The organism is Nocardia sp. NPDC050378 (assembly GCF_040655675.1).
GTDB lineage: Bacteria > Actinomycetota > Actinomycetes > Mycobacteriales > Mycobacteriaceae > Nocardia > Nocardia coubleae.
The window spans coordinates 1-57671 of the sequence record NZ_JBFAKI010000003.1; the positions used below are offsets into that span (position 1 = coordinate 1).

A 57671-nucleotide genomic window follows, 5' to 3' on the forward strand; every position below is an offset into this window, starting at 1 on the left:
CTTGCTCCTTCGTCGCCTACGCAACGGCACCTGATCGTCGGGACGGCCGCCGACCGCCGCTGCGCGGCGATCCCTCCTCGAGGTCGGGATGTGCGTGGCTGGCACGATGGGCGGGTGGCCGATTCCAGTGAGTTCTCCTTCACCGTAGGTACCCGTCTCGACGGGGGTCGGCACGGGCGTACCGGTGTCATCGGCACTCCGCACGGGGAGATCGCGACGCCTGCCTTCGTTCCGGTGGGGACCAAGGCGTCGGTGAAGGCGGTGCTGCCGGAGACGATGAAGGAGCTGGGGGCGCAGGCACTGCTCGCCAACGCCTACCACCTGTATCTGCAGCCGGGGTCCGACATCGTCGACGAGGCGGGCGGGCTCGGGAAGTTCATGAACTGGGATGGGCCGACGTTCACCGACAGCGGTGGTTTCCAGGTGATGTCGCTGGGTGTCGGCTTCAAGAAGGTGCTCGCGATGGAGGCGGTCGGGGTGCGCTCCGATCAGGTGATCGCGGCGGGCAAGGAACGCCTCGCCACCGTCGACGACGACGGTGTGACCTTCCGCTCCCACCTCGACGGATCGAAGCACCGGTTCACCCCCGAGGTGTCGATGGGCATCCAGCACCAGCTCGGCGCCGACATCATGTTCGCCTTCGACGAACTGACCACCCTGATGAATACCCGTGGCTACCAGGAGAAGTCGCTGCAGCGTACGCACGAGTGGGCGCAACGCTGCATCGACGAACACGAACGGCTCACCGCCGCTCGCACGCACCGGCCCTATCAGGCGCTGTTCGCGGTGATCCAGGGTGCGCAGTACGAAGACCTGCGCCGCAAGGCCTGTCGTGAACTCGAATCGATCCGGGGCAGTGGCGGAACGGAATTCGACGGGTACGGCATCGGCGGTGCGCTGGAGAAACACAATCTCGGCACCATCGTCGGCTGGTGCTGCGACGAGCTGCCCGAGGCCAAGCCGCGGCACATGCTCGGCATCAGCGAGCCCGAGGACATGTTCGTCGCCATCGAGAACGGGGCCGACACCTTCGACTGCGTGAACCCCTCGCGAGTGGCGCGCAATGCGGCGATCTACGTCGACGAGGGCCGGTTCAACATCAACACCAGCCGCTTCCGCCGCGATTTCACCCCCATCGACGAGAACTGCGACTGCTACACCTGCGCGCACTACACCCGCGCCTACCTGCATCACCTGTTCAAGGCCAAGGAGATGCTCTCGGCGACGCTGTGCACCATCCACAACGAGCGCTTCACCGTCCGCCTGGTCGACCGGATCAGGGCGAGCATCGAAGATGGCTACTTCGACGAGTTCAAGAAGGAATTCCTCGGCCAGTGGCAGGGCCGCGTCAAAGCGCCGGGGGAGTAGGCGGCGCTGCATGCTTGATCACGCTCTGGTGGCGGCAACGGCCGGAGCCGCCCGCTACCAGAGCGTGGTGATCAACTGACCAGCTGCGCTCGATCCGCGATGTGAGGTCGAGCTCGAGGTGGCGGCTAGTCGTGGAGGGCGTCGACCTTCGCGGGCGCGTAGGAGGGCTCCTTCTTCTTCAGGATGGCGATGACGCGGTAGGTGATGGGGAGGACGAGCACCTCGCACACGGTCTTCCAGACGAAGCCGACGATCACGAAGTTGACGAACGACTGCCAGGTGTCGATGCCGATCGCGGGGGCGGCGATCGAGCAGAAGATGAGGGTGTCGGCGAACTCGCCGACCACGGTCGACCCGATCAGCCGGGCCCACAGGTGCTTTTCCTTGGTGCGTTCCTTGATGAACACCAGCGTCGCCGAGTTCAGCAGCTGGCCGACGAAGTACCCGGCGAGCCCGGCGAGCACCAGCTGTGGGGTGGTGCCCAGGACGGTGCGGAACGCTTCCTGGTTCTCGTAGAAACCGGCGGCAGGCAGCCGGACGGCGACGAAGAAGCAGCCGACAGTGAGCAGCAGCGCCGCGAAACCGGTGTAGATGGCGTGGCGAGTGGCGCGGAAGCCGTAGACCTCGCTGAGCACGTCACCCAGAATGTAGGCCAGGGGGAACAGGAAGAACGCGCCGTCGGTGGCGATCGGCAGGATCTGCAGCGGGCCGAGCACGACCGAGCTGCCGGAGAAGAACTCCACGCCCTTGGTGGCGCAGATGTTGGAAATGATCAGCGTCGCGGTGAACACGGCGACGATTACCGGATAGAACCCCCGCGCTACCTGGGCGAATGCCGCGTGCTCCGGCGCGGGGTGCCCAGATTCGGCGGGTTTGTCGAGCGAATTCGTATCAGTCACGAGCTATATCCTCCCAGCAGGGGCACGAACGCCCCCGCCTCGAGCGCGCCAGCGCTCCAACAAGGAATGCAATACGCTGTAGCAATGACGAATCCCGGCGATTCCGACGAGTGGTGGAAGCAGTACGGCGGTTCCGGCGTGTCCCCGGAGTCCGGCGCGCCGGGTTCGGTGCCGCAGTACCCGACCACCCCGCCGTCGCAGCCTTCGAGCTACCCGTCCAATCCGCAGCAGTCCGCGCCGCAATACCCGCAGCAACAGCCGCCGTCGCAGCCGCAGTACCCGAACTACCAGCAGCCGGCGGCGCCGCAGTATCCGCAGCAGCCGCAGTACGGCGGGTATCCGGCGGCCGGGGCCTACAACCCCTACGGTGGGTACCCGCAGCCGCAGGGCACGAACGGCCTCGCCATCGGCGCGCTGGTGTCGTCGCTGATCGGCCTGTGCAGCTGTGGCGTCGGTTCGATCGTCGGCATCATCCTCGGTGTGATGGCGATCAACCAGATCAAGGAACGCGGCGGTGAGGGCAAGGGAATGGCGCAGGCCGGTATCTGGATCGGTGCCATCTCGCTGGTGCTCTGGCTGCTCTACATCGTCTTCGTGGTCGTCCTCGGCGTGGTCGGCGGGATGGACTCTTCCTCCACCTACTGACTTTCGCGGACGAACGAGGGGCGCTTCCGGAATCCGGAAGCGCCCCTCGGATTTTGCGCAGGTCGGAGCTGAATCAGCCCTTCACGACCTGGGTTCCGCCGGCGAGCTTGTCGTGCCAGCCCTGCTTGTTCGGGTCGTTGTTGATGGTGACCGCGATGTAGATCATCAAACCGGTGGTGGCCAGGTTGCCCAGGCAGTAGATGACCGAGGGCACCAGGAAGATGTTGCGCTTGAGCGAGACCTCCGGGGTCAGCTTCGGTGCGCCACCGGGGGCGACGACGCGCAGGCCGAGCAGCCTCTTGCCGACGGTCGCGCCCTGGGTCACCTCCATGGCGACGTTGTAGCCGACGAGCGCCAGGGTGCTCAGGATCGGGATGATCACGAACGTGACGATGGTGCTGGCGGGCAGGATGAAGTTGACGATGGCCATCGGGATACCGACGATGAGGCTGTCGATGAATCGGGCGCCGAAGCGCGTGCCGAGGTCACCGGCCTGCGTCCCACCGAAACCCTGCTGAGCGTAGGGATCGTAACCGGGCTGAGGCTGCTGCCCATACGGGTGAGCACCGTAGGCCGGCTGCTGCTGACCGTACGGGTCCGCCTGGCCGTAGCCGGGCAGCGGCTGTCCGCCGTGATTCGGCTGACCGTAAGGCTGCTGCTGTCCGTATCCCGGCTGCTGCTGGCCGTAGGGGTCCTGGCCGTAGCCGCCGGGCTGACCGCCCTGCGGGTACTGATTGGGGTCGTAACCACCGCTGGTCATAAATTCGTCCTCGTCGTGATCAGTAGATCGGTCGTTGCGTACGTTACGGACATCGGTCTGGTTGGAACAACCCGATAGGCTCGAGTATCCATGGTTTCTCCGGGATGCGCGCCGGGTCGAAAACCTCGCGGAGCTCTGCCGTTGTGCGAGCGGCGTATCCGAGCGAATCGGCGATCGCCGCCACCACGTCGCCGGGCGTGTTGCCGAGCGCGATCTGGTCGGAAAGGCTCACCGCCCCATCGCGTTTGGCGAGTCTCTTGCCTTCGGTGTTGAGTACCAACGGAACATGGGCGTAGACGGGCCGTGGCAGGCCGAGCAGGTCGGCGAGATAGGCCTGGCGTGGGGTGGACGGCAGCAGATCGTCGCCGCGCACCACTTGATCCACACCCTGGGCGGCGTCGTCGACCACGACGGTGAGGTTGTAGGCGGGGATGCCGTCACCCCGGCGCAGCACCAGATCGTCGACGGCGCCTCGGTAGCGGCCGTGGCGCAGGTCGGTGATCTCGTAGTCGGTCACGTCGGCGCGCAATCGGACTGCGGGCGAGCGGCCTTCGGCCCGGCGAGCGGCACGCTGCGCGTCGGTGAGGGTGCGACAGGTGCCGGGGTAGGCGCCCATCGGCCCGTGCGGTGCGGCGGCGGCCTGCTGGATTTCGCGTCTGGTGCAGAAACATTCGTAGGTGCGCCCGGCCGCGGTGAGTTCCTCGATCGTCGACTCGTAGACCGCCAGCCGATCGGATTGACGCAGGACCGGCCCGTCCCAGTCGAGCCCGATGGCGGCGAGGTCGTCGAGCTGGCGTTGTGCCGCCCCCGGGCGGACGCGGTCGAGGTCGTCGATGCGCATCCGGAACGCGCGCCCGGTGGTGCGGGCGTAGAGCCAGGCCAGGATGGCGGTGCGCAGATTGCCCAGGTGGAGCTCGCCCGAGGGGCTCGGGGCGTAGCGGCCTGCACCTGGTGAACTGGACACCTGTCCGATCCTAGTCGGTCGTGCGGCGCAGCCTCGGCCTCAGCTGTTCGTCGGTGAGCTGGGCGCCGCCGTCGATGGCGTCGAGCAGCTGTTCGGCGTAGGAGATCAGGCCCGCACGATCGACATCGTGCTGCTGGGCATTCGCCGGGTAGGCGTCGAGCCGCTCGCAGGCACGCCGCAGCAGCGTGGTCGCGCCCTTGGTGTTGCCGCGCTGGATGTGGGTCAGGCCGACGGCATATTGGGCAAGACCCTGCCAGAGCATCCGCTCGGCAACCGGCCCGTTCTTCCAAGCCGCCTCCAAAACCTCGTGTGCGTTGAATGCCAATCCGTCGTCCAGCAGTTGCTGGGCGAAGGTCAGAGTTTGCTGGGGGGTCAACTCGAGATCGTCGGGAATTCGGGCGACTCCGGCACTGCCGGGCGGCAGTGGTCGGCCGAGTCGGTCGCGTGGGCGGTCGTTACGAGCACGACCTGCGGCGTCGCGGTCACGGGAGATCATTCCCCCATGATCCACGTCCACATCGGATGGTGCTGATGTGGCCTGTGAGGCCAGCAGGAATGTGACGTATCACGAACCAATCACACGGAAGTAAATCCGCATGTGTCAAGCCTGTGGGGAATGGGTAAGAGGCTCCGGCAATGCCGCCGCAAACCCCAACCTTCGCAAGCTTGGCAAACGGATATGAGAAAGCAAATTCTCATCCGCAAACTTGCGGAAGACCTGCTAGTGTTTCTTCCGCGGGGGCAGCCCCCGGAGGCGGAAACGCCTCATGCGCTGGTTCGTGCCGATCGGTTGCGCGTTCCGGGTGGCAGTGCTGTGGGTGCCACGAAGTAACTCGTCGGTCGCGCCGGAAATCGGAAATGCTGAACCGATTCGGCGGTGTTATCCCGTTCTCACTGATGCAAAGGAGCAAGTGCTGTGGAGGTTGATGTGACGGGCGCTGTGTGGCGCAAGAGCACCTACAGCGGTCCCGATGGAAACTGCGTGGAAGTCGCCTTTCTCACCGGCGGCGAAATCGCGGTCCGCGACACCAAGGATCACGGGCGTGGCCCCGTGCTGGCCTTCGGACCAGGAGCGTGGCGAGCGTTTCTCGCCGACGTCACCGCAGGACAGTTCGCGCGCGGCTGAACCGCGAATGCGCCTGAACCGGGCAGTCCGGGCCCCGGGTCGATAGGACTCGGGGCCTTCTCTCGGCGTGGCCTATCGTGGCCGGGTGACCAGAATGGCCCCGCGCGACGCGACGATGTTCTGGCTGTCGCGCCGCACCGCCAATGATGTGTTCCTGCTCTACTGTTTCGCCGAAACCCCCACTCCTACTGAGGAACTGCGCGCCGTCGTTGCCGAACGCGTAGCGCTCATTCCCGGTCTGCGCCGTCGGCTGCGCGAGATCGCGGGCGACCTCGACTATCCGCACTGGATTCCGGCCGAATTCATTCCCCAGCAATTCATTGCTCACCGGCCCGACGGCCTGCCGTGGCCCACTCTGCTCGACCGGCTCGGCGAACTTCTGGGTACCGGCGTGGACGCCACCGTACGGCCCTGGCGGCTGCACGTCTTCCGTGGTGTCCGCGATGCGCCGATGTCGACCGGGCCGTCGCTGGTCGCGGTGGTTCAGATGTCGCATGCTCTCGCCGACGGCACCCGTGCGGCCGCACTCACCAGATCCCTGTTTATCCACAGGGTTCCCGATGTGCCTGTGGATAACGCGGTGAAACACCGAGTAGATCCTGTGAAAACGCCGGTGCGGGTTGTGGATTACTGGGGACAACTCTGTGGATGGATGGCTCCGAGTGTGGTTGGGATACTACGTTTTCCGCAGCAGCTGGTCGCGACGTTCCGCCGTGGTCTGGCGGCGGGCCGCGCCCAGCGGGAACTCGGTGAGCGCACGGCCGCCGGTGAAGTGCCCGCACCCACAACCGGCTTCACACCCGGTGCGCTCAATGCGATGCGGCCCGTCGCGGCCCTCGATCATCAGGTCCGCATGCTCGTCGTCCCCGCGGATGCGCTTCGCCGCCCGCATGTCACAGTGACAGTGCTTGCGCTGACGGCGATTTCGCGTGCACTCACCACCTACCTCATCGAGCACGGTCGAGCACCGGAACGCCTCGGTGCCGCACTTCCGATGGCTGTGCCCGCATCGAACAACGCGCACAACAACTACCGGGGTCTGTCCATCGACTTGCATATCGAGGAACCAGACCTGCGCGCCCGTGCCGAACTGATCGCCGAGGAACTGCGAACCCGTCGCGAACGCGCGCTGAATCCGCTTCTCGCCGTGCAGGACCAAGTCGGTGACACCGTCCCCGCGCTGTTCGCGGTGCGTGACGTCACCCGTGCCGACCTCGACACACCACCGCGGGCGATCGACGGCAACACCGTCGTCTCCAGCGTGAATCGTGGCGCCGCCGACCTCACCTTCGCGGGCGCACCGGTCCTGTTCACCGGCGGATTTCCGGCACTCGGCACCGTCATGCACCTGACCCACGGCATCCACGGGCTCGGCGAAACCATCACGCTATCCGTGCATTCCGACAAAGCGGCTGTGCCGGATCCCGATCGGTACCTGGCATTGCTCGCCGAAGCGGTGGACGCCGTGCGTGGCTAGCGCCTGCCCGCCAAGCCCAGCTCGTCGCCGATCGCCCGCAGCGCCGAACGCAGCGCGGTGGTCGCATCGGTGCCCGCCGCCTCACCCTCGATCAACCCGTCGATCCGGAACGGGCAGAAGTACCCCGAGTCACCCTGGTGCGGACGGCCGATCTCGATGAGGGGACGGCCGGTCCGATGCGCGATAGCGGTGGCGAGTGCCGCATCGGCCGCGCGCGGATCGCGCCGCACGCGGGGGAGGGCGGGCACCGCCTGGGCGTGCACCCGCTCATACCAGTCGATCACCTCGGAAGGCGCGGCGCGCGTGCCGGTTTCGTAGTGGCCGAGCGCGGCCCGGCTGTACGGAACGCGGGTGGCCAACCCCGCCAAGGACAATCCGGCTTCTTCCCGCAGCCGCCGCAACCGCGCGCCTACGAGTCTCCCCTGCTCGCCCCGACTGGACATGCAGCCATCGTAGAGAACTGTAGACGTTTGTAGACGGTTTTTGCTGTCCAAAAGGTCTTGACAGTGACCATACTTTTCCTGGCGGCTTCACCAGAACCATACCGCGCCACCCGTGCAGCACTGACACGTTCGGAGGGGAAGCATGGATCTCTACCTGTGGATTGCCGTCGGCCTCTTGGGATTCGGGGCACTCATCCGGTACCTGCTGTTACTACCGCCCGCCGAGACCGTCACCGGCCGTCCGACCGTCGCCGACATTCGCCGCAGGATTCAGTCCGAACGGGCGCCCGGCCACGATTCGACGACACCGTCGCCGCGCAACATCTCCAGCAGAAGCTTTTCGGCGTCGGACTTCTCCCTGGCCAGCGCGCTCCAGCCGCGCACCACACCGTCGGGGCCGGATTTCGTCGTCCACGAGCCCACCGCATGAGCGCCCTGGGGGTGCAGCGAGTAGTAGATGGTGCCGACCGGGAAGGCGACATCCATGCCACGCACCCAGCCGGTGATCGCGTCGCCGTCCCACACCCGCATCTCGCCGCGCACACCCGGGCCCGCATCATCCTCGGCCGCAGCGGTTTCGGCGGTGCCGAGCAGCAGGTGGTCGCCTTCGTGCCGGATCGTCACCTCCGCTACCTCGACCTCGTCGCCGTGTTTCGCCGCCTTCTGCCAGGCTGCCCACCAGCGGCCCGCCAGGTCGACCCGGTTGTCGACGATCCCGGCCAGTTCCGCCAGCGAGATGCGCAACGCGTCGGCCAACCGGATCGCGACCGGAAGGGTCGGCGACTGCTCCTCGGATTCATACCGGGTGATCTGCCGCGAACTCACCCCGATGGCGGTGGCGAGCGCGGGCTGCGACAGCCCGAGCAAGCGCCGCCGCTCCTGAATCACCTTCCCCGTCCCGGTGTTCATACAGTCATCGCCTCCATTGCCGGCCCCTACCGTCACACCCTGCCCGACACATCCGCGCCGGACCCGCCGCCACGGGTCGTCACCGGCGATATCGAACATCACTGGCGCACCGCACATGCCGACTGCGTGGCCGATTCTCCCATCTCTTCGCTCCAGCAGGCCCGTTTCGTGCTGACCGAGCACGACGGGTGCGGACCACGCTGCCTGCAGCACCTCGCCGCCACCGCCTACAGCACGGGTCTGATCGACGACATCTGAGCAGGTCGCGGGGAGTTACGAACGACACGTTGACGAACTCGTGACGAGACGGCGAACCGGCACGAAACGCCGTTACGGTCGAAGTATGACAGCGGAGCACACGGCGGACGGCGACGATTCGTCCTTCGGACGCCTCGGTTCGCGTCCGCGTCTGCGCCTGCGCCGCCCGTTCTGGCGTCCGCTCGAACGCGCGACCGCCGACAATATCGTCGCCGCGCCAACCCCGCTGCGGCCGATCGACCTCACCGACGACGCCGAGGTGTCGCAGGTACTCGATCTGGCGGTGCGGGTGGGTGAGGTGGTGCTCGCCGCCGGTACCGGTGTCGGCGACACCTCCGCGCAGGTGCGCTTCATCGCCTCCACCTACGGTCTGGACAAATGCGATATCGACGTCACCTTCGACGCCATCCGCATCTGGGCCGACCGCGGCCCGTACCTGCCGCCGGCCAGCGACATGCGAGTGGTGAAGTACCGGTCGCTCGACTTCACCCGCCTCGCCGCCGTCGACCGGTTGACCCGGCGCATCCGCACCCAGGTGGTTCCGGTGGAGAACGCGCACGCCGCGCTCGACGAGATCGTCTCCGCCCGGCACCCGTATCCACGCTGGGTCTCGACGGCGGGCTGGTCGCTGCTCGCCGCGGCCATCGCGGTGCTGCTCGGCGGCGGCGTGATGCTCGCGGTGATCAGTTTCGCGACGACCGCCGTCATCGACCTGGTGAACCGGGCGCTGCATCAGCTCGGTCTGCCGTTGTTCTTCCAGAACATGATCGGTGGCGTCATCGCCTCGACCCCGGCGATAGCGCTGGCCGCGTTCAGTGACCAATGGCGAGCCGATGCGGCGCTGATCGTCGCGGCGGGGATCACCGTGCTGCTCTCCGGGTTGCAACTGGTCGGTTCGGTGCAGGACGCCATCACCGGTGCGCCGGTCACCGCCGCGGCCCGCATGCTCGAAGTGGTGATGATGACCGGCGGCATCGTCGCGGGGATCGGTCTGGCGCTGCGGGTTTCGACGATTCTGGGGATCGAGGTGCCCGAGATCGCGGCGAACGCGGGTCGCGATACCGAGTTCCTCGCGCTCAAGCTCAGTGCCGGTGCGGTGGCGGCGGTCGCGTTCGCGATGGCCTGTTACGCCGAGCGGCGGGCCTTGTTCGCGGCGGGTCTCAGCGGTGCGGGCGGCACCGCGGCCTACCTGGTCGTCCAGGACATCGGGTTCGGGCCGGTTGTCGCCTCGGGTGCGGCGGCCACGCTGATCGGCATGGCCGGTGGTCTGATGGCGCGGCGCGCGCTCACCCCGCCGCTGGTCGTCGCGGCCGCGGGCATCACGCCGCTGCTGCCTGGTCTGAAGGTGTACCGAGGGCTGTATGCCTTGCTCGAGGACGAAACGCTGCTCGGGTTCGGGCAGATCCTCGGTGCCTTCGGCGTGGGGTGCGCGCTGGCGGCAGGGGTCATTCTCGGTGAATGGTTCGACCGGTTGCTCAGCCGCCGCGGCACACCGCGCGACTTCGACCCGACCTACACCAGCGACCGCTGACTCAAACCGCGCCCATCAGCGTGCGCGGTCCGTCGGCGGCGGTGTCGGCCGGTGCCGGATCCTGGATGCGGGGCTTGCCCGCCGCCCAGCGCATCTGGCTGCGCGCGGCGGCCGCCTCGGTGGAGGCGGGGATGACGAGCAGCGCGAGGCTCGCGCCGTTGCTGCCGACCAGGTGCATGATGCGCGCGGCCTCGTCGGCGCCGGATTCGTCGGCGGTCCAGTCGAATCCGAGCTGGGCCAGCTTGCCGATCTGCGGTCCGACCGCGGTGACCAGCTGGTGCATCTCGGTCATCGGCGCGTCGGTGCGCGGCCACCAGGCGCCGTCGATCGGGCCGGGTGCCGTCTTGCGGTCGCGCAGCATCAGCCGGATCGGGCCCGCCGTGTCGCGACCGATAGTCGTGTCAGGTGTACTCACGAAAGTTTCCTCTTGGTGTGTTCGGCCGGCGCTCTCGGCGCCGGCCGGTGTGCGCCGTCGGTTTCGACGGGCACGAAGCCTTTAATACCCAGTTCCGCTGTGTCTGCACGCGCGATTTATCGCGGCGACGACGGCGGTCGGGTGCGGTGGGGGTCTCCCGCACCATCGGGGGGTCACTCTACGGACACCCACCGACAGATCCACCGAATTAAACGAACAGGGCCCTGACCGGCGAACCGATCAGGGCCCTGCTGTGGCGGAGGATAGGGGATTTGAACCCCTGAGGGCGTTAACCCAACCCGCGTTCCAGGCGAGCGCCATAGGCCACTAGGCGAATCCTCCGTGGAGCAGCATAGCGGGTCGACAGGGGCCGATGCCAAACCGGCCCCCGTCGTACCCCACTGACCTGCTATTTCTTCAGTGCGGTCAGGACCTTGCGGACCTGGGTTTCGGCGGCCGAGCGCAGGGTCGACTTGTCGACACTGCCCATCTTGTCCACCTCGATCTCCACCTTCACCGAGATATTGCTGTCGTGCGCGGCGACCACGTAGATGTAGTCGTTCGGGATGGAACCGTAGATGCGCTGCTCGTAGGCGTAGTACGCCTCCGTGCCGAGGCCGCTGAGCGGGCCGTGGTCGTAGTCCTTACCGGTGGTCTTGGTGTCGTAGCCCTTCCAGCGCGAGTAGTCCGATTCGGTCTCGTAGCTGGACTTGAACGCCACCTCGAGCGAGATCTTCGCGCCGGTGCCGCTGCGGCCGGAGTCCTGGTTCTTGGCATCGCAGTTGTAGGAGCCGCCACCGCCGTACTCCGAGGGCTCACGCTCGGTGTGCGTGGTCGTCTCCCTGGTCGATGACCACTGGTTGAGCACCGTGAGGTCGATCAGGTCGCAGGCGTTCTTGCCCTTCTGGAAGGCGTAGTCACCTTCCCATTCGGACGGGTTGGGACCGAAGGGGTTGGTCTCGTCGGCCTTGTTCGCGGCGAACGCGATGAGGCCGATCACCAGCACGCCGACCAGCAGCACCGCGCCGCCGACGATCCACCACACGGCCTTGTTGCCCGACGACGGCGGACGCGGCGGCGTGCCCCACTGCTGGGCCGGGTACTGCGGCGGCGCCGCGAACGGCTGGGCGGTGGCGCCCGCCTGGTACGGCATGCCGGTGTAGGGCTGGGGGTTGGCACCGCTCTGGTACGGCGTCGCCGCCGGGGGAGCGGTGTAGGGGTTGGCGCCGCTGTGCTGCGGTGCGGGCGGCGCGGTGTAGGGGCCGGGCGTGCCGATGTCGCCGCGCAGGATGGTCGGATCGGCCTGCTGTGGTGGCTGACCCGAGTCGGGGCCTGGGCGTTCCCACCACTGCACAGTCGGGTCGGACGGCGGTACGTCGCCGCCGGGCGGTTGCTGGTTCGGGCCGGTCACGCGCGGAACCCCCTCGTAGTCATGGGGAACCGGGACCCCCCTTGCCGATATCGCACTGATCGTAGCCAGCTTCGTCAGGGGATGGCGTATCTATACGCCTACGTACACTGGTTCTTCCGTCGTCGGGCGAGCAGAAACGGAGCACACGTGGGCGTCGCGCGAACACCACGCGAACGGTGGATCGAAGAGGGGCTGCACGTGCTGGCCACCTCGGGTGTCGACGCGGTGCGGGTGGAAGCGCTCGCCAAACGCATCGGCGTCACCAAGGGCGGTTTCTACGGCTACTTCGCCGACCGCGAGGCCCTGCTGACCGCGATGCTGGAAGCCTGGGAACGCGAGGCCGTGGACGAGGTGCTCGCCAAGGTCGACAACGCGGGCCTCGACCCCAAGAACCGCGCGCGCATGGCCGGTGTCCTCACCCTCTCGGATCACCGGCTGCTGCCGATCGATCTGGCCGTTCGCGACTGGGCCCGCCGCGACGACGACGTCGCCACCCGCCTGCGCCGCGTCGACAACGCGCGAATGGCGTTGCTGCGCGAGACGATCGGCGAATTCTGCGATGATCCCGACGAAGTGGAAGCCCGCGCCCTGCTCGCCTTCTGCGCCGTGATCGGCGGGCACTTCCTCGCCGCCGATCACGAGGGGCGCACCCGTGTCGAGGTGCTCAGCCGGGCCGCCGACCTGCTGTTCGAGCCCCGAAATCGCTAGTGCGCGCGATTGCGGCTACACTGGCCGACGGATCCCGCGCGGCGCGCATCCTGTGAACTCCCCCAGGGCCGGAAGGCAGCAAGGGTCAACGGGCTCTGCCGGGTGCGCGGGGTCCCCTTAAATTTCGGGACTCCGCTGCACACCTTCGCAGCGTGCGAGCCCATCCTCCCCGGATACCCTGCCGATTCCCGGCAACCGCCGGGTAACGTTGCGGGTACACCCCACCTTGCTGCTTCGAAAGGCTGCCCAGGATGCCCCGGCAAACGCAGATCGGTTTGATGAGCCACGCGGAACTCGTGTCCGAGCACGAGTCCCAGACCGCGAACTACGCGACGCTCAAGACCGAGAAGCTCACGCTGGACCTCACCCGAGGTAAGCCGTCACCAGAGCAGCTGGACCTCTCTTCGCCCCTGCTGGCCCTACCCGGCGACGGCGACTTCCGCGACGGCACCGGCACCGACTGCCGCAACTACGGCGGCCTCACCGGCCTGCCCGAACTGCGCGCCATCTTCGGCGAACTGCTCGGCATTCCCGTCGACCAATTGGTGGCGGGCAACAACGCCAGCCTCGAGATGATGCACGACATCATCGTCTTCTCGATGCTCTACGGCAGCCCCGACTCCCCGCGCCGCTGGGCCTCCGACGAGCCCATCAAGTGGCTGTGTCCCGCCCCCGGCTACGACCGGCACTTCGCCATCACCGAGGCGCTCGGCATCGAGATGATCACCATCCCGATGCGCCACGACGGCCCCGACACCCACGCCATCGCGCGGTTGCTGGCAAACGACCCGCAGATCAAGGGTCTGTGGGCGGTGCCGAACTACTCCAACCCCACCGGCGTTGTCTTCTCCGAAGAGATTGTGCGCGAACTGGTTTCGATGCCCGCCGCGGCACCGGACTTCCGCCTGTTCTGGGACAACGCCTACGCGGTGCACCCGCTCACCGACACCGCCGCACCCGTGCTCGACGTGCTCGGCATGGCGGCGGCGGCCGGTCACCCGAACCGGCCGCTGGTCTTCGCCTCGACCTCCAAGATCACCTTCGCCGGTGCGGGCGTGAGCTTCTTCGGTGCGTCCAAGGCCAATATCGACTGGTACCTCGACCACGCGGGCAAGAAGAGCATCGGCCCCGACAAGCTCAACCAGCTGCGCCACCTGCGGTTCTTCACCGACGCCGAAGGCGTGCGTGAGCACATGCAGAAGCATCGGCGGTTGCTCGAGCCGAAGTTCGCGCTGGTGCGCCGGATTCTCGAGGATCGGCTCGGGGCGTCGAAGGTCGCTTCGTGGACCGAGCCCAAGGGTGGGTATTTCATCAGTCTCGATGTGCTCGAGGGGACGGCGGCGCGGGTGATCGCGTTGGCCAAGGACGCGGGGATCGCGCTGACGGCCGCTGGGTCGGCGTTCCCGTACCGCAACGATCCCGAGGACAAGAACATCCGGATCGCGCCGAGTTTCCCGCAGCTGCCGGAGCTGGAGAAGGCGATGGACGGGTTGGCGACCTGTGTGTTGCTGGCCGCGACGGAGAAACTGCTCGAAGCCTGACCACGAACGAAACCCCGCGTACCCCGGCTGCCGGGATACGCGGGGTTTCGCTTATTTCTTGTGGGCCAGGGTCGCGAAGACGGTTACCGAGATGTGGGTGTGGCCTTTGGGGGCGGCCTCTCGGAGGTCGGTGAGGAGTTGGTCGCGGGCTTCGGCGGTGACGGTTCCGCGCAGGACCGCGAGGTCGGCTATGCGGTTGACCAGGGCGCCCGCGCCGATGGTGCGGTCCTGGACCAGGGCGTGGGAGCCGATTTCGTCGACGATCAGGCCCGCGTCGGTGAGGAGCCCGGCCAGTCTGCGACCGGAGAAGGGGTTGGTGGTGGAGGAGATCAGGGTGTCGATCACCGCGCGCGCCACCTCGGGGGCGCCGGGGTGGATGATGGCGGTCGCCCAGTCGGCGTCGACGACCACCGCGCGGCCGCCGGGGCGCAGGACGCGCGCGATTTCGGTCGCGGCGCGGGCGGGGGCGGTCAGGTGCTGGAAGACGCGTTCGCACAGAACAGCGTCGAAAGCGTTGTCGCCGAACGGTAATCCGTAGGCGTCGCCGGAGACGAAGGTGGCAGTGGAGCCGCGTTCGGTCGCGCGCCGGGTGGCGGAGGCGAGCAGATCCGGGTCGGGTTCCACGCCGACCGCGGTGCCACGGGGGCCGACCGCGTCGGCGAAGGTGAACACTTCCGAGCCGGTGCCGGAACCGATGTCGAGCGCGCTGTCGCCGGGCCGCAAACCGAGTCGTTCGTGGGTCCAGGCGCCGAGGGCGCGCACGCCGGGCTGTGTCACCTCCAGGTCATGGGCATCGATCAGCTGGGGTTGGCCCGCCTGATCGAAACGGTCCGGGCGTGGGGTGTAATCCGTCATTCGTACCGCCGATGTGGGTGCAGTGAAATGTGTCACGATGAATATATGACCCGAACGCTGTGCCTTGCCCAGGACGCCGAGGCCGATCAACTACTCAGCACCGACGATTTCGCCTTGCTGCTCGGCATGCTCCTGGATCAGCAGTACCCGATGGAACACGCCTTTCGGGGGCCGCAGAAACTGGCCGGGCGAATGGGCGGATTCGATCTGCGCCGTATCGCCGAGGCCGACCCGGCCGAATTCGAGGAACTCGCCGCCACCCCGCCCGCCATCCACCGGTACGGCCGCTCGATGGCCCGGCGCGCGCAGGCGCTCGCCAACTACATCATCGAGCACTACGACGGCGTACCAGCGAAGATCTGGACCGAGGGTGACCCCGACGGCAAGGAAGTGCTGCGCCGGTTGCAGGACCTGCCGGGCTTCGGAGCGCAGAAGGCGAAGATCTTCCTCGCCCTGCTCGGCAAACAACGCGGTGTGCAACCGCAGGGCTGGCGAAAAGCGGCGGGTGCCTACGGCGACGAGGGCTCGCGCCGTTCGGTCGCCGACGTCGTGGATGCCGAAACCCTCGCCGAAGTAAGGGAATTCAAGAAACAAGCGAAAGCGGCGGCCAAAGCGGCCGAGTGAATTCGGCGATTGCGATCTCGGTGCGTTTATTCCTCGTCAGGCAAACGCGTTTACCGGAAGCTTTCCGGCATGAAGATGAGGAAGTTCGCCGTGGTTGCGGCACTGTTGACCGTGGCGACCGGGGTCACCGCGGGCACCGTCAACGCGGCGCCCGAGCAAGCAGCACCGATCAACTACACCGCCGAGGTCGTCGACGAGTCGAGGGCCGTCGTCACCACCGATGCCGGATCGCTGGTCACCGAGGACGGTGCGTTCAAGATCAAAGCGGCCGATGGAACCACCGTCGCGGCCACCCCGCTGACGTTCCGGCTCGACGAGTTCGAGTTGCCGATCGCCGCCGAGATCTCGGGCAACACCGCCACCCTCACCCCGCAGCTCGACCCGGCCAAGGCCGTGTACAAGCCGGTCGCCCTGCCGTACGAGGACAAGGCGCCCTGGAAGTCGGAGTACGAGCGTGAGCAGGCGGCCTGGTCGCGCCTGACCTCGACGATCTCGATGGGCGCGACCATCGGCACCCTGGTCGGCGGGCTCGGCGGGGCCGCCGCCGGTTGCATCGCGGGCGCGGCGCTCGGCCTCGTCGCCACCGGTGCGCTGCTCACCCTGTTCGGCCTCGGCCCGCTGGGTGGGTGCGTCGCGGGTGCGGCCGCCGTCGGCTTCCTCGGCGTGATCGCCGGACAGCTGTTCGTCACCGGCCCGGTAGCCGTCGCCGCCGCGATCCAGTACTTCACCACCATCAACCAGCCCTTCACGCCACCGGCCAAGTAGGCCGCCCGCGCGCGAACCCCTCCCGGCGTCCTCGGGAGGGGTTCGTGCTGTGTCACAGCATCATTGCGCCTTCCGCCGCACCGCGTTGACCTGGTGATTTGCTGTGTGTCACCACACAATTCGCCGGTCGGTCTTGGATGGGGGCCGATTCGGTGTTAATTTGATTGTTATGTCCGGCAACCATCACTCCGCCCCGCGGGTCACCTACGTGACCGCCGCGCTGGGTCTGCGGTTGCCGTTGACGCGCGAACTGTGTCGTTCCTGCCGCTGCAGCTGAGCCTGTCGGGCTCGCGAGCTGCCACACCCCTCGTGTAGGCAAACCCGTTGGTGAAACGGGATTTTCGGCAAGGAACTGCATATGTCTGCCCCCATTCTCGACCGCCCGATTTCGCGGGTGGTCACCGGTCGTCCCCGCGTTTCGCGTCCCGTCGTCGCCCCTGAGCTGCGGCGCAGCGACAACCCCGCCGCCGCCGTGTTGCGCGCCGCTGTCGGCGGCCCGATCTCCCGCGACAATGCCGCCCGGGCAACGGGTTTGAGTATCGCGACGGTGAACCGCCAAGTGGCCGCGCTGCTTTCGGCCGGTCTGCTGCGTGAACGCGCCGATCTCACCGCCGCCGGTGCGGTCGGACGGCCACGGGTGCCGTTCGAGATCGACCACGACGCCTACCTCACCATCGGCATCCACATCGGCGCCGCAGCGACGAAAATCGTGGCCGCCGACCTGCGCGGCCGCATCCTCGGTGGGCTTGCCATCGCGACACCGCAGACCGGACAGGACTTCGCCGTCACCACGGTCGCCCGCAGCGCCAAGGCTTTCCTGCAGCGCTGGCACCGGCGCACCCCGCTGTGGGCAGGCGTCGCCATCGGCGGGCGGGTCGACACGCACACCGGTGTGGTCGACCATCCGAAACTGGCGTGGCAGGGCGCACCGCTCGGCCAGGTCCTCGGCGACGTGCTCGAGCTGCCGGTTTCCGTCGCACCCCACGTGGAAGCGATGGCCGCCTCGGAACTGCTGCTGCCGACCTTCGACGCGCGCGGCCCGGAACAGCCCGCCGACCAGCCCGGCAGCAGCCTGTACTTCTACGTCCGCGAGACGGCGGGCATCGCCGTCACCCTCGACGGGCGGGTGCACACCCCGAGCAACGGCCCGGGTTCCATCGCGCACCTGCCCACCGGTTCGGACGTGCAGTGCACCTGCGGCAGGCGCGGCTGCTTGGAAGTGACCGTCGGTGATCGGGCGCTGCAGGCGCGTGCGGTCGGGCGCGGAATCATCCCGGCGCACAACGGAACCGCGGGCACCACCATCGCCGACCTGTACCGGGCCGCCGAGTCCGGTTCCGAGGGCGCCCGCGAGCTGCTCGCCGAACGCGCGACCATGCTCGGCCAGACGGTCGCCCTGGTCCGCGACATGCTCAACCCGGACCGGGTTGTCCTCGGCGGACAGGCCTTCACCGGCTACCGCCCGGCCCTCGGCCACGTGGCCCGCGCGTTCACCCAGAGCACCCAGCTGCCCCCGACCGACATCCGGGTCAGCGGATTCGGCGGCAAGGTCCAGGAATTCGCCGCCGTCGTCACCTCGCTCAGCGCGTTGTACGCCGACCCGCTGGCCGCACTACGTCGGGTGTAGCTACTTACACGCACCTTCCAATGCGGTGATGAAGAACGGGAACTGGGAGGCGAAGCGGTGCAGGTTGCGGTCGCGGTCGTAGCCGGCGAACCAGTACAGGCCGGGTTGGGAATCGGCGGACGGGTCCATATCGCGGAAGGTGCGGATCCAGTTGTCGGCGCGACCGCTGATCACCGTGTAGGGCAGGGCGCGGGAGAAGATCGTCTCCTGATCGATCGGTGGGATGCGGTCGCGTGACACCGAGTCGAGTCCGCGTCCCATCGCCTTGATCCGGCCGACCACGGTGTCACCCAGGGTGGTTCGGGTCGGCAGGTAGTTCGGCAGCACGACCGCGGCCACCCCGGCCAGCAGGATCGCCACGCCGACCAGGGCGTGCCCGGCGGTCAAGGCCAGGGCGACGGTGGTCGCGGCACCCACGGCGATCAGCGCAGCGCCGATCCAGCGGGGCAGCATCCGCTGCTTCGGGTCGGCCAGCGCACCGGTCGATACCGCGTCGCGGCGCATGGCCTCGCGGATCGGGTCCAGTTGCAGGCGGCCGGGCGCGCGCAGCTCGCGCACGGCGACGGTGTCGGTGCCCTCGGGCAGCAACATGTCGTAGACGACCCGCTCGTACTCGCGCAGCTGGTCGTCGGGCGCGTTGACACGGCTGATCCGCCAGTCGTCCTCGCCGCGCGCGTTCACCGGGGCGATCCACAGGTAGCGGCGCACCGCCAGGTCGACGACGGTGGCGGCGATGTCGACCGGGTCGACGTGCTCGTCGAGCAGCAGACCCGCCTCGCCGGGCAGGACACCGTCGGGGGAGGTGAATTCCATCCGGTCACCGGTGGTGACGAGCGGGTCGAACGTGTCGCTGGTGGCGCGGGCCGTCGCACCGCGCTTGCGGGCGGTGAGCACGTAGGCGATCATCCCGGCCAGTGCCAGCAGCAGGGCGCCGAAGGCGGCGAGGACCGGGGTGGTGAAGGCAAAGAAGTTGTTCGAATCACCGTCGCGCACATCGGCATTGGCGGGCACCGTGCCGGGGGGCATCTGCAGGGTGAGGTCGATCGCGTCGCCCTTGCGCAGGTCGGTCTGGCTCAGATACAGCACACCGTCGGGTTCGACGTGCACCTCGGCGCACGGGCGCGCACTGCCCGCGGGGCCCAATTTGCAGTCGACGATGCCCATTTGGAAGCTCGGGCTGATCACCGACACATCGAGGGAGGCGATGTCGGCGTTGAGCACGCCGAGCCAGTGGAACATCTGCGTGCCCGGGGCGTCGGCGACGGTGTTGTGCACCGTATACGTGAACTTGGATTCACCGGGCTTGGCCTCCACGACGAACTGGTCGTCGACGGTGGTCGCGGTGCCGGCCCCGGTCGCGGACACATCGGTGACCTTGAACACCCGCTCCACACCGTCGCCCAGGCCGAGTCGCAGCGGCAGCGACATCGTGAAGTTCCCGTCGGCGGGCACCGCGACGGTTTCGACGACCTGCAGCACGCCTGTCTCGGTCAAGGTGAGATCGGCGGTGATCGACACGCCCGCGGGCTGCGTGTGGGCTACCGGAGCGGCCGCGAGCAGGCCCGCCGAAGCGAGCAGCAGCGCGCCCGCGGCGCCCCCCCGAAAAGTCAGCATGGCTGCCTACTCTAGACAGCTTGCTATCCTGCGTCAGCGGCTGTCGGCGACGAACTAGACGAGGGGGTACGGGGGACGTGAACCAACCACCGTACGGCTACGGCCCATACGGGCCTGGTGGACGACCGGTTCCGCCACCCCCTGGCTATGGCCGCGCCCCGGGTTATCGCCCGCAACAGGGCTACGGTCCGCCCGGATACCCACCGCCGCAAGGGTATCCACAGCAGCGTCCGGCCTACGGACCGCCGCCGGGCTACCGTCCGCCGCCGATGCCCTACGGGCCACCGGGCAGGCCGACCCCGCCGCCACGCAAGCGACGAGGCGGTTTCACCTCGCTGATGTTGGTGGTGATTTTCCTCGTCGTCGGTGGTCTGGTGAAGTTCGCCGTGAACAAGGGCGTCGATATCGGCATCGACGCGTTCGGCCCGAGACCGACCACCACCTACACGCCGCAACCCGGGAGCGCGCCCGCCAAGACCGGTGACAACCCGCTGGTCATCGATGCCGACGGCTCACTGGTGCCCGCCTCCTGCGACTACGCGCCGTGGGGCGCCCAGGTCGACAAGGCCCGCAAATTCTTCGAATCCGCCGCGGGCTGTCTGGAAGCGGCGTGGAAGCCGTTGATGGCCGCCAACGGGCTGCCTTTCGAGTCGCCGACGCTGAGCATCACCGCGAGCACCGACGGCATCACCACCCCGTGCACCGGCTCCACCAGCAACTTCGCCGCCTTCTACTGCGCGGCGAACAAGACCATCTACATGCCGATCAGCCAGTTGCAGACCGATCAGTTCCGCGACAACTGGGTGGTGTACCTGTCGGTGTTCGCGCACGAATACGGGCACCACATCCAGGCGCAGTCCGGGATTCTGCGCAAGGCCAACAGCGAACGGGTCGACGCGGGGGCGCGCTCGGCCAAGGGACTCGAGCTGTCACGCCGAGTCGAGTTGCAGGCCAATTGTTTCGACGCCATGTTCATCGCCGCGTCCAAGGGCGGCGGTTCGCTGTCGTCGGACCAGGTCACCCTCGCCACCCGCGATTCCTACGGGCGCGGCGACCGGCCGGGCGACATGCGCGACCACGGCACCGCCGACAACGGCGGCAAGTGGTTCGAAGCCGGGCTGGAAAACCTGACGCCGCAGTGCAATACCTTCATCGCGGCGGCCGGCGACGTGAGCTGAGTCAGCCGCGAGCGTCCTTGGCCAGCGCGCGCAGGCCACGTTTGCCCGGGGCGGGCAGGTCGTCGCCGGTGTCGGCGAGCCATTCCGCGGTGACCAGCCAGCGGCGCTGGGCGTGCGCGTCGGCCACATCGAAGAACACGCGGCGGCCTCGATCGTCGCGCAGGTCGCGCGACAGTGCCGCCCAGCTCGGGGCGCGGCCCTTGTCGATGGTGTGCTCGGCGACGAAACCCGCGACCATCTTCCCGATCATGTTCACCGGCTTCTGTGACACCCGGTTGCCGTATTTCGTTGTGTGCCAACGGCGGGCGGGACACAGCGAACCCGGGCTCGCGTTGGAGGCGATCCAGCCGGCGCGCTGCGCGCGTTCGATGAGCCACAGGTGTTTCACGGCGGTCGGTGCGATCGCACCGACCCGGTCGGCGATGAGTTCGGTGACCTGGGGGTCGGCGAGGATATCGCGGCGGGTGGGGCCGATGCCGTGCTCGGTCCAGTGCGCGGCCGCGAGCCTGGCCAGAATGCGGCCGAACTCGTCGATGCTGCGTTGTGCCCGCCGGCCGAGCCGTTCGATCCGTTCGGCCTCGCGCCGCATCTCGTTCTGCGCGGTGAGGGTGCGGATCGCGGCCATTGTCGGCACCTGCCCGCGTTCGAGCAGCTGCAGGATGGCGGCGGCGGTGGCCGGGTCGGCGGCTGCCGCGACGGGTAAGGAGTCGCGTTTGATGTCGAAGTCTTGGGGGCTGATCGCCCGGCTCAGCAGTCCGACCGCGGCGTGATCGCCCGCGAACTCGGTGTGGGCCAGCCAGGCGGCTGCGATGTCATCACACGACAGCACGATGAAACGTTCCTCCGGTCGGTGCGGTGGGGGAGCGATCGGTGCGTGAAGGTTGTGCCCCGGTCGGGATGAGGGACCGGCCGGGGTCACCAACCTGATGAAGGTTTGGCCACCGAAGTTGCCGATAACCACGGTAGCCAGCCGCTTGCGCCGCTGTCACGACGGTTCACGGTTTCGTTACATCTGGAAACGGGTCGATATTCGGGGACGGGGTACGGAATTACGCGACAACCAGGATCGACGAAATCATCCTGTCGTGATTCGCCCAATCGAGAACCCTCGATAACCGGTCAGTTGCACCCACCGTGCCCGCTATGCGGCCAGGAGTTGAACCTTTAACCACCATGTGATCTACAACACATGTAACTCGCTGTACCGCTATGCCTTTCGGCTCCAGCTCTGCGGCGCCAGCCGGGATGTCACACCGCACCGGTAGCCTTTGGGCCGTGGCTCTGTACCGGAAATATCGACCGGCGACATTCGCTGAGGTAGTGGGTCAGGAGCACGTCACCGACCCGCTGAGTACAGCGCTGGACACCGGCCGCATCAGCCATGCGTACCTGTTCTCCGGGCCGCGTGGCTGCGGCAAGACGTCCTCGGCGCGCATCCTCGCCCGCTCGCTCAACTGTGTCCAGGGTCCTACCTCACGGCCGTGTGGCACCTGCGCGTCCTGCGTGGCGCTCGGGCCGGGTGGGTCCGGCAATCTCGACGTCATCGAGCTCGACGCGGCCAGCCACGGCGGTGTCGACGACACCCGTGAGCTGCGCGATCGCGCGTTCTACGCGCCCGCCGAGTCGCGCTATCGCGTGTTCATCGTCGACGAGGCGCACATGGTCACCACGGCCGGTTTCAACGCGCTGCTCAAGATCGTCGAGGAACCGCCCGCCCATCTGATCTTCATCTTCGCCACCACCGAACCCGACAAGGTGTTGCCGACCATCCGGTCGCGCACCCACCACTACCCGTTCCGGTTGCTGCCGCCCGCGACCATGCGCGGACTGCTCGGCAAGATCTGCGAGCAGGAGCACGTGCCGGTGGAGGAGGCGGTGTATCCGCTGGTCATCCGGGCCGGTGGGGGTTCACCGCGCGACAGCCTGAGCGTGCTCGACCAGCTGCTCGCCGGTGCCGGGCCAGAGGGTGTCACCTATCCGCGCGCGGTTTCGCTGCTCGGCGTCACCGATGTGGCGCTGATCGACCACGCCGTCGACGCGCTCGCCACCGACGACGGCGCTGCCCTGTTCGGCACGATCGACCAGGTGATGGAGGCCGGGCACGACCCCCGCCGATTCGCCGTCGACCTGCTCGAACGCCTGCGCGACCTGATCCTGCTCCGCGCGGTCCCCGATGCCGCCGAGCGCGGCCTCGTCGCGGGCCCCGGCGACGTGCTCGAGCGCATGCGCGACCAGGCCACTCGCATCGGCCCCGCCACCCTCACCCGCTACGCCGAACTCCTCCACGAGGGCCTCGGCGAAATGCGCGGCGCCACCGCTCCCCGCCTCCTGCTCGAGGTCATCTGCGCCCGTATGCTCCTGCCGTCGGTCTCCGACACCGAATCCGCCACCCTCCAGCGCCTCGAGCGCCTGGAGCGCGGATTCGCGGGCGGAGCAGTCCCGCCCGTCCGCCCCACCGGCGACACCCCCGCCCGCCCAGCCGGTGACACCCCCGCCCGCCCCCCGGCCGACGCCCCCGGCCCGGCCTCGCCGAGTGCACAAGGTTCGAGCGCCGAGGGCCGCCGCCGAGCAGCGGAAATCCTCGCCGCCGCCAAGGCGGAAAAGGAAGCCGCAGCACGGAAGTCGGGTGTCTCGGGCGCTGAGGGCGCCACTGCCCACGCACCCGATGCCGCGGCCGCCGAAGACGCCCGCTCGCACGCATCCGGCGCGAGCATTGGCGATGATCGCGCGTCGCATCCGCAGGACTCTGCCGCCGCTCAGGAAAGCGGCGGGCGCAATCCGGATTCGGGGCCGCGGGCACGGGCGGATGATCGTGTGCCGCATCCGCAGGACTCTGCCGCCGCTCAGGAAAGTGCCCTGCGCAATGCGGTTTCGCGACCGCAGGCACCGGCGCAAGAGCCTGGCGGACATGCGCAGGGTGCTGAGCAGACTTCGGCTGCACCGCAGCACCCGGCCGTCGCGCATCAGCCCCCGGCCGTCCCCCCGCCGAGCGCCTCCGAAGCGCTCGCACCTTTGGAGCGTGGCGTCGAGCAGGGCGGTGTCCCGACTCCGCCGTCTCCGGTGCCTGCCGGCCAGGACCCTCGGCGAAATGGGCCGGAAGTTCCCTCGCCGCAGGGTGATTCGCGCGGTCATGAGGGAAGCGAGTCGGACGAAAGCTCACGGCGGGCCGACACCCGATCGGGGCCCGCTCACCTCGAAGGCGCGCCGCAGGATGATCGCGCCCGGCGAGTCCACACCCCGTCGGGGCCGAACCACGTGGGTGATGCGCCGCAGGGCGACCCTGGTCGGGTCGACGGTTCGCCGGGGTCGCCCAATGCCGGTGGCGCGGCGCAGGGCGACTCGCACCCTGGTGCAGCGGACAGCTCGATGGTCGGGTCTCGGCGAGACGATGCGTCCTCGGTGCAAGAGGGCGCGGCGCCCTCGGGTACCGCGGATCGGACCGAGATGGCAGCACCTCACGACCAGGCGGGCGCACCGACGGAAGATCTGCTCGCCCTCGTCGATGCGGCGTGGGCCGACATCAAGACGAAGGTGCGGGAGTTCGGGCTCACGTTGCACGCGTTGATGTCGGGGGCCGCGGTGTCGCGGGTGGAGGGGCAGACGATCGTTTTCGCGCATCAGAGTGCTCCGTTGGCGCAGCGACTGTCCGATCCGCGCAATATCGATTCGGTGCGGGCGGCCGTGCGGGCGGTGCTCGGGCGGGAACTGGATGTGCGCTGGGAGACCGGCGCCCCGGCGGCACGCCCGGCGCCGCAGGCCAAGAACACGGCGGGTCCGGTGGAGAGCAAGCCCGCCGCGCGGCCGCAGTTCTCGCGGCCCAGTCAGGCCAAGGGTGGGCGGGCGCGCACCGGCAAGCCCGACGACGACATTCCGCCGCCCGACTTCCCCGACTTACCCGACGACCCGGGTCCGCAGGACAGTTATGCCGTCGATCCGGCGCGTTCCGACGGCGAGTCGGCAGGCGGCCCGCGCCCCGCGCCCGGCATTCCCGCCCCGCCGACGCCGGAGGAGGAGCAGGAGATGCTGGCCGCCGCCGCGGTTCCGGTGGCCCCGGGCGACCGGCAGGACCCGGACGAGGTCGCCCTGGCGTTGCTGCGCAGCGAGCTCGGCGCAAAGTCTCTGGACGGTTGACAGCCACCGTCCATACCGCGTTAAGTTAACCGGAGTTCGCACACCACGGTAGTATGAACGGGTGGCCGGGAACTCCGGATGGGCATGGTCCTATGCTCCGCTGGTGCTTGCCGGATTTGTACGGCGTCGAAGACGATTGGTCGTGGCGTTCGTGCGGCCACCGCACCCCAAGGAAGGAAACACTCCGATATGACCACAGAGGCCTACATCTACGAGGCCATCCGCACTCCGCGCGGCCGCGGCAAGAAGAACGGCTCGCTGCACTCGGTCAAGCCGATCGATCTGACTGTTGGTCTGATCCAGGAGCTGCGTGGCCGCTTCCCCAACCTCGACGAGGACCAGATCTCGGACCTCATCCTCGGCGTGGTGACTCCCGTCGGTGACCAGGGCATGGACATCGCCCGCACCGCCGTCACCATCGCGGGTCTGCCCGACACCGTCGGCGGCTTCCAGCTCAACCGCTTCTGTGCCTCCGGCCTCGAGGCCGTGAACCTGGCTGCGCAGAAGGTGCGCTCCGGCTTCGACGACCTCGTCATCGCCGGCGGCGTCGAGTCCATGTCGCGCGTGCCGATGGGCTCCGACGGCGGCGCCTGGGCGCTCGACCCGGCCACCAACTACGACGGCTACTTCGTGCCGCAGGGCATCTCGGCCGACCTGATCGCCACCATCGAGGGCTTCTCCCGCGATGATGTCGACGCCTACGCGGTGCGTTCGCAGGAGCTGGCCGCCAAGGCCACCACCGGCGGCTACTTCGCCAAGTCGATCGTTCCGGTCAAGGACCAGAACGGCCTGATCGTGCTCGACAACGACGAGCACATGCGTCCCGGCACCACCGCCGAGGACCTGGCCAAGCTGAACCCCTCCTTCGCCGGTATCGGTGAGATGGGTGGCTTCGACGCCGTCGCGCTGCAGAAGTACACCTACATCGAGAAGATCAACCACGTCCACCACGGTGGCAACAGCTCGGGCATCGTCGACGGCGCCGCCCTGGTGCTGATCGGCTCCGAGGAAGCGGGCAAGAACTCGGGTCTGACCCCGAAGGCCCGCATCGTCGCGACCGCCACCTCCGGCGCCGACTCCACCATCATGCTGACCGGCCCCACCCCGGCCGCGAAGAAGGCCCTGGACCGTGCCGGTCTGACGATCGAGGACATGGACCTCGTCGAGATCAACGAGGCGTTCGCCTCCGTGGTGCTGAAGTTCCAGAAGGACCTGAACGTCCCGGACGAGAAGCTGAACGTCAACGGTGGCGCGATCGCCATGGGTCACCCGCTCGGTGCCACCGGCGCGATGATCACCGGCACCGTGGTCGACGAGCTGGAGCGTCGCAACGCGCGCTACGGCCTGGTCACCCTGTGCATCGGCGGCGGCATGGGTGTCGCCACCATCATCGAGCGCGTCTGATCCCCGGCCGAAACTTCTCATAGGAGAGAACGAAAAACTATGACTGACAACATCATCGGCTGGGAGAAGGACGCCGACGGCGTGGTCGTCCTCACCATCGACGACCCCAGCCAGGGCGCCAACACCATGAACGACGCGTACATCGCCTCGATGGCCGCGACCGTGGACCGCCTGGAGGCCGAGAAGGACGACATCACCGGTGTCGTGCTCACCTCCGGCAAGAAGACCTTCTTCGCCGGCGGCGATCTGAAGAACATGATGCAGGTGGGCCCGGACAACGCGCCCGAGGTCATGAAGATGCTCAACGACGTCAAGGGCCCGCTGCGCCGCCTCGAGCAGCTCGGCAAGCCGGTCGTCGCCGCCATCAACGGTGCCGCGCTCGGCGGCGGCCTCGAGATCGCGCTGGCCACCCACTACCGGGTCGCCGCCGACGTCAAGGGCTCGGCCATCGGCCTGCCCGAGGTGAGCCTCGGCCTGCTGCCCGCCGGTGGCGGCGTCACCCGCACCGTGCGCATGCTCGGTCTGCAGGGCGCGCTGATGCAGGTGCTGCTGCAGGGCCAGCGTCACCGGGTCACCAAGGCCAAGGAAATCGGCCTGATCGACGAGGTCGTGTCCTCGGTCGAGGAGCTGCTGCCCGCCGCCAAGGCGTGGATCGCGGCCAACCCGGAGGCGGCCCAGCCGTGGGACAAGAAGGGTTTCAAGATCCCCGGCGGCACCCCGTCCACCCCGGCGCTCGCGGCGAACCTGCCTGCCTTCCCGGCCAACCTGCGCAAGCAGATCAAGGGTGCGAACATGCCCGCGCCGCGTGCCATCATGGCCGCCGCGGTCGAGGGCGCGCAGGTCGACATCGACAACGCGTCGCTGATCGAGTCGCGCTACTTCGTGAACCTGCTCACCGGGCCGGTCGCGAAGAACATGATCCAGGCGTTCTTCTTCGACCTGAACAGCATCAACAACGGTGGTTCGCGTCCCAAGGACGTGCCCAAGCGTGAGATCAAGAAGATCGGCGTCATCGGCGCGGGCATGATGGGCGCGGGCATCGCCTACGTCTCGGCCAAGGCCGGGTACGAGGTCGTCCTCAAGGACGTCGAGCTCGCCAACGCCGAGAAGGGCAAGGCGTACTCGGAGGCCATCGAGAAGAAGGCCCTCTCCCGTGGCAAGACCACCCAGGAGAAGTCCGACGCGCTGCTGGCCCGCATCACCCCGACCGCGGACGCCGCCGACTTCAAGGGCGTCGACTTCGTGATCGAGGCCGTGTTCGAGAACCCCGACCTCAAGAACAAGGTGTTCCAGGAGATCGAGGACATCGTCGATCCCGACGCGCTGCTCGGCTCCAACACCTCCACCCTGCCCATCACCCTGCTGTCGGAGGGTGTGAAGCGGTCCGAGGACTTCATCGGTATCCACTTCTTCTCCCCCGTGGACAAGATGCCGCTGGTGGAGATCATCAAGGGCGAGAACACCTCCGACGAGGCGCTGGCCCGGGTGTACGACTACACCCTCGCCATCAAGAAGACCCCGATCGTCGTCAACGACAGCCGTGGCTTCTTCACCTCGCGCGTGATCGGCACCTTCATCAACGAGGCCATCTCCATGGTCGCCGAGGGCATCGACCCCTCGACGGTCGAGCAGGCCGGTCTGCAGGCGGGCTACCCGGCCGCGCCGCTGAAGCTCAGCGACGAGCTGAACTTCACCACCATGCAGAAGATCTACAAGGAGACCGCCGACGCCATCAAGGCCGCTGGTCAGGATCTGAACGCCGCCGCGGAGACCACCGCTGCCGTGCTCGACAAGATGGTCGGCGAGTTCGACCGCAAGGGCAAGGCGGGCGGCGCCGGCTTCTACGACTACGTCGACGGCAAGGCTGTGGGCCTGTGGAGCGAGCTGCGTTCGCTGTACAACTCCCAGCGTGAGCTCCCGGAGGGTGTCACCTTCCAGGACCTCAAGGACCGGATGATGTTCGCGGAGGCCATCGAGACCCAGAAGTGCTTCGACGAAGGCGTGCTCACCAGCACCGCCGACGCGAACATCGGCTCGATCTTCGGCATCGGCTTCCCGGCCTGGTCGGGCGGCTCGCACCAGTTCATCGTCGGCTACCCCGGTGGCCAGGAGGCCTTCGTGGCCCGCGCCGACGAACTGGCCAAGAAGTTCGGCCCCCGCTTCGAGGTCCCGGCCTCCCTGCGCAAGTAGTAACCACCAGCGCCCCACCCCGGCGCTGCTGACCCGACAGCCCCGCCTCGCCACCGCGAGCCGGGGCTGTCGGCGTATCAGTGGGGCTTGGCGTAGTCGGCGTAGCCCTGCCAGTCGAGCATGACGCAGGGTTCGTCGCCGACGACCCAGGCGTCGTGGCCCGGGGAGACGACCATGACGTCGCCGGGGCCGAATTCCTGCTGTTCGCCGTCGTCCATGGCGACGACGAGGTGGCCCGAGAGGCAGTAGCCGATGTGGGGTGCTTGGCAGCTGTCGGTGCCTGCGATCGGCTTCACGTGGTCGCTCCAGCGCCAGCCGGGTTCGAAGACGGCCCGCCCGACCGGGCCTGCTTCGGTGTTGACCAGGTCGAGTCGACCCTTGTTCTGTTCGAACGGCCGGGTTTCCTCGGGCGCGTCGAAGTTCATGCGGATGAGCGTGGACATGACATCTCACTTCTGCTCGGGTGATGAGCGGTCATGTCGTGGTCCACCGTGTTGCAGCCTGGCACGGCCCACGGCCGAGCCCATCGAGAAATCTCATCCTTCGCCTCCCGGGCGAGGCGCGCAAGAGTAGGGCTGCTATCGGAACAGAATGGCGGTGATGACGTCGGTGTGGCGGTAGCGGAGGTATTTCTCGACGGTGGCCGCGTCGACGGCGGAGGTGGCGGTTGCCAGCGTGATCACCACGAACTCGGCCTGTGAACCCGCGCGCCATTTGCCGGTCGCGAAATCCTTGATGTAGCTGCCGGGGCGCAGTTCGAAGTCTTTGTCCTCGATTTTGTCGGCGGCGGTCTCCGCGGTGGCTTTGTCGGGCATCGCCAGGATGAACTGGGTGAATTTCAAGCTGCCGCCTTCGGCGGACAACACCAGTTCGGCGGCGTACTGACAACCGAGCTCGGTGAGTTTCTCGGCGTGCTCGATGGGGGCGCAACTGGTGTGATCGCGGCCGTCGACCCAATCCGCGTGCAATTCGACATTGTCGAACTCGAAATCCCACGGCCCTTCGTAGTCGGTATAGCTCAGGCGCTCACCGGATTTCGACGGTGGTCTACCGGTGGTGCTGGTCGTGGTCGGCTTGCGGGTCGTCGGTATATCCGTCGCCGACGCCGCGACCGCGGAACCGTCCACCCCGTTGTTACCCGCCCACACAAGCAAGCCGGTGCCGCCGACAAGCCCGGCGACCACCACCAGCGCGATGACGATCCACGCCCCGCCGGAGCTGCGCGGCGGCGGCGCGAGCGGCGGAACTTCCTGCGCGAACTGTGGATACGCCGTCTCCTTCGACGGTTGCCCCCACGGCGCGGGATCCTGTGGTGGATAGGTCATCTCAGCTCCCCCTTCCACGGACGGCAATCGCGTCCGAGCCTGCCCCGAGCTTACCGATCGGCGCCGTCCGGCCGGGTCGGCCGAAGTATTCGAACGGCGTTCACCCGACGGCACTCCGGGGTGGCTAGCGTGCCGGTCATGGGACGTCGACTGGGTGCGGTGGTGTTCGGTGCGGTACTAGCCGGGGTGTCGGCGCCGGTCAGTGACGCCGAACCGATGGTGCGGGTGCTCGGGGAGCAGGTCATCGGGCACGATCTGGACTTTCAAGGCACGGTGGTCGGTGGGTTGTCGGGCATCGACTACCGGCCCGGCAGCGGCGATTTCGTCCTGATCAGCGACGATCGCTCTGAGAAGAGCCCGGCCCGGGTGTACACGGCGCGGATCCCGCTCGGTGACACCGGTGTCGGGGCGGTGGAATTCACCGGAACCGTGCCGTTGCGTCGCGCCGACGGCTCGGTGTATCCGCCGAAGTCGGTCGACCCGGAGGACATTCGCGTCGACCCGTGGACCGGCGACTATTTCTGGACCCAGGAGGGCGAGCGGGCGGGCGTGCTCGCCGATCCCTCGGTCCGCGTCGCCCAGCCGGACGGAAGTTTCGTCTCCGAATTGCCCATTCCGGAAAACGAACGGATGCGGCCGGATTCGGGCCCTCGCCAGAACCAGGCACTCGAAGCGGCGACCTTCGCGGCGGGCGGCGCCTTGTTCGTCACCGCGCTGGAAGGACCCCTGCTCGGCGACGGACCCGAGGCCACGCCGACGAGCGGCGCGACCACCCGGATCACCGTGCAGGCCAGGTTCGGTCCACTCCTGGCCCAGTACCCGTATCCGCTCGAACCGGTCTTCACCGATTCGCGTCCGGAGCCGGGCCGGGCGAGCAACGGCGTCACCGCGATCCTGGCCGTCGATCCCGTCGACGCGACCCGATTCCTGGTGCTCGAGCGCGCGTTCGCCGAGGGTGCAGGCAACCGGGTCCGCGTTTTCGAGATCGATACGGCAGGCGCGACTAATATCCTCGACGCGCCCGTCGGGGGTGCGCGTCCGGTGACCAAACGTCTCGTCGCCGACCTCACCGACCTCGGCGTCGCGGCCGTCGACAACATCGAGGCGATGACATGGGGACCTCGGCTGTCCTCCGGCGAGCGCACCTTGGTGCTGGTCGCGGACAACAACTTCAGCGCACGTCAGCGTAGCCAGGTGATCGTTCTCGCCCTGCGCTGACCACTTGGCCATCCGTTGCCGCCACTGCATCGAATCTCCACCCGTTGGATGCCGGATCGCGCTAGCTTGGATATGTAAGACCGGTGACGCCATTTCGAATCGAGAGGTGGTCACATGGAACCGGAGCCGACGCGCATCCAGGATGGGCGACCCGGATCGTCGCCGGTCGGGACCGACACGCAACGGACCACCGCGCCCGGTGAGACCGACGAGGCCGTGGTCGCCGAGCTCGACGCGATGGGGTTGACCGACGCCACCGAGATCGGGCGCGGCGGGTTCGGCGTGGTGTACCGGGCGGTGCAGCCCGCGCTGGATCGCGTCGTCGCGGTGAAGGTGCTGTCCTCGGAGATCGATCAGGAGAGCCGCGAGCGGTTCCTGCGCGAGGAACAGGCCATGGGACGGCTGTCGGGCCACCCGAATATCGTCGATATCCTGCAGGTCGACGTCACGGGCACCGGCCTACCGCTGATCGTGATGCCGTACTGTCCGCGCGGCTCGCTGGAACGTCTCATCCACGACCGGGGCCCGCTCACCTGGGAAGACACCCTGCGCGCCGGAGTGAAGCTGGCAGCGGCGATCGAGTCGGCGCACCGGGCGGGCATCCTGCATCGCGATGTGAAGCCGGCCAACGTCCTCATCAGCGGCTACGGCGAACCGCAGCTCACCGATTTCGGTATCGCCCGCATTCCCGGCGGGTTCCAGACTTCGAGCAGCCTCATCACCGGTTCGCCCGCGTTCACGGCCCCCGAGGTACTCAAAGGCCATGAACCGACCGTGCAGTCCGATATCTATGGGCTCGGCGCCACCCTGTTCGCGCTGCTCACCGGCCATGCCGCGTTCGAACGGCAGGCGGGGGAGAAGGTCGTCGCCCAGTTCCTGCGCATCACCACGCAGGCCGTCCCCGACCTGCGTGCCAAGGATTTCCCCGCCGATGTGGCCGCAGCCATCGAAAAGGCCATGTCCCAGGACCCGGCCGATCGCCCGGCCTCGGCCTACGAATTCGGTGAACTCCTGCGCGACGTGCAGCGCGCCCACGGTCAGATGCCCGACGAGATGGCGCTGCTCGTCACCGGCGACGAGCTCGCCGAGCCACCACCGGAAGCCCTCAAAGCGGTCACCGCGCGCCGCAGCTGGCCGCTCACCCTGCAGCCGGCGGGCGCGTCGGTGCCGGTGCACAAGCCGACCAGCGGCACCCTGCCACCCACCGCCGCGACCAAGTTCCGCCCGCCGACCCCGGCGCGCGAGCCGTTCCCTCGCCCACGACTGCTCGACACCTTGCGCTCGGGTGGTCTGCGCAGGCTCGCGCTGATCCATGCGCCCGCCGGCTTCGGCAAGAGCACCGTCGCCACCCAGTGGCGCGCCGACCTCGCCGCCCGCGATATTCCGGTGGCCTGGCTCGGTATCGACTCCGACGACGACAGTGAGATCTGGTTCCTCGCGCACCTGATCCAGGCGATCCGGCGGGTGCGTCCCGATGTCGGCGCCGGGCTCGAGCAGGTGCTGGAGGAACGCCCGTCCGATGCGGTGGCGTTCGTGATCGCCACGCTGATCGACGAGATCCATGCCAGTGACCGGCCGGTGGTCGTCATCGTCGACGACTGGCACCGCGTGCAGGACCCCGGCGTGCACCGGGCGATGGCGGCGCTGCTCGACAACGGTTGCCACCATGTGCGTTTCGTCGTGACCAGCCGCGACCAAGCCGGATTGCCGATCAGCAGGCTGCGGGTGCGCGACGAACTGGTCGAACTCGACGCGGCGGCGTTGCGGCTCACCGAGTCGGAAACCCGCCAGATCCTGGTGGAGCGCAATGGGTTCGCGCTCACCGACGAACAGGTCGAGCAGATTCACGCCGCGACCGATGGGTGGCCCGCCGCCATCCAGCTGGTGAGTCTGACGCTGCGCGGCACCGCCGATCCCGGTCAGCTGCTGGTGCAGCTCGCCGAAGGCGGGCACGGGATGCGGGAGTATCTGGCCGAGAACGTGCTCGACACGCTGGAACCGGACCTGCTGGAATTTCTGATGGCGATCTCGGTGGTGGAACGGGTGAACGGTTCGCTGGCCACTCTGCTCGCCGACGTGCCCGACGGTGCCGCCCTGCTGGAGCAGGCCGAGCAGCGCGAGCTGTTCCTGCATCGGCTTCCGCACGACCCGGAGTGGTATCGCATGCAGCCGCTGTTCGCCGAACATCTGCGCGCTCGTCTCGAACGCGATCACCCGGGGCGCTCGAAAGCGCTGCACCGCAAGGCCGCTCGCTGGTACGCGGAGCATCAATCGCTGCGCAAGTCGGTGGATCACGCGCTCGCCGCGACCGATCTCAAACTGGCCGCCGACCTGCTGGAAAGCGGCGGCATGGATCTCATCGACGGGTCGCGGCTCGCGACGCTGCTCGGCAGCGTGTCGAAACTGCCCATGCAGCAGGTGAGTTCGCGATCGAAACTGTTGATGGCGGTGGCGCGCGCCAATATGAACCTTCAGCAATCGGGCACTGCTCGCACCGCCCTCGGCAGGCTGTCGAACCTGCTGGCCCGAGGCGCCACCGGTGGTCCCGAGCTGGCAGAACAGCGTTGTGCGGCAATGGTTCTCGAGGCCGCCGACCGGGTGGCCCACGATGACACCGACGGCGTGGCCGATCAGCTCGCCACCTGCTTGGAAGCCCCGGACGGCCTGCCGGACTGGATCGTCTCGACGGCGGCCAACCTGATGTCGTTCGTGCGCCTGTGCGAGTTCGATTTCGCCGAAGCCACCGCCACCCAGGACTGGGCGGCCGAATATCACGCTCGGTCCAAAGACCCGCTCGGCCCGGTCTTCGGGCTCTGCGCCCGCGCCGCCGCGGCCTACGAACAACTCGATATCGCCACGGCCACCGCCTGTCTCGAGGAAGCCTACGAGACGGCGCGCACCAGGGCCGGGCCGCGGTCGGACGCCGCGCGCGTGGCGGCGGCCATGTTGGGTGAGGTGACCTACCGGCGCGGTGACCTGGCCATGGCCGACCGACTGCTCGACGAGAGCCACCAGCTGCTCACCCGCGTGGGCCCGGTCGACTTTCTGGTCGCGACCTTCGTCATCGGAGCACGCGTGAAAGCCGCTCTAGGCGACCAGTACACCGCCGCGGCCCGGCTCGAGGAGGGCGCGCGCGTGGCCGCGGCCAACAGCCTGGCCCGCCTCGACGCCCATGTGCGTGCGGAACGCTCGCGCCTCGGGCTGCCACCGGGCAACGGCGCCAACGGGATCGTCGTCGACCCGTCGGGCAACGGCGGGCGCCGCAAAACGGGCGCCGCCGCCCTCATCACCGAGGCGAGGCAGGTGGCCGAAATCCGCACCCTGCTCACCGAACAACGCCTGCGCGCCGACGACCGCGCCGCCCGCCACGCCCGCGTGCTGTATGCGCGTGTCCTCGAACAATCCCGCCCCCGCGCGGAACTGGACGCCACCCTGCTACTCGCCGAATGCCTCGCGGCAGCAGGCTGGATCGGCGAGGCGACCAACCTGGTCCTGCCGATCCTGCGCACCTGCGCCGACCTCGGCTGGACCCGCCCACTGCTCGACGCGGGCCCCGGCGTGGTCGGCCTCCTACACGTCCTGCGCACCCAGGCTCACGACACCCAGCAGCATCCGATCCTGGACGGGATGCCCGGCCATTTCCTCGACGAACTGCTCACCTGACCGGCCCGCTCACCCGGGCCGGTCACCGCACTAGGGCTGCCACCAGGGCCGCAACGGCACGTCCCAGGTTCCGTTCTTGCTCAGTTTCACGCCGAGGACGTGGTGGAGTTGGACGACGTTGCGCTGGAAGCCGAGGCGGCAGCCTGCCATGTAGAGGCCCCAGACCTTCGCTGTGCCCTCGCCTACCTCGTCGACGCAGGCGTCCCAGTTGGCGACCAGGTTCTTGCACCATTCGTGCAGCGTGAGGGCGTAGTGCTCGCGCAAGTTCTCCTCGTGCAGGACCTCGAGGCCGAGGTTCTGGATTTCGGAGATGATGCGGCCGGAGCCGATGAGTTCGCCGTCGGGGAAGACGTAGCGGTCGATGAAGTCGCCCGCCTTGGTGGTTCGGGTGTTGTCGGGGCGGGTGATGCAGTGGTTGAGGAACAGGCCGCCGTCGCGGAGTTTGTCCTTGATGAAACCGAAGTAGAAGGGGTAGTTGTGCACCCCGATGTGCTCGGTGAGACCGATCGAGGAGACGGCGTCGAACTCGCCCTCGACGATGTCGCGGTAGTCGCTGTGGCGGACTTCGGCGAGATCGGTGAGACCTTCCTCGACGATCTTCTGCTGCGCCCACGCCGCCTGTTCGGCCGAGAGCGTCGCGCCGATGACGCGCACGCCACGCTTGGCGGCGTAGCGGACCATCCCGCCCCAGCCGCAGCCGATGTCGAGCAGCCGGTCGCCTTCCTTCAGGCGCAGCTTGTCGAAGATCAGCCGGTACTTGTTCTCCTGGGCCTGCTCGAGCGTCCAGTCCCGGTCGCCGTACACCGCGCAGGTGTAGGTCATCGACGGGCCGAGCACGTATTCGTAGAACTTGTTGGAGACGTCGTAGTGGTGGTGGATCGCCTCGGCGTCGCGAGTCTTGGAGTGGCGTAAGCCTTCCAGGGCGATGCGGCGCCAGCGGGGCAGGGTTTCCTGCGGCGGCGGGGCGATCGGCTTGAGCCGCTCCCAGCCCAGCGAGCGGGCGATGGTCACCAACGACAGGGCCGACGGACGATGGAACTTCATGTCCTGCATGGCCTTCAAGATGTCGTACGGGTCACCGGGGTGGACCCCCTGCGCCACCATGTCGCCTGCGATGTAGGCGCGGGCCATGCCGAGGTCGCCGGGGGCCGTGGCCAGGTAGTTGATGCCGCGCGGGTTCTTGATGTCGAGGGTGTAGGGCGAATCGGCGGGCCCGGTGGCGCTGCCGTCGTAGGCCGTCAGCCGGACGGGGATGTCACCGTCGATGAGGCTCTCGAACACCTCCGCGATGCTGAGCCGGGTCCCCAGCTCGGCGAGGATCTCGGATCGGTCCTTGAATGTCGTCACTTGCGTTGCACCGCCTTCGAATACAGATTCAGCAGTCGTTGGTCCGGGTCGTAACGGTTCTTCAATGCGGTATAGGTCTGGCCGCCGTAGAGCTTCGCGAATTCTGCCTCGTCGTAATAGGAGTCCGAGTACAGGGACTTGTGTCCGTCGAATTCGGAGACGATCTTCTCGATGGCGCGGTTGGCCGCCCCCTCCGGCTGCCCGGGCACGGTGGGTACCGCCGACCAGAAACCGAAGTTGACGTAGGTGTGGCGCGGTTCGAGGGGGTACAGCGGCCACGGTCGGCTGCCGTCGGCGGCGCCGGTCTCGCGCAAGCGCAAGGGGCACAGCCATATCGGTTCGATCGGGATCTCGCGCAGGAACCACTCGGCGAAGTCGGCGGTGCGCTCCACGGGCACCTCGATGTCCTGCACCACCCGCTCCTGCGGCGCGAGGCCCTTGCGGGCCCGGCGCCGGTCGTCGAAGTGGTACCTGCGGTCGAGCGCGACGAGCTTCCAGTAGAAGCTGCTGCGGCGCAGCGATTTCGGCCAGAACCGGCGGATCTTCGGGTTCTGGGTGCCGAAGGCGCGCGAGCACCAGAACCAGTCGGTGTCCCAGCGCCACAGGTAGTCGGCGATGGTGAGCCGGTCGGTCTTCACGCCGTCGTCGTGCTGCAGGGAGCGGTAGTAGATGTCCATGCCGGTGTAGTCGCTGACCGGGCCGGGTTCGTCGGTCTGCCTGCCGAGGGTCAGGTAGCTCTCGGTGGCGCTGAACACGACGCCGTCCAGGTAGTCGACCTGTTCGCCCTGGTAGGAGCGCTCGGTGACGATGCGTTCCAGCTCGGTTTCCAGCGTGCGCAGGTCGTGGAACCGCACGTGCCGCAGCGCGACATAGGGCTTGACAGCTTCGAGCTCGATTTTCAGGCGAACGGAGTAGCCGAGGGTGCCGTAGGAGTTGGGGAAACCGTGGAAGAGGTCGGCATGCTCGCCGGTCGGCGTCGCGGTGAGGATCTCGCCCGACCCGGTCAGGATGTCCATTTCCAGCACGGATTCGTGCGGAAGACCGTTGCGGAACGAGGTCGACTCGATGCCGAGCCCGGTGACGGCGCCACCGAGGGTGATGGTCTTGAGCTGCGGAACCACCAGCGGGGCGAGCCCGTAGGGGAGGGTGGCCGCCACCAGGTCCTCGTAGGTGGTCATGCCCGCCACGTCGGCGGTTCGGGCCTGCGGGTCGACGGCGATCACCTGCCCCAGCCCCGACACGTCGAGCCCGGGCGCGGTCGTCGCCGCCCTGGCACGGAAAAGGTTCGATGTCTTCTTCGCCAACCGGACGACGGCACCCGGTGGGATGGCGCGATAGCTTGCCAGCAGTCGCTCCACACCCGCGCGGTGCGCGGCGTATCCAGACTCGCGTGCGGCCGGTTCGTGGCCGGCCCTACCCAAAAGACTCACTGCCACTGTGTCGACGCTAGTACGCGCCCGCCCGCCCGGCTACCAGATAGATGCACGCCACGGTGAAATGTCACTCAGCTGTTTCTTCCTGGACGACCTGATAGGGCAACGCAGTGGGGCGCAAGGCAAGATGTAACCCAGCCCCGCCCATCGTCGGGACCGGTGGGGCCGCGAACTCGAGCGCGCCAGCGCTCCAAAAACACAGGAGTCAACGGTGGGTCAGGTCAGTGCCAGCAGTTCGATCGTCGTAGCGGCGGATCCGCAGCGCACCCTCGAGGCGATCGGTGACTACGAGACGCTTCGTCCACGCATCCTCTCCTCGCACTACCGCGACTACAAGGTGATCGAGGGCGGTAAGGGCGCGGGCACCGTGGTGGAGTGGACCCTGCAGGCCACCGAGAAGCGGGTGCGCAATGTGCGCGCGAGCGTGACGGTCGCCGATTCGATCCTCACCGAGCGCGACGCCAACTCCACCATGGTCAACACCTGGACCGTCACACCCGAGGGCGCCGGCTCACGCGTCACCGTGCGCACCACCTGGAAGGGCGCGGGCGGTATCGCGGGCATCTTCGAGGGCATCTTCGCGCCGCTCGGCCTGAAGAAGATCCAGGCCGAGCTGCTGGAGAACCTGAAGCGCGAACTGGCCTGAGTCAGTATTTGCCGATGTCGAAGAGGTTGCCCTCGGGATCGGCAACGGTCACCCACTGCACGCCGTACTGGTCGAAGTCGCCGATGTGCTTGCCGCCGAGACTGATCGCGCGTTCGAGGGCATCGGCCCACTGCGTCGAGTGGAAGTCCAGGTGCACGGCGTTCTTACCCGGAGTCCGGTCGGGCACCTGGATGAACATCAGCACCGGCGACATGCCGGTCGACCGGCCGATCTCGGCGAAGAACGGCGAGGCCGCCGGTTCCACGGGCACGTCGAGCAGTTGGGCGTAGAACTCGGCGAGAGCGGCCGCGTTGTGGCAGTCGACGACGACATTGGCGATGGCGAGAGTCATCGGGTTTCTCCTTCGGTGATGGGCCAGCACACTTCGGTGCGGTATTCGGCCGGGTTGTCGGTGTGCTGCGGTCCCACGAGGTAGCGCTCGCGGATCGGTTCGTCGGCCAAAGCTTCGTCGTGTTCGGCGACATAGCTGCCGAGGGCACCGTAGGTGCGGTCGAAGTCGTCGAACGCGCCGGTGTGCACGGCCACGGCGTAGCGGCGGGCAGGCATGTCGGTGAGTTCGAGGCCGGGTGGCGGGAGGAGTTTCGTGCCCGCGGGAAGTGGCAGGTAGGCGCTCACCTCGCCCGACTCGTCGGTGAAGAATTCGGTCGAGTAGGTGGCGCCCGCGATTCCGCCCGGTGTCACGCCCGCGGTGGACACCGTCTGGAACAGCTGGTCGAAGGCGAGGCCGCACCATTCGCCGATGGCGTCGCGGGCGACCCGATCGGTGCGGGTGAGTGCGGTGCACGCCGGCTCGATCCGGTATTCCACCCGCAGCATCGGCGCGGGCACGGTGAGCAGCGCGCGCAACGAGGTGACCACGTCCCGGGTGCGCTGCAGTTCGGCTTCCATCGCGTTCAGGTGTTCGCGCAGGGTGGCGTCACGCGTGGCGGGGTCGGGGGCCGCGAGTACCTCGCGGATGCGTGGCAGCGGCATGGCCAGATCGCGCAGCCTGCGGATGAGGTGTGCCTGCTCGACCTGGTCCACGGAGTAGCGCCGGTACCCGGAACCGGCCGCCACCGCGACCGGCTCGAGCAGTTCGATCTCGTGGTAATAGCGCAGCGTCTTGACGCTCAGAAGCGTGAGGCGGGCGAACTCGCCGATCGTCACGGTGGCTGTCATGCAGACAAGCCAACACCCTCCAGTAGCGGGAAGGTCAACGATCAGGCAGGAGTCAGCACGAACGCCGCCATCAGGCCACCACCGCGCCACCACGAATAGCCGAGCCAGACGCCCGGTGTCACCTCTCTGATCTCGTCGTACACAGGCGTGGGGTAGTTCAAGGCCCACGCTGGGGCGGCGTCGAGGATCGAGGGCGCCCGGTAGACATCGGCCGGGAAGGCCTCGAGTCCGGCCCCGGTGACCCGGTTCGTCAGCGTGCCGCCGTCGGGGCCCGTCCGGAACACCTTGCCGATCCATATCGACTGCGCGATACCGTCCAGCCGTTCCGGACGAACCACCCAGCCGTTCGTGACACCCATCGGCACCGCGCCCGCGCTCGCGTCGCGGTAGATCTGGTCCTGCTGGCCGACGCTGCAGCGGAACCGCAGCGAGTCGATGGTCGCGGCACGATTGCCGGGGTCGAGCACACAACCGGCGCCGTAATCGGCGACGGCTGTCGGTGGGTCGGCGGCGGCGCCGACCGGGGTGAGAACGAGCAGGCTTGCGCACAGAGCCGATGCGGTCACCAGACGAGCACTCATGGCAGTCATCCGATCTCCTAGGGTTGGCTGACCCGTAGCCCGAACTGATTCGATCGTAGGCCGTACGCAACGCCGAAGGCCAGACATCACCACCCGGGCACCCCGACTAGGCTGGTACACGGACAAGGCCCGAGCCCCCACCCGATGAACCCCCACGGTTCTCGGCCGCGGCTCACGGAGCCGAAAACCCGCGGCGTCAGCCGCCGACAACACAGGAGCCCTCTGTGCAACCCGGTGATGGTCAGTTCGACATGCAAGCGCTGCTTGCCCAGGCCCAGCAGATGCAGCAGGCCGTGATGCAGGCTCAGGCCGAGCTCGCCGAATCGGAGGTGCAGGGCCAGGCCGGTGGCGGTCTCGTGCAGGCGACCATCAAGGTGAGCGGCGAGATCACCGCCCTCACCATCGACCCCAAGGTCGTCGACCCGTCCGATGTCGACGGTCTGCAGGATCTGGTGATCGGCGCGATCAACGACGCGATGGCCAACGCGCAGCAGCTGGCCGCCGAACGGCTCGGCCCGCTGTCGCAGGGCCTCGGCGGTTCGATGCCCGGACTGCCTGATTTCTGATGTATGAGGGGCCGGTACAGGATCTGATCGACGAGCTGGGCAAGCTGCCCGGCGTCGGTCCGAAAAGCGCGCAGCGCATCGCTTTTCATCTGCTGCAGGTGGAGCCGCCGGAGATCGACCGGTTGCAGGCCGTGCTGCAGAAGGTGCGCGACGGCGTGCAGTTCTGCGTGTCGTGCGGCACCGTCGCCGACGGTGAGCTGTGCCGGATCTGCGCCGACCCTCGCCGCGACCGCACCATGATCTGTGTGGTCGAGGAACCCAAGGATGTGCAGGCGATCGAGCGCACCCGCGAGTTCCGTGGTCGCTACCACGTGCTCGGTGGTGCGCTCGATCCGCTCAGCGGTGTCGGGCCCGACCAGTTGCGGATCCGGGAGCTGTTGACCCGCATCGGCAATCAGGACGACGGTGTCGACGTGAGCGAGGTGATCATCGCGACCGACCCGAACACCGAGGGCGAGGCGACCGCCACCTATCTGGTGCGCATGCTGCGCGATTTCCCCGGACTCACCGTGACCCGGCTGGCGTCGGGTCTGCCGATGGGTGGTGACCTGGAGTTCGCCGACGAGCTGACGCTCGGTCGCGCGCTGTCGGGTCGACGGGCGCTCTAGAGCTCGACCCGGGTCCAGGCGGCTTCGTCGGCGACGGGTTTGCCGTTGGTCCAGTCCCAGATGATGCGGGCGACCTCGGCGGCGTCGCCGAGTTTCGTCCCGAAGTGCCGGTCGGCCGAGCCGTCGCGGTATTCGAGGGTGTAGGTGCCGTCGGGGTCGCGGTAGGTCTGGATGTAGTTCTGTTCGCCGCGTTCGACGATCAGGTACGGGTTCGGCGCGGCCAGGCCCGCTACCCAGCGCTGCGCCAATTCCTCGGTGAGGTAAGGGAATTCGCCCGCACCGCCGTGCGTGACGGCGATCGGGATGTGCCCGGCGGGGTCGATCAGCCACGACAGCTGCGGGTCGTAGACGGCGTAGCCGCGCGGAGTGGCCAGGTCGAAAAGCAGATTGCGGACGAAGCCGATCGCGTCGTACGGCGACGGCACGAACAGGGTGTCGCCGGTCGGGCCGCTGACGGGACTGCTGAGGAAACCGTCCTCTTCGGGCAGCGCGCTGTCGCGGGCGTTGAGTTCGGCCGCGATCTCGGCGATGGCGTCGGTCTCGGGCAGACCTTCCTGCGCGGTCAGGTAGGCGTCGATCTCGTCGAGGGAGGAGGCCGCGCCCGACGGCAGAAGGATGTGGTCGTAGCTCACCTGGTCAACCCTACGTTGCGGTTCGGTGGGTCGGCCGCCGCCTGTGGACAGCCGAACTCACCGAGGGCGAGAGCACTCCGTACGAGCCGGGGCGGGGGAGAATCGGGGCCGACGTGAGTGGTGCCGACCGCCGGACGATACGGAGGGCCTGTGACCGAGCTCGACGAGGTGCGTCCGGTGCCGGGCGTGCGGGCGCAGGTGGCCGAGCAGTTCGCACGGTATCGGGCCGCGAGCCGGGCCGACGCGCCGTTCGACGAAGGCGGCGCCCGGACCGACGGCTATTACGACGAGCTGGTCGACGGCCAGGACCGGGTTCGCCCCATGTGGGCCGAACTGTCGGCGGCGTTCGCCGAGCGCGGGGTGGCGGGCCTGGCCGACATCGACCACCGGGTGCGCAGGCAGATCGAGGACGACGGCGTCACCTACACCCACCCCGACGGTAGTGCTCGACCGTGGCGGCTCGACCCCATCCCGCTGCTGGTCTCCGCCGAAGACTGGACCCGGCTGGAAGCGGGACTCGTCCAGCGCTCCCGGGTGCTCGACGAGGTGCTCACCGATGTGTACGGCCCGCGCAGGTTGCTCACCTCCGGTGTACTGCCGCCGGAGGTGGTGTTCGGCAGTGCCGGTTACGTGCGGGCCGCGCACGGCATCACTGTTCCCGGCACCCATCAGTTGTTCCTGCACGGTTGTGACATCAGCCGATTCGGTGACGGGGACTTCCGGGTGCTCGCCGACTGGGCGCAGGCGCCGTCGGGCGCCGGGTACGCGCTGGCCGACCGCCGCGTCGTCGCCTCGGCGATTCCGGAGTCGTTCGAACACGCCGGGCCACGACCGCTTGGTCCGTTCGCGCGGGCGATGCGTTCGATGCTGGCCGAGGCAGCCCCCGAAACGGTCGACGGCGCGGAACCCGTCGTGGTCGTGCTGAGTCCGGGCGTGCGGTCCGAAACCGCCTTCGACCAGGCATACCTCGCGCAGACACTCGGTTTCCCACTGGTGGAGAGCGCTGACCTGGTCGTGCGCGACGGTGCGCTGTGGATGCGGTCGCTCGGCAGCCTCGAACGGGTGGATGTGGTGTTGCGGCGCGTCGACGCGGAGCTCGCCGATCCGCTCGATCTGCGACCCGATTCGCGGCTCGGGGTGGTCGGGCTGGTCGAGGTGTTGCGGCGCGGAGCGGTGACGGTGGTCAACACCCTCGGCAGCGGACTGCTCGAATCACCCGCGCTGAGCGTGTGCCTGCCACGGATCGCGCGGATGGTACTCGGTGAGGAGTTGCTGCTAGACGGGGTGCAGTCGTACTGGGGTGAGGTGGAAACCGAACGCGCCCACCTGGTTTCACATGTCGGTGAACTGGTGATCCGTTCGGCCGTCGACGGGACGACCATCTTCGGGCCGAATCTCGCCGCCGCCGAACGCGCGGAACTCGCGGCGCGGATCGAGGCCGAGACGTGGCGGTGGGTGGGTCAGGAACCCGCCGAATTCTCCGTCGCGCCGTCGGTGGAGGAGCGCTCGGGGCTGGCGCCCGCCCCGGTGGGGATGCGGTTGTTCTCGCTGGCGCGGCGCGGCGGGTACACCGCGATGGCCGGTGGACTCGGCCAACAGTGGTTGCGGCGCGAACCGGGGCATGTGGCGATCAAGGTGGCGGCCAAGGACGTCTGGGTCCGGGCGGCCCCTGCCGCCGCGCCCGCCGCCGCCGATCTGCCGCACGAGGACCGCACCGGCCGCGCCGCGTCGGTGGTGGAGGCGGTGAGTTCCCCGCGCGTCCTCAACGACCTGTTCTGGATGGGCCGCTACGGCGAACGAGCCGAATCGGTGGTCCGGCTGCTCGCCGCCACCCACGATGTCTACCAGGACTACCGCTACCGTCCGTGGTTGGAAGGCGGTGCGGCACTGCCGGTTCTGCTCCGGGCATTGGCGGCGACGACCGGCACCGACCACCCCGTGCTCGCGGAGGTAGACGGGTCCGCCGAGCGATCGGCTGAGGCATCCGCCGATGGTGCGGACTCGCGGGAGGCGGCGGCCGGTGGGAACTCGGAGGCTGGGGTAGCTGCCGATGAAGTCGCCGTGCGCTTGCCGGATGCGGGTGAGCGCGTAGTCGGCGCGTCGATGGAGGGGTTTCGGTATCTGGCGGCATTGACCGGGGACCGGCAGTCGACGGGATCGTTGGCGTATGCGATCGAGCACTACGGGGCGGCGGCACGGGCTGTGCGCGATCAGGTTTCGGGGGATACCTGGATGATCCTCGGTGCCATGGAACGGGCGCTGGCCGAGTTCTGCGGCGCGGAGGGCGAGACCGCGATGTCGGCGGTGCATTCGTCGACGCTCGCGGGTCTGCTCGCACTGTCCGGTATCGGTGCGGAATCCCTGGTGCGCGACACCGGTTGGCAGGTGATGGAGATCGGCAAGCGGATCGAGCGTGGTCTCGGGCTGGTGTCGCTGCTCGAATCGACTCTCGCGCGGGAACATTCGTCGGAAACGGAGCAGGTGTTGTTCGACGCGGTGCTCGCCGCCACGGAGTCGGCGGTGATGTACCGGCGCAGGCACCGCGGCGCACCACAGATCGCCGCGCTGGCGGGACTGCTGCTGTTCGACGCGGCCAACCCCCGCTCGCTGGTGTACCAACTCGACCGGCTCGAAGCCGGGTTCCAGGCGCTGCCGGGCGGTTCAGGGACGTCTCGTTCACAACGGCTGCTCGCCGACGCGCAACGCATGGTGCGGCGGGTCGATCCGGCCGACCTCGAGCACGCCGACGACGGTGTACGCACCGAGCTCGTGGAACTCCTGGAAGGGGTGCACCTGCGTTTGCGCAAGCTGTCCGAATCCTTCGAGACGACCAAACTCGCTGCCCCGCAGGGATTCCTGCCATTGTGGGGCACCACGAGGGCTGTCGGATGAGCACCTACCGCGTGCTGCATCGCACCACCTACGCCTACTCCGACGAGGTGAGCAGCTCCTATGGACGCGCCTACCTCACGCCACGCGAGTTCCCCGGCCAACGCTTGCTCGCCCACGACATCCGCATCGACCCCGGCCCGTCCGACCGCTCGGCCGGCCCCGACGTCTACGGCAACGCGACCACGTATTTCCATGTGACACAGGAACATCGCCAGCTCGTGGTGACGGCCGAATCGCTCGTCGAAGTCGACCAACCCCCACCACCGGACGCCGATCTCCCCTGGGAACAGGCCCGTCCGACCGCGAGCACCGGACCCCTCGCCGTCGAATTCACCCTCGACCTGACCCCGTCCGAGATAACGCCAGACGTCAAAGCCTATGCCGCGCAGAGCTTCACCCCGGGCCGCCCACTCCTGGAGGCGGTCACCGAGCTCAACTCCCGCATCCACCACGACTTCCACTACCGCACCGGATCGACAACGGTGAGCACCAGCGTCGCCGACGTCTTCACCGCCCGCGAAGGTGTGTGCCAGGACTTCGCCCGCCTCGCCGCCGCCTGCCTACGCTCCCACGGCCTGGCCGCCCGCTACGTTTCCGGCTACCTGGCCACCGAGCCACCCCCCGGCCGCGAACGCATGATCGGCGCCGACGCCACCCACGCCTGGGCCGCCGTCTGGCTCCCCACCCCCACCACCTGGCTCCCCTTCGACCCCACCAACAACCAACTCCCCGACGACCGCTACACCACCCTCGCCTGGGGCCGCGACTACCAAGACGTAGCCCCCCTCCGCGGAATCATCTACACCGAAGCCGCCACCTCGACCATCGACGTCTCCGTAGACGTCGCCCCGGTCGGCTGACGGTAGCCGCGGGGGCCAGCGGTACGAGGTGCCCGCACTGCGGTGCTGACTCAGGCGCGGAGGCGTTCGCGGCGGAGGCGGTCGACCACCGGGAGGTCGAGGGGGGCGAGGTCGGTGGGGGAGATGCCGAGGGCTCGCGCGATGAGGTAGTCGGCGAGTTCGGGGTTGCGGGCCAGGGCGGGGCCGTGCAGGTAGGTACCGAGGACCGAGCCCTGGACGACGCCCTCGGTGCCGTCGCCGACACCGTTGCCGACTCCACGGGTGACGCGGGCGAGGGGTTTCGCGTCGGGGCCGAGAGTTGTTCCGCCGCGATGGTTTTCGAATCCGGTGAGCGGAGCGGAGAGACCTTCGAGCAGGGGCGTGGTCGTCACCTCACCGATGGCGCGAATGTCCTGGGGCGAAGTGGTGACATCGAAAAGGCTCACCCCGTCGACCTTTTCGCCTGCCGACGTCTCGTACCAGTTGCCGAGCACCTGGATGGCGGCGCAGATGGCAAGCACAGGAGCGCCTTTGGCGGCTGCCTGCTGCAAACCGGGGTAGCGCTGCAAGTGGCGGGTCGCCAGGCGCTGGGCGGAATCCTCCGCACCGCCGAGGGTGTAGATGTCGAACGAATCGGGAACCGGGTCGGCGAGGGTGATCTCGACGATCTCGGCGTCGTACCCGCGCATCCGCAACCGCTGACGCAGCACGAGCGCGTTGCCGCCGTCGCCGTAGGTACCCATCACATCGGGCAGCACCAGCCCGATACGCACAGTGGACTCGCTCATGCTGTTTCCTCTCGGCATGCTCGGGCGCCCTCCGTGGTTACGCAAGCTGCCTCCTCCGGGCGCTGACCGATCATGCCCTGGCCTCCAGATCACGATTCAGATCGCGGAACGCGGTGTAGTTGGCCAGCACCTCGACATGCCCGGCGGGGCACGACGCGATGGCGCGCACCGGATCGGGCACCAGCGTGTGCTCCACACCGGCATAGGTCAGGCGAACGGCCAGGTCGGTGGCCCGCTCACCGGAGGCGACCACCTGCACCCCTTCGAAGTGCTCGAACCGCACATCCCACAACCACGACAGATCCTCGCCGTCGGGCACCTGCCCGTTCACGGCGATCACCAGCCCGGCCGAGGACGGCTCGATCATCGACAGCGCCTCCTGCCAGCCCGCCGGGTTCTTGGCGAGCAGCAGCCGCGCGTCGTGTTCGCCGACGGTGACGGTGCGGTAGCGGCCCGCGATCTCACGCACCGTTGCGGTGGCATCGGTGGCCTTGGTCGCGTCGGCGCCGAGCGCCACCGCCGCGGCGACGGCCTGCGCCGCGTTCCCGCGATTGGCCCGGCCGGGCAGGGCCAGGTGCAGGGGTGCGCGGAACCCGTCGGGACCACACAGGTCCTCGCCTTCGAGCCACCAATCCGGTTGCGGGCGATGGAAATCGGCGCCGGTCGAGCGCCAGTTCTCACCCTCCCAGACGATCGGTTCACCGCTGCGCGGGCAACTGGTCGCGTCGACGGCCCAGCCGCTGCCCGCGGCGACCCACACCACATTGGGATGGTCGTAGGCGATCGACGCGACGAGCACGTCGTCGCAGTTGGCGATCACCACGGCATCGGGATGACGTTGCAGCCCGGCGCGCAGTTTGCGTTCGATCATGTTGATCTCGCCGACTCGGTCCAGCTGGTCGCGGCTGAGATTCAGCAGCACGACGGCGGCCGGGTCGAGCGCGTCACACACGTGCGGCAGGTGCAGCTCGTCGACCTCGATCGCGGCCAGCGCCACCCCGGGGTGCAGGCTGAGCGCCGCGACGATGCCCGCGTCCATATTGGCGCCGTCGGCCTGGGTGGCGACCTGACCGAGGCTGCCGAGCGCGGCCGTGGTCATCCTGGTTGTCGTCGATTTGCCGTTGGTGCCGGTGATGAGCACCGTCCGGCGGTCGCGACCCAGCTGAGTCATGATCGTCGGATCGATTTTCAGCGCGATCAGGCCGCCGATCATCGAACCCTTGCCGCGGCCCGCCTTCTGCGAAGCCCACGACGCTGCCGCCGCCGCTCGCAAGGCCAGGCGCCCACGCACCGAGATGTCTGCCACGACGCGAGTCTATGTGCGCGGTGTTACGGCTGACTTCCGGGAGCGGTGTGAGCTGTGTCCAGCCGGGTTCACAGTGGTACGTCGAACAGGTTGGGCAGGCCCTTGGCATAGCGGTCGGCGTCGATCACGCGTAGCGGTTCGAGGCCGGGCGTGCGGCGCAGGTGGAACACCTCGCAGCGCGGCGCCGCCGAACCGGCCACGTCGAGCAGGGCGTTCACGGCGGCGCGGGCCGACTCGTTGGCGCCCTCCATCGTCGCCAGGTCCACATCGGTGCGCACGTAATCGCCCGCGAGGAAGAGGTTTTCGATGGGGCCGTGCGGTTCGGGGCGGTGGTCCCAGGAACCGGCGGTGTTGATGAGCAGCGGGTCGGCATTGGCATTGCGGCCGCCCTGCCAGGAGATTCCCGGATCGAGGAACCACGAATGCACCTCGGCGGGACGCAACAGCTGTTCGCGATCGTTGAGATGCTCGCTCAACTGCGCCCACACCTCGCGGAAGATCTCCTCGTGCGTGCAATCGGTGGCCGGTTTGCCGTAGAGGATGCCGGGGGTGTGCCAATCGGAGATGTCGACCGACAGGCAATCGGCCACCGAACCGTCGCCGAAGGTAGGCAGCTTGCGCGTCCACAACTGGTTCTGGCTGATCGAGGTGAGCGACCACGGCGAATCCACGTACGCCGCGTGACCACGTGAGATACGCAGCGGCGCCCGGAAATAGATCTGTATGCCGTTCATCCAGTCGACGTGCAGCCGGTCCATCGCCGCGTAGTGCGGCGCCAGCTTCAGCACGTCGGCCGACCACAGGGTCCGCGCGTGTTCGACGGGCATCGCGACCACGAAGTAATCGGCGTCGACCTGGCCGACCCCGCCCACCCGCGCGGCGGCGATGCGCCGATCGCGCACGACGAGCTCCTCCACTCGCGCGTTCAGCTCGAAACGCACACCCAGCCCGCGCAGATGGGCCACCCACGGGTCGATCCAGGCGGTATTGGTCGCGTTGTTGAGCACCCGGTCGAGCCCGCCGTCGTTGCCGATGCCCAGCGGGTTGCCGAGGAACTGCTCACCCATGCTGCCGATGGTTCTCGTGCTGGCCAGGTCTTCCTTGGCGGCCACCATGATGCTGGTGAGCGTGCGGGCCACGATGGCGCGGAACTCGTGCGAGCGCGTGTGCCCCTGCACGAAATCACGCCACGAGGTGTGTTCCCACTGCCCGAATCGGCGGGCCTGGCAGCTGCTGTTGAACACCAGCAGCCGGTTGGCGAAATACGCGGCCTCGTCGGCGGGCATTCGCGAGGTGGTGGTGATCGTCGCGGTGAGCGTTTCGCGGACCGCGTCGGCGGTGGTCACGGGCAGGCCCGTGCCGGGCAGGGCGAGCGAGATGTCGTCGCCGCCGCGCCGGGAGAACCGCGCCTCGGGCACGGCGATCAGGTTGTTCCACACCCCATCGGCATTGCCGCGCACCGGGATTCGGCGCATCGTGTCGGGCAGGTTCCGGTAGAAACCGGGGAAGAAACGGAAACCGTGCTCACCGGGCAGGTCGGGGCGGCCGTCGCGCCCGGTGCCTGGAACAGCGATGCTGCGCGCCTTGCCGCCGAGCGCGCGCGCCTCGTAGACCGTCACCTCGAAACCGCGCTCGGCGAGTTCGTGCGCCGCCGTCAACCCGGCCACACCACCGCCGAGCACCGCGACCCGGCGTCCGGGTGGAGCGGCCTTCGCGGGCACTCCTGTCACGGCCCCCGCCGCTACCACCCCCGCTGCGACCGTGCCGTGCAGAAAATTCCTGCGCGATACGGACCACCGCTGTTCCGCCATACGCTGTTCAGCTGCCTTGCTCGAGTATTGCCTGCTATTTGCCACCACTCTAGAGCGCGGCGAAGACCTGGCTATATCGACCTGTGCGCAGTTCGCCGAGCTCGAAACCGACCGGTCACATGCTAGCGACCACCGGCCGGTCGCGGCGGCGATTCGGCAATCGGGTCCGCCCGTTCACCGGCGAACCGGGCAGGTGGCGGATGTGCGACAATGCCGCAGTGCGTGGGAATTGGTGGGGGCGCCGGCGGGCGCACAACGTAGTCACACGGGTTGTTCTCGTCGCGGGGATCGTCGGCTGTTCGGTGAGCATCGGCACGCCGACCGCAGCCGCGGCCAGGCCGCCCGCCATCGACGCCTCGGCCTTGCCGGGCGATGGCGCGCCCAAGCCGTACACCGAGGTAGAGGCGGCCAATCCGTGCACGAGCACGCGGATCAGCTCGTCGACGGCCATCCCACCTGCCCAGAAGTTCCTCGGCCTCGAACCCGCGTGGCAGTTCAGCCGCGGCGCCGGTCAGACCGTCGCGGTAATCGACACGGGCGTCGCACGTCATCCCCGACTGCCCAACCTCATTCCCGGCGGTGACTACGTCTCGGGCAGCGACGGCACCGAGGACTGCGACGCGCACGGCACCTTCGTCGCGGGCATCATCGCCGGACAGCCCTCCTCCACCGACGGATTCTCCGGAGTCGCACCGGAAGCGCAGATCATCGCCATCCGGCAATCCTCGGGTGCTTATCGAACCAAGGGCAAAGAGGTCGACCCCAACGACCCGACGAACGGCGGCGGCGTGGGCAATGTGACCAGCCTGGCGGAAGCAGTGGTGCATGCCGCGAACATGGGCGCGACCGTCATCAATATTTCCGAGGTCGCGTGCGGTTCGCCGACCATGAACGATCGCAAACTCGGCGCCGCTGTGGCCTACGCCGCAACAGTGAAGGATGCCGTCATCGTAGCCTCGGCGGGCAACAGTGACCGGAAGGAATGCCTCGGCAATTCCGGGATCAACCCGTTGAAACCTGGTGCCGACCCGTGGGATTCGCTCGCGACGGCAGTCACTCCCGCGTGGTACGACGAATATGTGCTTTCGGTGGGCTCGGTCGATCTCAATGGGCAACCGTCGTCGTTCACAGTTCCCGGTCCGTGGGTAGGTGTCTCCGCGCCCGGTGAGCAGATCGTCTCACTCAACCCGCTCGACGGTGGGCTCGCCAACGCCACCGTGAACAATCAGGGCGCCGATCAGAACATTGCGGGAACCTCCTTCGCGGCGCCCTATGTGGCGGGCGTTGCGGCGCTGGTGCGGGCCAGATTCCCGCACCTCACGGCCGCCCAGGTCATCCACCGCCTCCAAGCCACCACCCATTCCACGCCCGAGGGCTGGAACCCCTACGGCGGCTTCGGCACTATCGACCCCGTCGCGGCCCTCACCCACGACGTCGACACCACTACACCGCTGGTGAAGAAACCGGCCAGCGCCGAGGGCCGCCAGGTCCAGCTCGCCGTTCCCCCGAACCCGCCCGCCCCCGACAACACCGCTCGAAACGTGGCACTGATCGGCGTGGCAGCGGTCTTCGTCCTGTGCGTCCTCGGCTATCTGGCGTCGTTCCCGATTGTGCGCGCCCTCAGCGGGCGCAAGGAGTGACCCGGGATCAAGTGCTGCTCTCGCGAGTTTCGATTCGCCACCTGGGCTCACCGTTGACCGTGCCGTCCGCCACGCACTCGAAGGAGTAGTACGTCCCGTGCGTACTCAATTCTTCCTGCTCGCGGGCGATCTTGTCGGCGTTCATCTGTTCGGCCGTTGCAACACACGCACCATGGTCGGTGAAGCTGTCGGCCTGCGCTTGGGCGGTCCCGATTCCACCTACCCACCCCGAGCCTGCCGCTGCTACGGCGAATGCCGAAAAGAACGTGCGAACAACCTTCACTCGATTCCCCTCTCCGATGTGAGCCCGGGCGTCCCCGCCTACGGGCGAGGGGAGCCGGTGGCGCCCCCTCGCGAAATCCGGCGTGCCTAGAGGCTCCCACGTCTGACCCGCCTGTGATTCGCGTCAGCTATTCGTCACCGCTGTTCGATCGGATGGGCGCATAGGCGGTTGCTCAGGACATCCGCGGCCGCAGGGCGATGGGTTTGTGGCTGCCGGGCTGCCGGGATATCTCTGATTGTGGTGGTGGTCGCCGCGAAGGCGCCTGCGATGACAATCACTCCACCGAAAAGGGCTGTTGCCGTTGGTTGTTCGTTGAGGACCAGCCACGCCGCGGCGATGCCGACGACCGGGACGAGCAGCGACAGCGGGGCCACCGTACCGGCCGGGTAGCGGCTCATCAGGTACGTCCACAGCCCGGAACCGCAGACCGTGGCGAGGATCGCGATGTAGGCGACGGCGATCAGCGCGGGCGGCCCGGTTTCGGTGGCGAAGGCAGTGCCGAGTGCCGCGAAACCGGTCGTCGGGCCCTCGACGGCCATCGACAGGGCGAGCAGCGGCAGCACCGGGACCACCGACATCCACAACGTCAGATGCAGCGGGTCGAAGCCGGGGGAGTCGGCGCCTGCCTTGCGGGCGCCGATATTGCCGAACGCCCAGCCGAGGCCGCCCGCGAGCGTGAGCAGGACCGGGAGCAGGGTGGCATGGGCCATGCGGTCGGCGCCGATGATCGTCATCCCGAGGACGGCGACCACCAGGCCCGCGATCTGCACCGGCCGCAACCGTTCGCGCAGCAGCACCGCGCCGAGCACGACGGTGAACGGCGCCGAGGACTGCAGGACCAGTGAGGCCAGGCCGGTCGGCATGCCGAGGTGCATGGCGGTGAACAGGAACGCGAACTGGGCGATGCCGAAACCGGCGCCGTAGAGCAGCAGCCAGCGTGTCGGTACAGCGGGGCGGGGGATGAACACGAGCACCGGCAGCGCGATGACGGCGAAGCGCAGGGCGGCGAAGAAGAATGGCGGGAAGTGGTCGAGGCCGATGCGGATGGCCAGGAAGTTCAGGCCCCACAGGACGACGACGGTCAGGCCGAGCAGGCGGTCACGGGTGGTCACATGGTCTATCGTGCGGTCGGCTAATCATCAGGACAATCGAATTAAAGTACATGGATGAAGTAGATTTACTTCATGTTCTCGGTCGATCGGCTGCGGATTCTGCGCGAACTCGCCGAACGCGGCACCGTCGCCTCGGTGGCCGAGGCGCTGTCGATGACACCCTCGGCGGTGTCGCAGCAATTGAAGGTGCTCGCCAGGGAAGCGGGAGTCGCCCTGCTCGAGCCGGACGGCAGGCGGGTGCGGCTCACCGACGCCGGGCAGGCTCTCGTGCTCCGCGCGGACGACGTGCTCGCCGCCATGGACCGGGCCGTGGCGGAGATGGCGCACTATCGCGGGTCGCCGCGTGGCCAGGTGCGGGTGGCGTCGTTCCCGTCCGGTGCCGCCCTGCTGTTGCCGCCGGTGCTCACCGCGCTCGCCGACAGCGGTGTGGAACTCGTCGCGGGCGACGAGGATCTGCCGCCGAGCGAAGCGTGGAAGCTGCTCGCCGACTACGACATCGTGCTCACCCACCGCGACGAACGAGCGCCCTCGCTGGCCGGGCCACGACTCGCCGCGCGGGTCCTCATGCGCGAACCGATCGACGTGGTCGTCGCGGCGGATCACCCACTGGCGAACCGTGATTCGGTGCGACCGGAGGAACTGGCCGACGAGACCTGGGTGAGTGTGCGCGGCGGTTTCCCGGTCGACGACGTGCTCAACTCCATCGCCACCGTCACCGGGGTTCGACCACGAATCGCGCAGCGGCTCAACGAGTTCCGGGTGATAGAGACCGTGGTCGCCTCGGGCTACGGCGTCGCGCTGATGCCACGATTCGCCGTCGCCCACCCGGATCTGACGGTGCTGCGGCTCGACGGGGTGCGGGCGGCGCGAGTGTACGAGATCGTCACCCGACCGCAGGCGCATCGCCGTCCGGCGATCGCCACGGTGCTCGCGGCCTTCGAGGCAGCCGCGGCGGACGTGCTGACTCGCTGAGGCCGGTCGACTCGACACTCGCGCATCGAGCTCTACTCCGGCAGGGCCGACGTGGCGAGGCCACGCCGGCCGCTCACGTCAGAACTGACCGTGCTGGTACTGGCCCGGCTGGAACTGACCGGTCTGGAACTGGGCCTGCATACCCGGCTGGAACTGCTGCTGGCCGTGGTAGCCGAAGTCGTCGGCGACCATCGCGGCCAACTCCAGCAGGGCGCGCCGGGTCGGCTTGCTCACCAGTTCGAGGTCGATCTCGGCGCCCTCGGCCAGGTGGTCGTCGAACGGGACGACCTGCACCGCGCGGGTGCGGTCGAGGAACAGCTTGCGCAGCTGGTCCAGGTCGACCGTCGAGGCGCCGCGCCGGGACGCGTTCACCACCACGACCGTGCGCTCGACCAGCTTGGAGTAACCGTGGTGGTCGAGCCAGTCCAGCGTCGCCGACGCACTGCGCGCACCGTCGATCGCCGGCGAGGTGACCAGCACCAGCGAGCTCGCCATATCCAGCACACCGGCCATCGCCGAATGCATCAGACCGGTGCCGCAGTCGGTGAGGATGATGTTGTAGAACGACTGCAGGATGCCGATCGCCTTGCGGTAGTCGGCCTCGCTGAACGCCTCCGATACGGCCGGGTCCTGCTCGGACGCAAGTACTTCCAGCCGGCTCGGCGCCTGCGAGGTATGCGCGCGCACATCCGAGTAGCGGGTGATGCTCTGGTCCTCGAGCAGGTTGCGCACCGTCGAACGGGTCTGGCGCGGCACCCGGTGGGCGAGGGTGCCCAGGTCGGGGTTGGCGTCGATGGCGATCACGCGGTCACCACGCTGGGAGGCGAAGGTGGAACCGAGGCCGACGGTGGTCGTCGTCTTACCGACACCACCCTTGAGCGACAGGATCGCGATCCGGTAGTCGCCGCGCACCGGCTGATTCACCCGCTCGACGAGGTCGCGATGCACCACATCGGCCGCCGACTCACCCGGATTGATGACACCACCGGACACCTTGTGCACAGCCTTGCGCCACCCGCTGCGCGGCGACTTACGCGCCCGCTTCAGCAGATTCAGGTCGTTGACCGAATGACCCGGCTGCCCGGGCTGCGTCATGTGCTGCGGCTGGAACGGCTGCTGCTGCGGTGCGCCCCACTGCTGCCCGGGCACTCCCATCGGCGCGCCACCGGGGAACTGGCCCTGCGGCTGCATCGGCTGCCCACCGAATTCACCCGGTTGCGGTTGACCCGGCATCTGGCCGGGCTGCCCGAATTCACCGGACGGCATCTGGCCCGGCTGGCCGAACTCACCCGGCGGCGGACCCGGCGGCATCCCACCCTGCATGGGCGGCTGGTACATCGGCGGGGGCGGCGGCGCCCAGCTGTAGATCGGCTCCGACTGCGGGCCCTGCGGCGCGACCGGTTCCTGTCCGGGGAACTGCGGCTGCTCCTGGCCCGGGAACTGCTGTCCGGGGAACTGCGGCTGATCGAACCCGGCCTGCGGTTCCTGGCCCGGATGCTGCGGCGGCGCACCGGGATACGGCTGCTCACCCGTCGCGTACCGACCCGGCTGACCAGGATACGGCTGCTGCTCCGGCCCGCTCGCCACCGGGTGCGCACCACCGCTCTGATACGGGTCGGGCACCGAAAACGTGTTCTGCGCAAAAGGTCCGGGCACGAACCCGCCCGGCTGGAAAACAGTCTGCTCGGAGATCCCGACCTCCGCCTCGGCGGGCGGCTGCTCATCGGGCTTGTCGGTGCTCTCGGCCGCCGGTTCGGCAGCGGCCTCGACGGCTTCGTTCTCGTCGTCGCGCACCGTCTGCACCCCCGAGGGACCGGACGCAGCGTCGGCCGTATCAGCCGACGGACTCTGCAGCCAGGGCGGAGAAGTCGGATTATGGTCGTTGTCGGTCACAGTTCCCCCACTTGCTCGATCTGTTCGAGCAGGAAGCTCGGTGCTGAATGTGCACCAAAACGCTAGCACGCGGCTAATCTTCGCGCGCTAGTGGCAGCAGGCCGACGGGCAGTAGTGACGGTGCATGAGCCCAGCTCAGCGAAGGTTCCGCACGGCTGGCAGTGCGCTAGGCGGCTCGCGCACCAAAACGCCGAAGGCCGGGCAACGCGTACGCTGCCCGGCCCGACGGTGTTCTCAGCGGTTGGCGGCTCGGTTCACTGCCGAGACGACGGCGCGCAGGGAAGCGGTCGTGATGGAGGTAGCGATACCCACACCCCACACGACCTTGTCACCCACAGCGACCTCGACATATGCAGCGGCCTGAGCATCGTCGCCCGCCGACATGGCGTGCTCGCTGTAATCCAGCACCCGCACGTCGTAACCAACAGTGGCCAGCGCATCGACGAAGGCAGCCAGCGGTCCGTTGCCCGACCCGCTGATCTCCTGCTCGACACCGTCGACCTTCACCGTCGCGAGGATGGAGTCCACCCCGCCATCGGTCTCGGCGGCGGTGACCGTCTGCTTGATGCGTTCCAGCGGCAGAATCGGATTCAGGTACTCCGTGGCGAAGACGTCCCACATCTCCTTGGGCGTCACCTCGCCGCCTTCACCGTCGGTGATCGCCTGGATGGCCTGGGAGAACTCGATCTGCAGGCGGCGCGGCAGCACCAGCCCGTGATCGGTCTTCATGATGTAGGCCACGCCGCCCTTGCCGGACTGCGAGTTCACCCGGATCACGGCCTCGTAGGTGCGGCCGACGTCCTTCGGGTCGATCGGCAGGTACGGGACCTCCCAGACGATGTCGGCGACGTCGGCGTCCTGCGCGTCGGCGGTGGCCTTCATCGCGTCCAGGCCCTTGTTGATGGCGTCCTGGTGGCTGCCGGAGAACGCGGTGTACACCAGGTCGCCGCCGTAGGGGTGACGCTCGGCCACGGCCAGCTGGTTGCAGTACTCCACCGTGCGACGGATCTCGTCGATGTCGGAGAAGTTGATCTGCGGGTCGATGCCACGGGAGAACATGTTCATGCCGAGGGTCACCAGGCAGACGTTGCCGGTGCGCTCACCGTTGCCGAACAGGCAGCCCTCGATGCGGTCGGCACCGGCCTGGTAGCCCAGCTCGGCGGCCGCGACGGCGGTGCCGCGGTCGTTGTGCGGGTGCAGCGACAGCACGATGGAGTCGCGGCGGGCCAGGTTGCGGTGCATCCACTCGATCGAGTCGGCGTACACGTTGGGCGTGGCCATCTCGACGGTCGCGGGCAGGTTGATGATCAGCGGCTTGGCCGGGGTGGGCGCGATGATCTCGGAGACCGCGTCGCACACCTCGCGCGCGTAGTCCAGCTCGGTACCGGTGTAGGACTCCGGGCTGTACTCGTAGCGCCATTCGGTGTCGGGGTAGCGCTTCTCGATCTCCAGGCACAGCGCGGCGGCGTCGGTGGCGATCTTCTTCACCGCGTCGCGGTCGGCGCGGAACACGACCCGGCGCTGCAGGATCGAGGTGGAGTTGTAGAAGTGCACGATCACGTTCGGCGCGCCGTTGCACGCCTCGAAGGTGCGCTCGATCAGCTCGGGGCGGCACTGGGTGAGCACCTGGATGGTGACGTCGGCGGGGATCGCGCCGTCTTCGATGATCTCGCGGACGAAGTCGAAATCGGTCTGGCTGGCGGCCGGGAAGCCGACCTCGATCTCCTTGTAACCCATCCGGACCAGCAGGTCGAACATGCGGCGCTTGCGGGCGGGGCTCATCGGGTCGATGAGGGCCTGGTTGCCGTCGCGCAGGTCGACGGCGCACCACGCGGGCGCGCGGTCGATGATCTTGTCCGGCCAGGTGCGGTCGGGCAGCGTGATCGGCTCGACCTCCTCGGCGTACGGGCGGTACCGGAAGGCCGGCATCGAGGAGTTCTTCTGGTTGTTCCAAGCGGGCTGGTCGGCCGGGGCAGGTTTGCTGGGGGCCGTGATGGTGCGCGAAGCGGATACGAATGCGTCAGCCGAGGACATGCAAGTTTCTCCGTGGGTGTGGTGGATTCCCTGATGGGAGCGGGTCGACCGGCGCGTTGG

At 68.1% G+C, this 57671-nt stretch carries 50 protein-coding genes, 1 tRNA gene and 1 other RNA gene; 25 read left to right on the plus strand and 27 right to left on the minus strand.

From position 1 onward, the window contains the following. The first annotated feature begins 114 nt into the window (after positions 1-114). On the plus strand, positions 115-1368 hold the full coding sequence (gene tgt / locus AB0I35_RS07705; protein WP_357395048.1) for a tRNA guanosine(34) transglycosylase Tgt: 1254 nt from the start codon (positions 115-117) through the stop codon (positions 1366-1368). 125 nt (positions 1369-1493) lie between these two features. On the opposite strand, the gene AB0I35_RS07710 is transcribed toward tgt, so the two are convergent. Then, the gene (locus AB0I35_RS07710) at positions 1494-2267 is read right to left on the minus strand and encodes a queuosine precursor transporter (protein ID WP_357395049.1); all 774 of its coding nucleotides are present in this window, start codon (positions 2265-2267) and stop codon (positions 1494-1496) included. An 84-nt stretch (positions 2268-2351) separates the two neighbouring features. Between AB0I35_RS07710 and AB0I35_RS07715 the strand changes: the two genes are divergently transcribed. Continuing rightward, positions 2352-2912 carry a DUF4190 domain-containing protein gene (locus AB0I35_RS07715; RefSeq protein WP_357395050.1) on the plus strand — a complete coding sequence of 187 codons (561 nt, stop codon included), beginning with the start codon at positions 2352-2354 and terminating at the stop codon, positions 2910-2912. Positions 2913-2985: 73 nt separating this feature from the next. Here AB0I35_RS07715 and AB0I35_RS07720 read toward each other — a convergent pair whose 3' ends face one another. Genes AB0I35_RS07720 through AB0I35_RS07730 form a run of 3 tightly spaced genes read right to left on the minus strand, consistent with a single transcriptional unit; the run spans position 2986 to position 5132 of the window. Next, positions 2986-3672, minus strand: coding sequence for an RDD family protein (locus AB0I35_RS07720; RefSeq protein WP_357395051.1), 687 nt, complete (start codon positions 3670-3672; stop codon positions 2986-2988). 43 nt (positions 3673-3715) lie between these two features. After that, entirely contained in the window at positions 3716-4636 is a 921-nt protein-coding gene (gene gluQRS / locus AB0I35_RS07725; RefSeq protein WP_357395052.1) for a tRNA glutamyl-Q(34) synthetase GluQRS, read from the minus strand. A gap of 10 nt (positions 4637-4646) precedes the next feature. Then, a complete protein-coding gene (locus AB0I35_RS07730) occupies positions 4647-5132 on the minus strand; it encodes a DUF309 domain-containing protein (RefSeq protein WP_357395053.1) in 486 nt (161 codons plus the stop codon). A gap of 420 nt (positions 5133-5552) precedes the next feature. On the opposite strand from AB0I35_RS07730, the gene AB0I35_RS07735 reads away from it, so the two are divergent. Then, positions 5553-5762: a DUF397 domain-containing protein gene (locus AB0I35_RS07735; protein ID WP_067494664.1), complete on the plus strand. Its 210-nt coding sequence runs from the start codon at positions 5553-5555 to the stop codon at positions 5760-5762. Between the two features lie 94 nt (positions 5763-5856). After that, a complete protein-coding gene (locus AB0I35_RS07740) occupies positions 5857-7239 on the plus strand; it encodes a wax ester/triacylglycerol synthase domain-containing protein (RefSeq protein ID WP_357395451.1) in 1383 nt (460 codons plus the stop codon). Here the strand turns inward: AB0I35_RS07740 and AB0I35_RS07745 are convergent. Beyond that, positions 7236-7682 carry a helix-turn-helix transcriptional regulator gene (locus tag AB0I35_RS07745; protein ID WP_357395054.1) on the minus strand — a complete coding sequence of 149 codons (447 nt, stop codon included), beginning with the start codon at positions 7680-7682 and terminating at the stop codon, positions 7236-7238. The genes AB0I35_RS07740 and AB0I35_RS07745 overlap by 4 nt on opposite strands. A 270-nt stretch (positions 7683-7952) precedes the next feature. Beyond that, on the minus strand, positions 7953-8591 hold the full coding sequence (locus tag AB0I35_RS07750; protein WP_357395056.1) for a helix-turn-helix transcriptional regulator: 639 nt from the start codon (positions 8589-8591) through the stop codon (positions 7953-7955). A gap of 126 nt (positions 8592-8717) precedes the next feature. On the opposite strand from AB0I35_RS07750, the gene AB0I35_RS07755 reads away from it, so the two are divergent. After that, positions 8718-8849 carry a hypothetical protein gene (locus AB0I35_RS07755; protein ID WP_255284036.1) on the plus strand — a complete coding sequence of 44 codons (132 nt, stop codon included), beginning with the start codon at positions 8718-8720 and terminating at the stop codon, positions 8847-8849. 85 nt (positions 8850-8934) lie between these two features. After that, positions 8935-10380 (plus strand): threonine/serine exporter family protein, encoded by a 1446-nt coding sequence (locus AB0I35_RS07760; RefSeq protein ID WP_357395057.1) that lies wholly within the window; start codon positions 8935-8937, stop codon positions 10378-10380. A gap of 1 nt (position 10381) precedes the next feature. Here AB0I35_RS07760 and AB0I35_RS07765 read toward each other — a convergent pair whose 3' ends face one another. The 3 genes from AB0I35_RS07765 to AB0I35_RS07775 form a co-directional block, all read right to left on the minus strand. Beyond that, positions 10382-10795 (minus strand): DUF5994 family protein, encoded by a 414-nt coding sequence (locus tag AB0I35_RS07765; RefSeq protein WP_133734144.1) that lies wholly within the window; start codon positions 10793-10795, stop codon positions 10382-10384. A 254-nt stretch (positions 10796-11049) separates the two neighbouring features. Next, positions 11050-11137: transfer RNA gene (locus AB0I35_RS07770), tRNA-Ser, on the minus strand. Positions 11138-11204: 67 nt separating this feature from the next. After that, positions 11205-12206 carry a hypothetical protein gene (locus AB0I35_RS07775; RefSeq protein ID WP_067494648.1) on the minus strand — a complete coding sequence of 334 codons (1002 nt, stop codon included), beginning with the start codon at positions 12204-12206 and terminating at the stop codon, positions 11205-11207. Positions 12207-12353: 147 nt separating this feature from the next. Between AB0I35_RS07775 and AB0I35_RS07780 the strand changes: the two genes are divergently transcribed. The 3 genes from AB0I35_RS07780 (at position 12354) to AB0I35_RS07790 (ending at position 14455) form a co-directional block, all read left to right on the plus strand. Then, the gene (locus tag AB0I35_RS07780) at positions 12354-12914 is read left to right on the plus strand and encodes a TetR/AcrR family transcriptional regulator (protein ID WP_357395059.1); all 561 of its coding nucleotides are present in this window, start codon (positions 12354-12356) and stop codon (positions 12912-12914) included. A gap of 26 nt (positions 12915-12940) precedes the next feature. After that, an RNA gene (ffs, locus tag AB0I35_RS07785) (signal recognition particle sRNA small type) lies at positions 12941-13035 on the plus strand. 130 nt (positions 13036-13165) lie between these two features. Then, a complete protein-coding gene (locus AB0I35_RS07790) occupies positions 13166-14455 on the plus strand; it encodes an aminotransferase class I/II-fold pyridoxal phosphate-dependent enzyme (RefSeq protein WP_357395060.1) in 1290 nt (429 codons plus the stop codon). 51 nt (positions 14456-14506) lie between these two features. On the opposite strand, the gene AB0I35_RS07795 is transcribed toward AB0I35_RS07790, so the two are convergent. Beyond that, the gene (locus AB0I35_RS07795) at positions 14507-15310 is read right to left on the minus strand and encodes a methyltransferase domain-containing protein (RefSeq protein ID WP_357395061.1); all 804 of its coding nucleotides are present in this window, start codon (positions 15308-15310) and stop codon (positions 14507-14509) included. A gap of 45 nt (positions 15311-15355) precedes the next feature. Between AB0I35_RS07795 and AB0I35_RS07800 the strand changes: the two genes are divergently transcribed. From AB0I35_RS07800 to AB0I35_RS07810, 3 genes are all read left to right on the plus strand, one after another. Continuing rightward, positions 15356-15934, plus strand: coding sequence for an HhH-GPD-type base excision DNA repair protein (locus tag AB0I35_RS07800; protein WP_357395063.1), 579 nt, complete (start codon positions 15356-15358; stop codon positions 15932-15934). 69 nt (positions 15935-16003) lie between these two features. Next, a complete protein-coding gene (locus AB0I35_RS07805; protein ID WP_357150919.1) occupies positions 16004-16699 on the plus strand; it encodes a hypothetical protein in 696 nt (231 codons plus the stop codon). Between the two features lie 358 nt (positions 16700-17057). Beyond that, entirely contained in the window at positions 17058-18326 is a 1269-nt protein-coding gene (locus AB0I35_RS07810; protein WP_357150921.1) for an ROK family protein, read from the plus strand. On the opposite strand, the gene AB0I35_RS07815 is transcribed toward AB0I35_RS07810, so the two are convergent. Continuing rightward, complete coding sequence (locus AB0I35_RS07815) at positions 18327-19940, minus strand: DUF2207 domain-containing protein (protein ID WP_357150923.1); 1614 nt, start codon at positions 19938-19940, stop codon at positions 18327-18329. 269 nt (positions 19941-20209) lie between these two features. Between AB0I35_RS07815 and AB0I35_RS07820 the strand changes: the two genes are divergently transcribed. Beyond that, complete coding sequence (locus AB0I35_RS07820) at positions 20210-21118, plus strand: neutral zinc metallopeptidase (protein WP_357395064.1); 909 nt, start codon at positions 20210-20212, stop codon at positions 21116-21118. A gap of 1 nt (position 21119) precedes the next feature. Here the strand turns inward: AB0I35_RS07820 and AB0I35_RS07825 are convergent, their stop codons facing one another. Next, the gene (locus AB0I35_RS07825; protein WP_357395065.1) at positions 21120-21947 is read right to left on the minus strand and encodes a hypothetical protein; all 828 of its coding nucleotides are present in this window, start codon (positions 21945-21947) and stop codon (positions 21120-21122) included. Between the two features lie 446 nt (positions 21948-22393). Between AB0I35_RS07825 and AB0I35_RS07830 the strand changes: the two genes are divergently transcribed. The 3 genes from AB0I35_RS07830 (at position 22394) to AB0I35_RS07840 (ending at position 28843) form a co-directional block, all read left to right on the plus strand. Next, a complete protein-coding gene (locus AB0I35_RS07830) occupies positions 22394-25249 on the plus strand; it encodes a DNA polymerase III subunit gamma and tau (RefSeq protein WP_357395067.1) in 2856 nt (951 codons plus the stop codon). A gap of 189 nt (positions 25250-25438) precedes the next feature. After that, entirely contained in the window at positions 25439-26653 is a 1215-nt protein-coding gene (locus AB0I35_RS07835; RefSeq protein ID WP_357395068.1) for an acetyl-CoA C-acetyltransferase, read from the plus strand. Positions 26654-26692: 39 nt separating this feature from the next. Further along, positions 26693-28843, plus strand: a complete 2151-nt coding sequence (locus AB0I35_RS07840) for a 3-hydroxyacyl-CoA dehydrogenase NAD-binding domain-containing protein (protein WP_357395069.1) — start codon at positions 26693-26695, stop codon at positions 28841-28843. A gap of 77 nt (positions 28844-28920) precedes the next feature. On the opposite strand, the gene AB0I35_RS07845 is transcribed toward AB0I35_RS07840, so the two are convergent. Next, positions 28921-29286 (minus strand): cupin domain-containing protein, encoded by a 366-nt coding sequence (locus AB0I35_RS07845; protein ID WP_357395070.1) that lies wholly within the window; start codon positions 29284-29286, stop codon positions 28921-28923. Positions 29287-29421: 135 nt separating this feature from the next. Beyond that, entirely contained in the window at positions 29422-30168 is a 747-nt protein-coding gene (locus AB0I35_RS07850) for a hypothetical protein (protein ID WP_357395071.1), read from the minus strand. A 138-nt stretch (positions 30169-30306) separates the two neighbouring features. On the opposite strand from AB0I35_RS07850, the gene AB0I35_RS07855 reads away from it, so the two are divergent. Together AB0I35_RS07855 and AB0I35_RS07860 are read left to right on the plus strand one after the other, a co-directional pair. Then, a complete protein-coding gene (locus tag AB0I35_RS07855) occupies positions 30307-31386 on the plus strand; it encodes an esterase-like activity of phytase family protein (protein ID WP_357395072.1) in 1080 nt (359 codons plus the stop codon). Between the two features lie 114 nt (positions 31387-31500). Further along, positions 31501-35049, plus strand: a complete 3549-nt coding sequence (locus AB0I35_RS07860) for a protein kinase (protein ID WP_357395073.1) — start codon at positions 31501-31503, stop codon at positions 35047-35049. Between the two features lie 30 nt (positions 35050-35079). On the opposite strand, the gene AB0I35_RS07865 is transcribed toward AB0I35_RS07860, so the two are convergent. Continuing rightward, positions 35080-36396: a class I SAM-dependent methyltransferase gene (locus AB0I35_RS07865; protein WP_357395074.1), complete on the minus strand. Its 1317-nt coding sequence runs from the start codon at positions 36394-36396 to the stop codon at positions 35080-35082. Beyond that, positions 36393-37826 carry an FAD-binding oxidoreductase gene (locus AB0I35_RS07870; protein WP_357395452.1) on the minus strand — a complete coding sequence of 478 codons (1434 nt, stop codon included), beginning with the start codon at positions 37824-37826 and terminating at the stop codon, positions 36393-36395. Before AB0I35_RS07870 ends, AB0I35_RS07865 begins: the two co-directional genes overlap by 4 nt. A gap of 214 nt (positions 37827-38040) precedes the next feature. On the opposite strand from AB0I35_RS07870, the gene AB0I35_RS07875 reads away from it, so the two are divergent. Further along, the gene (locus AB0I35_RS07875) at positions 38041-38475 is read left to right on the plus strand and encodes an SRPBCC family protein (protein ID WP_357395075.1); all 435 of its coding nucleotides are present in this window, start codon (positions 38041-38043) and stop codon (positions 38473-38475) included. A gap of 1 nt (position 38476) precedes the next feature. Here the strand turns inward: AB0I35_RS07875 and AB0I35_RS07880 are convergent, their stop codons facing one another. Genes AB0I35_RS07880 through AB0I35_RS07890 form a run of 3 tightly spaced genes read right to left on the minus strand, consistent with a single transcriptional unit; the run spans position 38477 to position 40244 of the window. Next, positions 38477-38827: a VOC family protein gene (locus AB0I35_RS07880; protein ID WP_357395076.1), complete on the minus strand. Its 351-nt coding sequence runs from the start codon at positions 38825-38827 to the stop codon at positions 38477-38479. Beyond that, positions 38824-39654, minus strand: coding sequence for a MerR family transcriptional regulator (locus AB0I35_RS07885; RefSeq protein WP_357395077.1), 831 nt, complete (start codon positions 39652-39654; stop codon positions 38824-38826). The genes AB0I35_RS07880 and AB0I35_RS07885 overlap by 4 nt, the downstream gene beginning before the upstream one ends. A 41-nt stretch (positions 39655-39695) precedes the next feature. Further along, positions 39696-40244, minus strand: coding sequence for a hypothetical protein (locus AB0I35_RS07890; protein WP_357395078.1), 549 nt, complete (start codon positions 40242-40244; stop codon positions 39696-39698). Between the two features lie 215 nt (positions 40245-40459). On the opposite strand from AB0I35_RS07890, the gene AB0I35_RS07895 reads away from it, so the two are divergent. Both AB0I35_RS07895 and recR read left to right on the plus strand, forming a co-directional pair. After that, on the plus strand, positions 40460-40801 hold the full coding sequence (locus AB0I35_RS07895) for a YbaB/EbfC family nucleoid-associated protein (RefSeq protein WP_067640418.1): 342 nt from the start codon (positions 40460-40462) through the stop codon (positions 40799-40801). Beyond that, positions 40801-41409 carry a recombination mediator RecR gene (gene recR / locus AB0I35_RS07900; RefSeq protein WP_067640390.1) on the plus strand — a complete coding sequence of 203 codons (609 nt, stop codon included), beginning with the start codon at positions 40801-40803 and terminating at the stop codon, positions 41407-41409. The genes AB0I35_RS07895 and recR overlap by 1 nt, the downstream gene beginning before the upstream one ends. On the opposite strand, the gene AB0I35_RS07905 is transcribed toward recR, so the two are convergent. Continuing rightward, complete coding sequence (locus tag AB0I35_RS07905; RefSeq protein WP_357395079.1) at positions 41406-42041, minus strand: hypothetical protein; 636 nt, start codon at positions 42039-42041, stop codon at positions 41406-41408. The two genes, recR and AB0I35_RS07905, sit on opposite strands and share 4 nt — an antisense overlap. 150 nt (positions 42042-42191) lie before the next feature. On the opposite strand from AB0I35_RS07905, the gene AB0I35_RS07910 reads away from it, so the two are divergent. Both AB0I35_RS07910 and AB0I35_RS07915 read left to right on the plus strand, forming a co-directional pair. Continuing rightward, on the plus strand, positions 42192-44933 hold the full coding sequence (locus AB0I35_RS07910) for a circularly permuted type 2 ATP-grasp protein (protein WP_357395081.1): 2742 nt from the start codon (positions 42192-42194) through the stop codon (positions 44931-44933). Beyond that, on the plus strand, positions 44930-45793 hold the full coding sequence (locus AB0I35_RS07915; protein ID WP_357395082.1) for a transglutaminase family protein: 864 nt from the start codon (positions 44930-44932) through the stop codon (positions 45791-45793). Before AB0I35_RS07910 ends, AB0I35_RS07915 begins: the two co-directional genes overlap by 4 nt. Positions 45794-45843: 50 nt before the next feature. Here the strand turns inward: AB0I35_RS07915 and AB0I35_RS07920 are convergent, their stop codons facing one another. The 3 genes from AB0I35_RS07920 to AB0I35_RS07930 all read right to left on the minus strand — a co-directional run bounded on the left by AB0I35_RS07920 (position 45844) and on the right by AB0I35_RS07930 (position 49596). Next, on the minus strand, positions 45844-46560 hold the full coding sequence (locus AB0I35_RS07920) for a glutamine amidotransferase (protein WP_357395083.1): 717 nt from the start codon (positions 46558-46560) through the stop codon (positions 45844-45846). A gap of 70 nt (positions 46561-46630) precedes the next feature. Continuing rightward, positions 46631-47866, minus strand: coding sequence for a MurT ligase domain-containing protein (locus AB0I35_RS07925; protein WP_357395084.1), 1236 nt, complete (start codon positions 47864-47866; stop codon positions 46631-46633). 68 nt (positions 47867-47934) lie between these two features. Further along, positions 47935-49596, minus strand: coding sequence for an FAD-dependent oxidoreductase (locus AB0I35_RS07930; protein WP_357395085.1), 1662 nt, complete (start codon positions 49594-49596; stop codon positions 47935-47937). A 383-nt stretch (positions 49597-49979) separates the two neighbouring features. On the opposite strand from AB0I35_RS07930, the gene mycP reads away from it, so the two are divergent. Further along, positions 49980-51317, plus strand: a complete 1338-nt coding sequence (gene mycP / locus AB0I35_RS07935; RefSeq protein ID WP_357395086.1) for a type VII secretion-associated serine protease mycosin — start codon at positions 49980-49982, stop codon at positions 51315-51317. A 7-nt stretch (positions 51318-51324) separates the two neighbouring features. Here the strand turns inward: mycP and AB0I35_RS07940 are convergent, their stop codons facing one another. Then, a complete protein-coding gene (locus AB0I35_RS07940; protein WP_357395087.1) occupies positions 51325-51600 on the minus strand; it encodes a hypothetical protein in 276 nt (91 codons plus the stop codon). A gap of 134 nt (positions 51601-51734) precedes the next feature. After that, positions 51735-52712: an EamA family transporter gene (locus tag AB0I35_RS07945; RefSeq protein WP_357395089.1), complete on the minus strand. Its 978-nt coding sequence runs from the start codon at positions 52710-52712 to the stop codon at positions 51735-51737. Positions 52713-52784: 72 nt separating this feature from the next. On the opposite strand from AB0I35_RS07945, the gene AB0I35_RS07950 reads away from it, so the two are divergent. Beyond that, the gene (locus AB0I35_RS07950) at positions 52785-53684 is read left to right on the plus strand and encodes a LysR family transcriptional regulator (protein WP_357395090.1); all 900 of its coding nucleotides are present in this window, start codon (positions 52785-52787) and stop codon (positions 53682-53684) included. Positions 53685-53762: 78 nt separating this feature from the next. Here AB0I35_RS07950 and AB0I35_RS07955 read toward each other — a convergent pair whose 3' ends face one another. Beyond that, a complete protein-coding gene (locus tag AB0I35_RS07955) occupies positions 53763-55487 on the minus strand; it encodes an AAA family ATPase (RefSeq protein WP_357395453.1) in 1725 nt (574 codons plus the stop codon). Between the two features lie 324 nt (positions 55488-55811). Then, positions 55812-57611, minus strand: coding sequence for a 2-isopropylmalate synthase (leuA, locus tag AB0I35_RS07960; protein WP_357395091.1), 1800 nt, complete (start codon positions 57609-57611; stop codon positions 55812-55814). Positions 57612-57671: the final 60 nt, after the last annotated feature.

What these genes read in the sequence shown, in the direction of transcription:
- AB0I35_RS07715 (WP_357395050.1), top strand. Translation starts at nt 2,352, where the DNA reads ATGACGAATCCCGGCGATTCCGACGAGTGGTGGAAGCAGTACGGCGGT.
- AB0I35_RS07720 (WP_357395051.1), bottom strand. Translation starts at nt 3,672, where the DNA reads ATGACCAGCGGTGGTTACGACCCCAATCAGTACCCGCAGGGCGGTCAG.
- AB0I35_RS07730 (WP_357395053.1), bottom strand. Translation starts at nt 5,132, where the DNA reads ATGATCTCCCGTGACCGCGACGCCGCAGGTCGTGCTCGTAACGACCGC.
- AB0I35_RS07740 (WP_357395451.1), top strand. Translation starts at nt 5,857, where the DNA reads ATGGCCCCGCGCGACGCGACGATGTTCTGGCTGTCGCGCCGCACCGCC.
- AB0I35_RS07745 (WP_357395054.1), bottom strand. Translation starts at nt 7,682, where the DNA reads ATGTCCAGTCGGGGCGAGCAGGGGAGACTCGTAGGCGCGCGGTTGCGG.
- AB0I35_RS07750 (WP_357395056.1), bottom strand. Translation starts at nt 8,591, where the DNA reads ATGAACACCGGGACGGGGAAGGTGATTCAGGAGCGGCGGCGCTTGCTC.
- AB0I35_RS07760 (WP_357395057.1), top strand. Translation starts at nt 8,935, where the DNA reads ATGACAGCGGAGCACACGGCGGACGGCGACGATTCGTCCTTCGGACGC.
- AB0I35_RS07790 (WP_357395060.1), top strand. Translation starts at nt 13,166, where the DNA reads ATGCCCCGGCAAACGCAGATCGGTTTGATGAGCCACGCGGAACTCGTG.
- AB0I35_RS07795 (WP_357395061.1), bottom strand. Translation starts at nt 15,310, where the DNA reads ATGACGGATTACACCCCACGCCCGGACCGTTTCGATCAGGCGGGCCAA.
- AB0I35_RS07800 (WP_357395063.1), top strand. Translation starts at nt 15,356, where the DNA reads ATGACCCGAACGCTGTGCCTTGCCCAGGACGCCGAGGCCGATCAACTA.
- AB0I35_RS07805 (WP_357150919.1), top strand. Translation starts at nt 16,004, where the DNA reads ATGAAGATGAGGAAGTTCGCCGTGGTTGCGGCACTGTTGACCGTGGCG.
- AB0I35_RS07810 (WP_357150921.1), top strand. Translation starts at nt 17,058, where the DNA reads ATGTCTGCCCCCATTCTCGACCGCCCGATTTCGCGGGTGGTCACCGGT.
- AB0I35_RS07815 (WP_357150923.1), bottom strand. Translation starts at nt 19,940, where the DNA reads ATGCTGACTTTTCGGGGGGGCGCCGCGGGCGCGCTGCTGCTCGCTTCG.
- AB0I35_RS07820 (WP_357395064.1), top strand. Translation starts at nt 20,210, where the DNA reads ATGCCCTACGGGCCACCGGGCAGGCCGACCCCGCCGCCACGCAAGCGA.
- AB0I35_RS07835 (WP_357395068.1), top strand. Translation starts at nt 25,439, where the DNA reads ATGACCACAGAGGCCTACATCTACGAGGCCATCCGCACTCCGCGCGGC.
- AB0I35_RS07840 (WP_357395069.1), top strand. Translation starts at nt 26,693, where the DNA reads ATGACTGACAACATCATCGGCTGGGAGAAGGACGCCGACGGCGTGGTC.
- AB0I35_RS07845 (WP_357395070.1), bottom strand. Translation starts at nt 29,286, where the DNA reads ATGTCCACGCTCATCCGCATGAACTTCGACGCGCCCGAGGAAACCCGG.
- AB0I35_RS07850 (WP_357395071.1), bottom strand. Translation starts at nt 30,168, where the DNA reads ATGACCTATCCACCACAGGATCCCGCGCCGTGGGGGCAACCGTCGAAG.
- AB0I35_RS07855 (WP_357395072.1), top strand. Translation starts at nt 30,307, where the DNA reads ATGGGACGTCGACTGGGTGCGGTGGTGTTCGGTGCGGTACTAGCCGGG.
- AB0I35_RS07860 (WP_357395073.1), top strand. Translation starts at nt 31,501, where the DNA reads ATGGAACCGGAGCCGACGCGCATCCAGGATGGGCGACCCGGATCGTCG.
- AB0I35_RS07880 (WP_357395076.1), bottom strand. Translation starts at nt 38,827, where the DNA reads ATGACTCTCGCCATCGCCAATGTCGTCGTCGACTGCCACAACGCGGCC.
- AB0I35_RS07885 (WP_357395077.1), bottom strand. Translation starts at nt 39,654, where the DNA reads ATGACAGCCACCGTGACGATCGGCGAGTTCGCCCGCCTCACGCTTCTG.
- AB0I35_RS07890 (WP_357395078.1), bottom strand. Translation starts at nt 40,244, where the DNA reads ATGACTGCCATGAGTGCTCGTCTGGTGACCGCATCGGCTCTGTGCGCA.
- recR (WP_067640390.1), top strand. Translation starts at nt 40,801, where the DNA reads ATGTATGAGGGGCCGGTACAGGATCTGATCGACGAGCTGGGCAAGCTG.
- AB0I35_RS07915 (WP_357395082.1), top strand. Translation starts at nt 44,930, where the DNA reads ATGAGCACCTACCGCGTGCTGCATCGCACCACCTACGCCTACTCCGAC.
- AB0I35_RS07920 (WP_357395083.1), bottom strand. Translation starts at nt 46,560, where the DNA reads ATGAGCGAGTCCACTGTGCGTATCGGGCTGGTGCTGCCCGATGTGATG.
- AB0I35_RS07950 (WP_357395090.1), top strand. Translation starts at nt 52,785, where the DNA reads ATGTTCTCGGTCGATCGGCTGCGGATTCTGCGCGAACTCGCCGAACGC.
- leuA (WP_357395091.1), bottom strand. Translation starts at nt 57,611, where the DNA reads ATGTCCTCGGCTGACGCATTCGTATCCGCTTCGCGCACCATCACGGCC.